This is a genomic window from Micromonospora sp. NPDC023966, assembly GCF_040639095.1.
Classification (GTDB): domain Bacteria; phylum Actinomycetota; class Actinomycetes; order Mycobacteriales; family Micromonosporaceae; genus Micromonospora.
Genome location: NZ_JBEZZJ010000006.1, coordinates 56,919 through 113,230 on the forward strand (window position 1 = coordinate 56,919; position 56,312 = coordinate 113,230).

The 56,312-nt window shown below is 74.4% G+C and carries 54 protein-coding genes (2 of these 54 cut by a window edge); 29 read left to right on the forward strand and 25 right to left on the reverse strand.

The window, feature by feature from the left end:
- The 3 genes from AB0F68_RS11800 to AB0F68_RS11810 form a co-directional block, all read right to left on the reverse strand.
- Positions 1 to 15 carry the beginning of a M48 family metallopeptidase gene (locus AB0F68_RS11800; protein ID WP_357335513.1) on the reverse strand. The gene continues 1,245 nt to the left of window position 1, outside the view, so 15 of the gene's 1,260 nt are visible here — the first part of the coding sequence; it begins with the start codon at positions 13 to 15; its stop codon lies off the left edge, out of view.
- 105 nt (positions 16 to 120) lie between these two features.
- Positions 121 to 333: a hypothetical protein gene (locus AB0F68_RS11805; RefSeq protein WP_357335515.1), complete on the reverse strand. Its 213-nt coding sequence runs from the start codon at positions 331 to 333 to the stop codon at positions 121 to 123.
- Between the two features lie 134 nt (positions 334 to 467).
- Positions 468 to 1,868, reverse strand: coding sequence for an NYN domain-containing protein (locus tag AB0F68_RS11810; RefSeq protein ID WP_357335516.1), 1,401 nt, complete (start codon positions 1,866 to 1,868; stop codon positions 468 to 470).
- Positions 1,869 to 1,995: 127 nt separating this feature from the next.
- On the opposite strand from AB0F68_RS11810, the gene AB0F68_RS11815 reads away from it, so the two are divergent.
- The 5 genes from AB0F68_RS11815 (at position 1,996) to AB0F68_RS11835 (ending at position 7,481) form a co-directional block, all read left to right on the forward strand.
- Complete coding sequence (locus AB0F68_RS11815; RefSeq protein ID WP_357335518.1) at positions 1,996 to 3,753, forward strand: DEDD exonuclease domain-containing protein; 1,758 nt, start codon at positions 1,996 to 1,998, stop codon at positions 3,751 to 3,753.
- A gap of 127 nt (positions 3,754 to 3,880) precedes the next feature.
- Entirely contained in the window at positions 3,881 to 5,671 is a 1,791-nt protein-coding gene (locus AB0F68_RS11820) for a RelA/SpoT family protein (protein WP_357335922.1), read from the forward strand.
- A gap of 49 nt (positions 5,672 to 5,720) precedes the next feature.
- Positions 5,721 to 6,260 (forward strand): NUDIX domain-containing protein, encoded by a 540-nt coding sequence (locus AB0F68_RS11825; protein ID WP_357335520.1) that lies wholly within the window; start codon positions 5,721 to 5,723, stop codon positions 6,258 to 6,260.
- Positions 6,257 to 7,141: a sugar phosphate nucleotidyltransferase gene (locus tag AB0F68_RS11830; RefSeq protein ID WP_357335522.1), complete on the forward strand. Its 885-nt coding sequence runs from the start codon at positions 6,257 to 6,259 to the stop codon at positions 7,139 to 7,141. Before AB0F68_RS11825 ends, AB0F68_RS11830 begins: the two co-directional genes overlap by 4 nt.
- A 52-nt stretch (positions 7,142 to 7,193) precedes the next feature.
- On the forward strand, positions 7,194 to 7,481 hold the full coding sequence (locus AB0F68_RS11835) for an Lrp/AsnC ligand binding domain-containing protein (RefSeq protein ID WP_091122500.1): 288 nt from the start codon (positions 7,194 to 7,196) through the stop codon (positions 7,479 to 7,481).
- 59 nt (positions 7,482 to 7,540) lie between these two features.
- On the opposite strand, the gene AB0F68_RS11840 is transcribed toward AB0F68_RS11835, so the two are convergent.
- The 5 genes from AB0F68_RS11840 to AB0F68_RS11860 all read right to left on the reverse strand — a co-directional run bounded on the left by AB0F68_RS11840 (position 7,541) and on the right by AB0F68_RS11860 (position 12,697).
- Complete coding sequence (locus tag AB0F68_RS11840) at positions 7,541 to 8,197, reverse strand: DUF4142 domain-containing protein (protein ID WP_357335525.1); 657 nt, start codon at positions 8,195 to 8,197, stop codon at positions 7,541 to 7,543.
- 210 nt (positions 8,198 to 8,407) lie between these two features.
- Positions 8,408 to 10,039: a cytochrome b N-terminal domain-containing protein gene (locus AB0F68_RS11845; RefSeq protein WP_357335527.1), complete on the reverse strand. Its 1,632-nt coding sequence runs from the start codon at positions 10,037 to 10,039 to the stop codon at positions 8,408 to 8,410.
- Positions 10,036 to 11,124, reverse strand: coding sequence for a Rieske 2Fe-2S domain-containing protein (locus tag AB0F68_RS11850; protein ID WP_357335530.1), 1,089 nt, complete (start codon positions 11,122 to 11,124; stop codon positions 10,036 to 10,038). Before AB0F68_RS11850 ends, AB0F68_RS11845 begins: the two co-directional genes overlap by 4 nt.
- 67 nt (positions 11,125 to 11,191) lie before the next feature.
- Entirely contained in the window at positions 11,192 to 12,025 is an 834-nt protein-coding gene (locus AB0F68_RS11855; RefSeq protein WP_357335533.1) for a cytochrome c, read from the reverse strand.
- 72 nt (positions 12,026 to 12,097) lie between these two features.
- Positions 12,098 to 12,697, reverse strand: coding sequence for a heme-copper oxidase subunit III (locus tag AB0F68_RS11860; RefSeq protein ID WP_357335535.1), 600 nt, complete (start codon positions 12,695 to 12,697; stop codon positions 12,098 to 12,100).
- Positions 12,698 to 12,805: 108 nt separating this feature from the next.
- Between AB0F68_RS11860 and AB0F68_RS11865 the strand changes: the two genes are divergently transcribed.
- The 4 genes from AB0F68_RS11865 (at position 12,806) to AB0F68_RS11880 (ending at position 15,847) form a co-directional block, all read left to right on the forward strand.
- On the forward strand, positions 12,806 to 13,759 hold the full coding sequence (locus AB0F68_RS11865) for a cytochrome c oxidase assembly protein (protein WP_357335538.1): 954 nt from the start codon (positions 12,806 to 12,808) through the stop codon (positions 13,757 to 13,759).
- Between the two features lie 81 nt (positions 13,760 to 13,840).
- On the forward strand, positions 13,841 to 14,239 hold the full coding sequence (locus AB0F68_RS11870) for a hypothetical protein (RefSeq protein ID WP_357335540.1): 399 nt from the start codon (positions 13,841 to 13,843) through the stop codon (positions 14,237 to 14,239).
- Positions 14,240 to 14,481: 242 nt separating this feature from the next.
- Positions 14,482 to 15,528, forward strand: a complete 1,047-nt coding sequence (trpD, locus tag AB0F68_RS11875) for an anthranilate phosphoribosyltransferase (protein ID WP_357335543.1) — start codon at positions 14,482 to 14,484, stop codon at positions 15,526 to 15,528.
- 109 nt (positions 15,529 to 15,637) lie between these two features.
- Positions 15,638 to 15,847 (forward strand): hypothetical protein, encoded by a 210-nt coding sequence (locus AB0F68_RS11880; RefSeq protein ID WP_357335545.1) that lies wholly within the window; start codon positions 15,638 to 15,640, stop codon positions 15,845 to 15,847.
- A 235-nt stretch (positions 15,848 to 16,082) separates the two neighbouring features.
- Here AB0F68_RS11880 and AB0F68_RS11885 read toward each other — a convergent pair whose 3' ends face one another.
- Both AB0F68_RS11885 and coxB read right to left on the reverse strand, forming a co-directional pair.
- Positions 16,083 to 16,508, reverse strand: a complete 426-nt coding sequence (locus tag AB0F68_RS11885; RefSeq protein WP_357335548.1) for a cytochrome c oxidase subunit 4 — start codon at positions 16,506 to 16,508, stop codon at positions 16,083 to 16,085.
- A 10-nt stretch (positions 16,509 to 16,518) separates the two neighbouring features.
- A complete protein-coding gene (gene coxB, locus AB0F68_RS11890) occupies positions 16,519 to 17,490 on the reverse strand; it encodes a cytochrome c oxidase subunit II (protein ID WP_357335550.1) in 972 nt (323 codons plus the stop codon).
- A gap of 171 nt (positions 17,491 to 17,661) precedes the next feature.
- On the opposite strand from coxB, the gene AB0F68_RS11895 reads away from it, so the two are divergent.
- Positions 17,662 to 18,813 (forward strand): aminotransferase class V-fold PLP-dependent enzyme, encoded by a 1,152-nt coding sequence (locus AB0F68_RS11895; protein ID WP_357335553.1) that lies wholly within the window; start codon positions 17,662 to 17,664, stop codon positions 18,811 to 18,813.
- On the forward strand, positions 18,810 to 19,037 hold the full coding sequence (locus AB0F68_RS11900) for a sulfurtransferase TusA family protein (protein ID WP_357335557.1): 228 nt from the start codon (positions 18,810 to 18,812) through the stop codon (positions 19,035 to 19,037). The genes AB0F68_RS11895 and AB0F68_RS11900 overlap by 4 nt, the downstream gene beginning before the upstream one ends.
- Before the next feature lie 97 nt (positions 19,038 to 19,134).
- On the opposite strand, the gene AB0F68_RS11905 is transcribed toward AB0F68_RS11900, so the two are convergent.
- From AB0F68_RS11905 to AB0F68_RS11920, 4 genes are all read right to left on the reverse strand, one after another.
- On the reverse strand, positions 19,135 to 20,109 hold the full coding sequence (locus AB0F68_RS11905; RefSeq protein WP_357335560.1) for a carbohydrate kinase family protein: 975 nt from the start codon (positions 20,107 to 20,109) through the stop codon (positions 19,135 to 19,137).
- 210 nt (positions 20,110 to 20,319) lie between these two features.
- Positions 20,320 to 20,688, reverse strand: coding sequence for an iron-sulfur cluster insertion protein ErpA (gene erpA, locus AB0F68_RS11910; protein WP_091320045.1), 369 nt, complete (start codon positions 20,686 to 20,688; stop codon positions 20,320 to 20,322).
- 155 nt (positions 20,689 to 20,843) lie between these two features.
- Positions 20,844 to 21,521 carry a DUF4232 domain-containing protein gene (locus AB0F68_RS11915; protein WP_357335563.1) on the reverse strand — a complete coding sequence of 226 codons (678 nt, stop codon included), beginning with the start codon at positions 21,519 to 21,521 and terminating at the stop codon, positions 20,844 to 20,846.
- Between the two features lie 116 nt (positions 21,522 to 21,637).
- On the reverse strand, positions 21,638 to 22,798 hold the full coding sequence (locus tag AB0F68_RS11920) for a glycerate kinase (RefSeq protein ID WP_357335566.1): 1,161 nt from the start codon (positions 22,796 to 22,798) through the stop codon (positions 21,638 to 21,640).
- A gap of 44 nt (positions 22,799 to 22,842) precedes the next feature.
- Between AB0F68_RS11920 and nadA the strand changes: the two genes are divergently transcribed.
- From nadA to AB0F68_RS11935, 3 genes are all read left to right on the forward strand, one after another.
- Positions 22,843 to 24,018, forward strand: coding sequence for a quinolinate synthase NadA (gene nadA / locus AB0F68_RS11925; RefSeq protein WP_357335568.1), 1,176 nt, complete (start codon positions 22,843 to 22,845; stop codon positions 24,016 to 24,018).
- A gap of 158 nt (positions 24,019 to 24,176) precedes the next feature.
- Complete coding sequence (gene murA, locus AB0F68_RS11930) at positions 24,177 to 25,589, forward strand: UDP-N-acetylglucosamine 1-carboxyvinyltransferase (protein WP_357335571.1); 1,413 nt, start codon at positions 24,177 to 24,179, stop codon at positions 25,587 to 25,589.
- A gap of 29 nt (positions 25,590 to 25,618) precedes the next feature.
- The gene (locus AB0F68_RS11935) at positions 25,619 to 26,266 is read left to right on the forward strand and encodes a DUF3043 domain-containing protein (RefSeq protein ID WP_357335573.1); all 648 of its coding nucleotides are present in this window, start codon (positions 25,619 to 25,621) and stop codon (positions 26,264 to 26,266) included.
- Between the two features lie 10 nt (positions 26,267 to 26,276).
- On the opposite strand, the gene AB0F68_RS11940 is transcribed toward AB0F68_RS11935, so the two are convergent.
- The 5 genes from AB0F68_RS11940 to AB0F68_RS11960 form a co-directional block, all read right to left on the reverse strand.
- Complete coding sequence (locus AB0F68_RS11940) at positions 26,277 to 27,245, reverse strand: ATP-binding cassette domain-containing protein (protein ID WP_357335576.1); 969 nt, start codon at positions 27,243 to 27,245, stop codon at positions 26,277 to 26,279.
- Positions 27,242 to 28,063, reverse strand: coding sequence for an ABC-2 family transporter protein (locus tag AB0F68_RS11945; RefSeq protein WP_357335579.1), 822 nt, complete (start codon positions 28,061 to 28,063; stop codon positions 27,242 to 27,244). The genes AB0F68_RS11940 and AB0F68_RS11945 overlap by 4 nt, the downstream gene beginning before the upstream one ends.
- Positions 28,056 to 28,907 (reverse strand): ABC-2 family transporter protein, encoded by an 852-nt coding sequence (locus AB0F68_RS11950; RefSeq protein WP_357335581.1) that lies wholly within the window; start codon positions 28,905 to 28,907, stop codon positions 28,056 to 28,058. The genes AB0F68_RS11945 and AB0F68_RS11950 overlap by 8 nt, the downstream gene beginning before the upstream one ends.
- Before the next feature lie 821 nt (positions 28,908 to 29,728).
- On the reverse strand, positions 29,729 to 30,394 hold the full coding sequence (locus AB0F68_RS11955) for a hypothetical protein (RefSeq protein WP_357335584.1): 666 nt from the start codon (positions 30,392 to 30,394) through the stop codon (positions 29,729 to 29,731).
- 719 nt (positions 30,395 to 31,113) lie between these two features.
- Positions 31,114 to 31,377 (reverse strand): hypothetical protein, encoded by a 264-nt coding sequence (locus AB0F68_RS11960; RefSeq protein ID WP_357335586.1) that lies wholly within the window; start codon positions 31,375 to 31,377, stop codon positions 31,114 to 31,116.
- A gap of 256 nt (positions 31,378 to 31,633) precedes the next feature.
- On the opposite strand from AB0F68_RS11960, the gene AB0F68_RS11965 reads away from it, so the two are divergent.
- On the forward strand, positions 31,634 to 34,708 hold the full coding sequence (locus AB0F68_RS11965; protein WP_357335588.1) for a WG repeat-containing protein: 3,075 nt from the start codon (positions 31,634 to 31,636) through the stop codon (positions 34,706 to 34,708).
- Between the two features lie 9 nt (positions 34,709 to 34,717).
- On the opposite strand, the gene AB0F68_RS11970 is transcribed toward AB0F68_RS11965, so the two are convergent.
- Positions 34,718 to 35,197: a cupin domain-containing protein gene (locus AB0F68_RS11970; protein WP_357335590.1), complete on the reverse strand. Its 480-nt coding sequence runs from the start codon at positions 35,195 to 35,197 to the stop codon at positions 34,718 to 34,720.
- An 86-nt stretch (positions 35,198 to 35,283) separates the two neighbouring features.
- Between AB0F68_RS11970 and AB0F68_RS11975 the strand changes: the two genes are divergently transcribed.
- Complete coding sequence (locus tag AB0F68_RS11975; RefSeq protein ID WP_357335592.1) at positions 35,284 to 35,943, forward strand: TetR family transcriptional regulator; 660 nt, start codon at positions 35,284 to 35,286, stop codon at positions 35,941 to 35,943.
- A 58-nt stretch (positions 35,944 to 36,001) separates the two neighbouring features.
- A complete protein-coding gene (locus AB0F68_RS11980; protein WP_357335594.1) occupies positions 36,002 to 37,000 on the forward strand; it encodes an aldo/keto reductase family protein in 999 nt (332 codons plus the stop codon).
- A gap of 106 nt (positions 37,001 to 37,106) precedes the next feature.
- On the opposite strand, the gene AB0F68_RS11985 is transcribed toward AB0F68_RS11980, so the two are convergent.
- Positions 37,107 to 37,904, reverse strand: a complete 798-nt coding sequence (locus tag AB0F68_RS11985; RefSeq protein ID WP_357335597.1) for a site-2 protease family protein — start codon at positions 37,902 to 37,904, stop codon at positions 37,107 to 37,109.
- Complete coding sequence (locus AB0F68_RS11990) at positions 37,901 to 38,101, reverse strand: hypothetical protein (RefSeq protein ID WP_091320006.1); 201 nt, start codon at positions 38,099 to 38,101, stop codon at positions 37,901 to 37,903. The genes AB0F68_RS11985 and AB0F68_RS11990 overlap by 4 nt, the downstream gene beginning before the upstream one ends.
- Before the next feature lie 121 nt (positions 38,102 to 38,222).
- Between AB0F68_RS11990 and AB0F68_RS11995 the strand changes: the two genes are divergently transcribed.
- The 4 genes from AB0F68_RS11995 (at position 38,223) to AB0F68_RS12010 (ending at position 44,278) form a co-directional block, all read left to right on the forward strand.
- Positions 38,223 to 40,133 (forward strand): protein kinase, encoded by a 1,911-nt coding sequence (locus AB0F68_RS11995; RefSeq protein WP_357335599.1) that lies wholly within the window; start codon positions 38,223 to 38,225, stop codon positions 40,131 to 40,133.
- A gap of 50 nt (positions 40,134 to 40,183) precedes the next feature.
- Positions 40,184 to 42,154: a bifunctional adenosylcobinamide kinase/adenosylcobinamide-phosphate guanylyltransferase gene (locus AB0F68_RS12000; RefSeq protein WP_357335602.1), complete on the forward strand. Its 1,971-nt coding sequence runs from the start codon at positions 40,184 to 40,186 to the stop codon at positions 42,152 to 42,154.
- Positions 42,144 to 42,917, forward strand: a complete 774-nt coding sequence (locus AB0F68_RS12005) for an adenosylcobinamide-GDP ribazoletransferase (protein ID WP_357335604.1) — start codon at positions 42,144 to 42,146, stop codon at positions 42,915 to 42,917. Before AB0F68_RS12000 ends, AB0F68_RS12005 begins: the two co-directional genes overlap by 11 nt.
- Before the next feature lie 65 nt (positions 42,918 to 42,982).
- Positions 42,983 to 44,278: a DUF2314 domain-containing protein gene (locus tag AB0F68_RS12010; protein WP_357335609.1), complete on the forward strand. Its 1,296-nt coding sequence runs from the start codon at positions 42,983 to 42,985 to the stop codon at positions 44,276 to 44,278.
- 16 nt (positions 44,279 to 44,294) lie between these two features.
- Here the strand turns inward: AB0F68_RS12010 and gcvT are convergent, their stop codons facing one another.
- Positions 44,295 to 45,425: a glycine cleavage system aminomethyltransferase GcvT gene (gene gcvT, locus AB0F68_RS12015; protein WP_357335613.1), complete on the reverse strand. Its 1,131-nt coding sequence runs from the start codon at positions 45,423 to 45,425 to the stop codon at positions 44,295 to 44,297.
- Positions 45,426 to 45,623: 198 nt separating this feature from the next.
- On the opposite strand from gcvT, the gene AB0F68_RS12020 reads away from it, so the two are divergent.
- Positions 45,624 to 47,192, forward strand: coding sequence for a leucyl aminopeptidase (locus AB0F68_RS12020; protein ID WP_357335617.1), 1,569 nt, complete (start codon positions 45,624 to 45,626; stop codon positions 47,190 to 47,192).
- Between the two features lie 63 nt (positions 47,193 to 47,255).
- Here AB0F68_RS12020 and AB0F68_RS12025 read toward each other — a convergent pair whose 3' ends face one another.
- Positions 47,256 to 47,585 (reverse strand): hypothetical protein, encoded by a 330-nt coding sequence (locus AB0F68_RS12025; RefSeq protein ID WP_357335619.1) that lies wholly within the window; start codon positions 47,583 to 47,585, stop codon positions 47,256 to 47,258.
- Positions 47,586 to 47,760: 175 nt separating this feature from the next.
- Between AB0F68_RS12025 and lpdA the strand changes: the two genes are divergently transcribed.
- Complete coding sequence (lpdA, locus tag AB0F68_RS12030) at positions 47,761 to 49,152, forward strand: dihydrolipoyl dehydrogenase (protein ID WP_357335622.1); 1,392 nt, start codon at positions 47,761 to 47,763, stop codon at positions 49,150 to 49,152.
- 67 nt (positions 49,153 to 49,219) lie between these two features.
- On the forward strand, positions 49,220 to 51,055 hold the full coding sequence (sucB, locus tag AB0F68_RS12035) for a 2-oxoglutarate dehydrogenase, E2 component, dihydrolipoamide succinyltransferase (RefSeq protein ID WP_357335625.1): 1,836 nt from the start codon (positions 49,220 to 49,222) through the stop codon (positions 51,053 to 51,055).
- Positions 51,056 to 51,116: 61 nt separating this feature from the next.
- Here sucB and AB0F68_RS12040 read toward each other — a convergent pair whose 3' ends face one another.
- Positions 51,117 to 52,061: an SDR family NAD(P)-dependent oxidoreductase gene (locus AB0F68_RS12040; protein ID WP_357335627.1), complete on the reverse strand. Its 945-nt coding sequence runs from the start codon at positions 52,059 to 52,061 to the stop codon at positions 51,117 to 51,119.
- Positions 52,062 to 52,209: 148 nt separating this feature from the next.
- On the opposite strand from AB0F68_RS12040, the gene AB0F68_RS12045 reads away from it, so the two are divergent.
- The 5 genes from AB0F68_RS12045 to AB0F68_RS12065 form a co-directional block, all read left to right on the forward strand.
- Positions 52,210 to 52,776 carry a helix-turn-helix domain-containing protein gene (locus AB0F68_RS12045; RefSeq protein ID WP_357335630.1) on the forward strand — a complete coding sequence of 189 codons (567 nt, stop codon included), beginning with the start codon at positions 52,210 to 52,212 and terminating at the stop codon, positions 52,774 to 52,776.
- A gap of 45 nt (positions 52,777 to 52,821) precedes the next feature.
- A complete protein-coding gene (locus tag AB0F68_RS12050; protein ID WP_357335633.1) occupies positions 52,822 to 54,153 on the forward strand; it encodes a low temperature requirement protein A in 1,332 nt (443 codons plus the stop codon).
- Between the two features lie 133 nt (positions 54,154 to 54,286).
- Complete coding sequence (locus AB0F68_RS12055; protein ID WP_357335635.1) at positions 54,287 to 54,802, forward strand: hemerythrin domain-containing protein; 516 nt, start codon at positions 54,287 to 54,289, stop codon at positions 54,800 to 54,802.
- Positions 54,799 to 55,692, forward strand: coding sequence for an oxidoreductase (locus AB0F68_RS12060; protein WP_357335637.1), 894 nt, complete (start codon positions 54,799 to 54,801; stop codon positions 55,690 to 55,692). The genes AB0F68_RS12055 and AB0F68_RS12060 overlap by 4 nt, the downstream gene beginning before the upstream one ends.
- Positions 55,693 to 55,779: 87 nt before the next feature.
- A protein-coding gene (locus AB0F68_RS12065; RefSeq protein ID WP_357335639.1) for an LLM class flavin-dependent oxidoreductase crosses the window boundary here: on the forward strand, positions 55,780 to 56,312 show its 5' portion. The gene runs 385 nt beyond the window's last position; the window shows 533 of its 918 coding nt (coding positions 1-533); the start codon lies at positions 55,780 to 55,782; its stop codon lies beyond the right edge, outside the window.

Below are 56,312 nucleotides of genomic sequence, written 5' to 3' on the forward strand. Positions count from 1 at the left end.
GCCGCGCGGGGTCACCGCAACACCCCGTCGCGCCGTACCCGCGTCATGCCGCTCCCCTCCCGCCGTGAGGGCCCATCCTAAGGCCCGGCGGGCGCCGGGTGGCCGCGGTGCCGTGGGGGATCAGGCGACCCGGCGGCGGCGGACCGGCCGCCGGGGAGCGGGCGGGGCGGGCAGCACCTGCACCTCGAACCCGGCCCGGGCGAACACCTCGATCGCCCGGTGCTCGGCGGGGCCCAGGTCGGCCGCCGCGGAGCCGGTGTCGAGCAACGCGGTCACCAGGCAGCCGGAGCACCCGGCGCCGCGGATCCCGCAGGTGTCGCAGTCGATGAGCATCAACGCCTCCTGACGCTGTCGCCGGTGGCGGACAGGAGAGGAGCCCACCACCGTCGGTCACCACGAGGCTAGGCCGGGGGTATGACAGAACCGGACAACGAGGCAGTACCCACCCCGAATCCGATCATCGCGCGTCAGGAGCGGGCGAGCCGCCGCAGCAGCGAGTCGGCTCCGAGCGGGTAGGCGCCGTGCCGGCGTACCCCGTCGGCGACCTCGCGGTCGGAGGAGACCACCACCACCGGCCGCCCGGCCGGCTCGGCGCGGACCAGCCGGCGGATCAGCTCGTCCGCGGTCTCCCCCTTGTGCGAGAAGAGCACCCGCACCCCGCGCGGCGTGGGCGGCAGCCCGTGCATCCGCTCGGCGCCGTCGAAGACCACGGTGACCTCGTCGCCGGTCTGCGCGGCGATCCCGCCCAGCCCGCTGATCAGCCGCTTGCGCTGCTGCTCCAGCGACATCTCGCCGAAGCCGCGCTTGGTGACGTTGTAGCCGTCAACCACCAGGTGCGCCTTGGGCAGGGCGAGCAGCTGGTCGAGCCGGGCCGGGTCGTCGGTGTCCCGGGCCCGGGCGGCGGCCCCGGCCGGGGCGGCGCCCGTCTGGTCGGCGAACGCGTCAGCGACGAAGTCGGCGGGCAGCTTCTCCACCGGGTCCAGGGCCAGCTCGCGGCGGAGCCCGACCGCGGCCTGCCCGATCGTCTCCAGCAGCAGCCACAGCCTCGCCTCGTCGACCGAGCGGGCCTCCTTGGCGCTGACCCGGGCCGCCCCGGCCGCGGCCTCCGCCTCGGCCAGCCGGGCCCGGGCGCGGCGCAGCTCGGCGTCCGCGTCGGCCGCCGCGCGGGCGGCCCGGCCCCGCTCGGTGGCCAGCATCTCAGTGGCCCTGCGCTCCCGGGCCTGGGTCTCCCGGAGGGTACGCGCAAGCTGCCGGGCCTCCTCGCGGAGCTGGCCCAGCTCCTCGCGGACCCGGGCGAGCTCGTCGCGGAGCTTCTCCGCCTCCACCCGGGCCACCGCCCGGTCGTGCTCGGCGCGGGTGGCCCGCTGCTCGGCCTCGCGGACCAGCTCGGCCACCACGGCGCTGTCCGCCTCGGCGCGCACCGCGGCGCCGCTCGCCTCGATCAGCTCCCGCCAGCCCCGCGGCCGGGCCAGGTAGGCCAGGGCGGCCACCTCGACCGGGTCGGCCGCCGCCGGGGCGGTCCCCTCCACCACGGCCGCGCCCAGGTCGCCGGCGTCGGCGAGCACCCGGGCGGTGATCCGCTGCCGGAACAGCGGGTCGGCGGTGAGCTGGGCGGCGATGGCCGGGGCGCCGAGCCGGGCGCGCCGGTTGGGGGCGAACTTGGCCACCCGGCGCAGCGGCACCGGCACCTCGTCGGCGGCCAGCCCGGGCAGCACCGCGGCGGTGAGCGCCACGATCCGCTGCCGGACCGGCTCGGGCAGGGTCGGCTCCGGCTCGGGCGGGGCCGACGGGCTCTCACCGGCGTCCTGCGCGCCGACCACCGGCTCCTCCGGGGAGGAGTGGTCGTGGTGCGGCTCGGTGAGGGGCATGTGGCAAGTCTCCCACCCCGAACGGGCCCACCGCCCGGTGAGTGAGCCGATCTCTCATCCTAGCTCCGTGGTAACGGCTGGGACTGCTGGGACGGGAGTGTCGGACCCCGCCGCTAGCGTGCCGCGGGTGACGCGAGCGGAGTACGTCCAGGAGTCGCTGGCCGGCCTGGACCGGGTGGCGGGCACGGGGGTCGACCCCGCGCTGCCGCTCTACGCGACCACCTTCGTGGTGGTCGACCTGGAGACCACCGGCGGTGCGCCGGACGGCGGGGGGATCACCGAGATCGGCGCCGTGAAGGTGCGCGGCGGCGAGGAGCTGGGCGTGCTGGCCACCCTGGTCAACCCGGGGGTGCCGATCCCGCCGTTCATCACCGTGCTGACCGGGATCACCCAAGCCATGCTGCTCCCCGCCCCGCCGATCGAGCAGGTGCTGCCGAGCTTCCTGGAGTTCATCTCCGACGCCGTCCTGGTGGCCCACAACGCCCCCTACGACGTGGGCTTCCTCAAGGCCGCCTGCGCCCGGCACGGCCACTCCTGGCCCAACCCCCGGGTGCTGGACACCGCCGCGCTGGCCCGCCGGGTGCTGACCCGCGACGAGGTACCCAACCGCAAGCTGGGCACCCTGGCGGCCTACTTCCGCACCGCCACCCAGCCGACCCACCGCGCGCTGGACGACGCCAAGGCCACCGTCGACGTGCTGCACGGGCTGATCGGCCGGCTCGGCGGGCACCGGGTGGACACCGTCGGCGAGGCCATCGAGTTCGCGCGGGCGGTCACCCCGACGCAGCGCCGCAAGCGGCATCTCGCCGACGGGCTGCCGAAGGTGCCCGGGGTCTACATCTTCCGGGCCGCCGACGACCGGCCGCTCTACGTCGGCACCTCCGGCGACATCGCCACCCGGGTGCGCAGCTACTTCACCGCGGCCGAGAAGCGGGCCCGGATCTCCGAGATGCTGGCCGCCGCCGAGCGGGTGGAGGCGGTCGAGTGCGCCCACTCGCTGGAGGCCGAGGTGCGCGAGCTGCGGCTGATCGCCGCGCACGCGCCGCCGTACAACCGGCGGTCGAAGTACCCGGAACGGCAGGTCTGGCTGAAGCTGACCGACGAGGCCTACCCGCGGTTGTCGATCGTGCGCGATCTCGCCCCCACCGACTCGGCCTACCTCGGCCCGTTCCGGTCCAAGCAGGCCGCCGAGCTGGCCGCCGCCGGGTTCCACGACGCGGTGCCGCTGCGCCAGTGCACCCACCGGCTGTCCCGGCGCACCACCATGCCGGCCTGCGCGCTGGCCGAGCTGGGTCGCTGCCCGGCGCCCTGCGAACACCGGATCACCCCGGAGGAGTACGACGACCGGGCCGCCGTCCCGTTCCGCACCGCCACGCGGGACGACCCGCAGGTGGTGGTGGACGCCCTGCTGGCCCGGATCGAGGTGCTCTCCGCCGCCCAGCGCTACGAGGAGGCCGCGGTCGTCCGCAGCCGGCTGGCCGCGGTCCTCCGCGCGGCCGTCCGGATGCAGCGGCTGGCCGCACTGACCGGCATCGCCGAGCTGGCCGCCGCCCGTCCGGCCGCCCGGGGCGGCTGGGAGCTGGCCCTGGTCCGCCACGGCCGGCTGGCCGGGGCCGGGGTGTCCCCGCCGGGTGTCCACCCGCGACCGACCATCGCCGCCATCCGGGCCACCGCCGAGACGGTCCTGCCCGGGCACGGCCCGGTGCCGGCCGCCACCGCGGAGGAGACCGAGCGGATCCTGTCCTGGTTGGAGCGACCGGAGACCCGGCTGGTGGAGATTTCGGCCGGGTGGGCCTCGCCGGTCGCCGGCGCGGGCCGGTTCCGGGACCTCCTGACCAAGGCGGAGAACGCCGGATCCCGCCAACTCTCAACCGAACGCTCATGACCAAGTGTCCGATCGGACTACGTCGACTCCCTTAGGCTGTTAGAGAAGTGCAGTCCTGCCCGATTCGCGGGCCTGCTCCCGGTCGCCGGTCCCGGCGACCCGGGGCCGGGGTGAGGAGGTGTCCCAGGTGGACGTCGACGCCGGACACGGCGCCGCCCTGGGCGGCGCCCTCCCGACCCAGCCCGCCGAGCTACCGCTCTCCCGTCGGCTGCGTTCCCTGCTCACCTGGCCCACCACCGACAACGACCCGGTCACCGCGCTGGTCCGCGCCCATCGCGGCATCCATCCCAGCGCCGACGCGTCAGTGCTGCGGCGGGCCTACACGATCGCCGAGAACATGCATCGGGGCCAGTTCCGCAAGAGCGGCGAGCCGTACATCACGCATCCGCTCGCGGTCGCCCAGATCTGCGCGGACCTCGGCATGGACACCACCACCCTGGTCGCCGCGCTGCTGCACGACACGGTGGAGGACACCCGCTACACCCTCCAGGCGCTCCAGGAGGACTTCGGGCGTCAGGTGGCCCACCTGGTCGACGGGGTGACCAAGTTCGACAAGGCGTTCTACGGCAAGGCCGCCGAGGCGGAGACCGTGCGCAAGATGATCGTGGCGGCCGGCAAGGACGTCCGGGTGCTGATCATCAAGCTGGCCGACCGGCTGCACAACATGCGCACCCTCGGGGTCCGCTCGGCCGCCTCCCGGGAGCGGATCGCCCGCAAGACCCAGGAGGTGCTCGTCCCGCTCTGCGACCGGCTGGGCATCCAGACCCTCAAACGCGAACTGGACGACGTGGTGCTGCTGCACCTGCAGCCGGAGGAGCACGCGCGGATCGCCCGGTTCGTGCACGACCGGCCGGGCTGGGACGCCTACCTCGACGACGTGGTGGCGAAGACGCGGGTGGCGTTGCGCCGCAGCCGGGTGGATGCCGAGGTGGGCCCCCGCCCCCGGCACCTCTACTCGATCTGGAAGGACACGGTGGCCGGCGACCACGCCGCCCCGTACGACCTACCCCGCATCGCCATCGTGGTGGACGGCCCGGCGACCGACTGCTACGCCGCGCTCGGCGCGGTGCACGGGCTCTGGCGGCCGGTGCCGGGCCGCTTCAAGGACTTCATCGCCTCGCCGAAGAACAACCTCTACCGGTCCCTGCACACCAGCGTCTGCGGTCCGCAGGACCGGACCGTCGAGGTGCTGATCCGCACCGAGGAGATGCACCGCGCGGCGGAATACGGGGTCGCCGCCCACTACCGCTTCCCGCGCGCCACCGGCCGGGCCGCCGACCGGTCCGACGAGCTGGCCTGGCTGCGCCGGGTGCTCGACTGGGAGCAGGAGACGGTCGACCCCATCCAGTTCATGGAGTCGCTCCGCTGCGACCTGGCCGAGGCGCAGATCCAGGTGGTCGCCGACGGGCGGCAGGTGGTGCTGCCGGCCGGGGCCACCCCGGTCGACCTCGCCTACGAGTTGGGCACCGAGCGGGGCGACCACTGCCTCGCCGCGCGGATCAACGGCCGGCTGGCCCCGCTCTCCTCCGAACTGGAGGAGGGCGACGTGGTGGAGATCTTCACCGAGAGCGACGCGGAGAGTGGCTTCGAGGTCGACGTGGCGCCGCGTGGGCCGCGCCGGGAGTGGCTCGGCTTCGTCAAGTCCCCGCACGCCCAGATGCAGATCAACCGCTGGTTCGCCGAGCACACCGAGCCGGGCATCTCGATCGCCGACAAGGTACGCCTCGGCCGGGCCACCATCGGCCTAGCGCTGCGCAAGCACGACCGGGGCCTGGCCAGCGACCTGCCGCTGCTGCGGCTCTCCGAGGAACTGGGCTACCCCGACCTGGAGACCCTCCTGGTGGCGGTCTTCGACCGCACGGTGGAGCCGGACACGGTGGTCCGGCAACTGATCGATCTGGTCGACCACCGGCAGTAGCCGAACTCCGCTCATCCGCCGGGGCCGCCCGGCAACTAGCCTTACAGGCATGATCCCCCGCGCGCGTGCCACCGGACGGGCCCTCGGCTACCAGATCTTCTACCGGCTCCCGGTCCCGCTGCGGCGCCGGCTGGTCCGGCTCGCCGTGCCGAAGTACATCGTCGGCGCGGTCACCCTGGTCCGGGACACCGAGGCCGACGGGGCGGGGCGGATCCTGCTGCTGCGCCAGCCGCCCGGCCACAGCTGGACCCTCCCGGCCGGGCTGCTGCAACGGGGCGAGGCGCCGGTGGTGGGCGCGGCCCGCGAACTGTACGAGGAGTCCGGCATCCGGCTCTCCCCCGACCGGCTCCGTCCGGCCGTGCCGAACGCCGTGGTGCACGCCAAGGGCTGGGTGGACGTGGTCTTCGAGGCCGAGGTGCCCGCCTCCCGCACCGACCTGACCGTGGACGGCGCCGAGGTCTTCGAGGCCGCCTGGCACCCGCTGGACGACCTGCCCCGGCTGAGCCGGGCCACCGCCAACCTGCTCCGGTACTACGGGATCGGCCCGCACGCCGGCGAGGTCCCGCCGGCGGCGCCACCGGCCGCGTGACCGCCTCCGGGGCGGCGACCGGGCCCGGCTGGCGGGCCGCCGTGGAGGTCTGTGCGGTGGTGCTCGCCGCCGGCGAGGGCACCCGGCTGCGTCCGCTCACCGAGCACCTGCCGAAGGCGCTCTGCCCGGTCGGCAACGTGCCGCTGCTCGACCGGGCGCTGGACCGGCTGGCCGGGCTGGGCCTGTCCGGGCCGGACCGGGTCGCGGTGAACGCCTGCTACCTCGGCGGGCAGGTGGTGGCCCACGTGGGCGACCGGGCGCACCTGTCGGTCGAGCCGGGCGACCCGCTCGGCACCGCCGGCGGGGTGGGCAACCTGCGGGACTGGATCGCCGGGCGGGGGGTGCTGGTCGGCAACGCCGACGCGTACCTCGTCGATCCGGGCGTCCCGCCGGGGCCGGACGTGGCGGCGCTGCTGGACGGCTGGGACGGGCGGAGCGTACGCCTGCTCGGCCAGCCGGCGGACGACCCGGCGGCCCCCGGCACCTTCGGCGGCCACCGGTTCGTGGGGTTCTCGCTGCTGCCCTGGCGGCTGGTCCGGGACCTGCCTGCGAGCTTCGGCGACCTGGTCCGGGCGGTCTGGCGGCCGGCGGAGGCGGCCGGCGCGCTCACCGTGGTCCCCTACCGGGGCACCTTCTACGACACCGGCACCCCGGCCGACTACCTGGCCGCCAACCTGCACGCGGCCGGCCCCGGCGGCCTGGTCGACCCGTCCGCCAGGGTGGAGGGGCAGGTGACCCGCTCGGTGATCGGGGCGGGCGCGGTGGTGCACGGCGCGGTGGACCAGTCGGTCGTGTGGCCCGGCGCGACGGTCGCCGCGGGGGAACGCCTCCGCGGCGTGATCCGGGCCGGCGCTGACCTGACCGTCCCGGCGGCCCGGTGACCCCCGCAGCCCTTAGCATGGGCCTCGACGTCGACGAACGGAGAAATGTCCCGTGATCACCGCGATCGTGCTGATCGACTGCGCCACCGACTCCATCCCCGAGGTGGCCGAGACGCTCGCCAACCTGCCCGGCGTCAGCGAGGTTTACTCGGTGGCCGGGCACGTCGACCTGATCGCCATGGTCCGGGTCCGCGAGTTCGAGCAGATCGCCCAGGTCATCGCCGGCAGCATCTCCAAGGTGCCCGGGGTGATCAACACCGAGTCCCACATCGCGTTCCGCGCCTACTCGCAGCACGACCTGGAGGAGGCGTTCGCGATCGGGCTGGCCAACGCCGACTGACCCGTACGCGGGTGGCCGGTCCACCCGCGGGGTGGACCGGCCACCGTGGGCCGTACGCGTCAGCTCTGGCCGGGCGCCGGGGTCTCCGTGGTGCCCGGACCGGGCTCCTCGGTGCCGGTGCCGCCCGGAGCCGGCGACTCCGTGCCGGAGCCGCCCGGGGCGGGCGTGCCGCTGGCGCTGGTCTGCGGGACCGGGACGCCCAGGGTCTGGGCCAGGGCCACCAGCGCGTCGTAGTGCGCCTGGAGGACCGGCAGGGCGTCCTGGGCGATCTGGACCACCGACTGCTCGGAACCCTGCGAGATCTCGGTCTGGGTGGCCTGGATGGCCTGGACGTGGCCGGCCAACTGAGCGGTCACCCACGCCTTGTCGAACTCGGCGCCGCTGAGGTTGTTCAGCCGGTCGAGGACCTGCTGCTGGTCGGCGGTCGGGTCGGCCGGCAGCTGGACGTTGAGCTGCTGGGCGGTGGACTGCACCGTCTGGTCCAGCTGGGTGTGGTCCGTCACGAACATCTTGCCCAGGTCCTTGACCTGCTGATTCTGGCCCTTCTGCTGCGCCAGGTTACCCGCGGTGATCTCGAACAGGTTGACCTGGTGCACCGCCTGCAGATACTGGGTGTCCTGCGTTGACGGCTGGGCCGCGGCCTGGGCCGCGGCGGCTGGTGCCAGTCCCACGAGCACCAGCGCGGCCAGCAGGCCCAGACGTTTGATTCCCAACATGCTTTCCCCCCCTTGAGACGTTGGACCGCACGGATACCCGGCTGACCGGGGTTATTCCTGCGATTCCACCCGTCCGTGTCAGGGGGTGGCGGGACACCGGAGCGGGGCCGACCGGCGTCCGGCGGGCGGAACGGGACGGCTGGGCCGGAAACGGCCGTGGCGCCCGCCGGGTGATCCGGCGGGCGCCACGGTCAGTCGTATCCGGGCGGGTCAGCGGCGGCTCTCGCCGCTGGTGATCTCCTCCCGCTCCGGTCGGGGTTCGACCGGCGGGTGACCCGGCGAGACCGGCGCCTCGGCCGGCCGCTCGATCGGGTAGAAGAAGCCCCGGATGGCCGGGCCGAGCGCGCCGAGCCGGTTCATCTTCTTCGGCACCACCCAGCCGGCGTAGTCCAGCGCCGGGCCGTGCCCGTCGTGCCCGTCGACCGGGGTTAGCGGCTGGTGGACCTCGACGAACCGGCCGTCGGGCAGCCGCCTGATGATGCCGGTCTCCACGCCGTGGGCCAGCACCTCCCGGTCGTGCTGCTGCAGGCCCAGGCAGAACCGGTAGGTGACGTAGTAGGCCAGCGGCGGGACGACCAGCAGGCCGATCCGGCCGGCCCAGGTCATCGCGTTCAAACTGATGTGGAACTTGTCGGCGATGACGTCGTTGCCGCCGGAGAGCGTGAGGACCAGGAAGAAGCCGACCGCCATGGCACCCGCCGCGGTGCGGGCCGGGGTGTCCCGGGGCCGCTGGAGCAGGTTGTGGTGCTTGTAGTCCTTGAGGTGGCGGGCCTCCAGGAACGGATAGAACAGGGAGATCATCACCAGGATTCCCGGCAGCACCACGGTCGGCCAGAACAGCGGCGGGATGACGTAGCCGTCCCCGAGGGGGATGCTGATCTCCCACGCCGGCATGAGTCGGGTCGAGCCGTCGAGGAACATGACGTACCAGTCGGGCTGGCTGGCGGCCGAGACCACCCACGCCTCGTACGGGCCGAAGTACCAGATCGGGTTGATCTGGAACAGGCCGCCCATCATCGCGATCACGCCGAAGACGACCATGAAGAAGCCGCCCTGCTTGAGCGCGTAGCGCGGGAACATCCGCTCGCCGACCACGTTCTCGTTGGTCCGGCCGGGACCGGGCCACTGGGTGTGCTTCTGCTTGAAGACCAGGCCCAGGTGGACGCTGATCAGCGCCACCAGCAGACCCGGGATGAGCAGCACGTGGGCGATGAAGAAGCGGCTGATGATGATGGTGCCCGGGAACTCCCCGCCGAAGACCGACGAGGTGACCCAGGAGCCGATCACCGGGATCGACAGCATGATGCCGGAGGCGATCCGCAGACCGGTGCCGGAGAGGCCGTCGTCCGGCAGCGAGTAGCCGGTGAAGCCGGCCAGGAAGCCGACCCAGAACAACAGCGAGCCGATGATCCAGTTCGTCTCACGCGGCTTGCGGAACGCGCCGGTGAAGAAGACCCGGAGCATGTGCACCACGATCGCGGCCATGAACAGCAGCGCCGCCCAGTGGTGCATCTGCCGCATGATCAGACCGCCCCGGACGTCGAACGACAGGTCCAGGCTGGAGGCGTACGCGGCCGACATCGGGGTGCCCCGCAGCGGCGCGTAGCTGCCGTCGTAGACCACCTCGGTCATCGACGGCTCGAAGAAGAAGGTCAGGAAGACACCGGTCAGCAGCAGGACGATGAACGAGAAGAGCGCGATCTCGCCCAGCAGGAAGGACCAGTGGTCCGGGAAGACCTTGTTCAGCAGCTTGCGCAGCGGGGTGGCCACCTGGAAGCGGTCGTCCACCGCTCCGGCGGTTTTGGCCGGCAACGCGGCCGCATCAAACTTTCGGCGCTTCATGGCCGCTCCCAGAAGTCGGGACCGATGGTTTCGGTGTAGTCGGACCTCGCCACGAAGAAGCCCTCCTCGTCCACCTCGATCGGCAGCTGCGGCAGCGGCCGGTTCGCCGGGCCGAAGACCGGCATGGCGTTGTCGGTGATGAGGAACTGCGACTGGTGGCAGGGGCAGAGCAGCCGGTTGGTCTGCTGCTCGTAGAGGCTGGCCGGGCATCCGGCGTGCGTGCAGATCTTGGAGAACGCGACGAAGTTGCCCCACATGAAGTCGCCGTGGCCCTTGCGCTCGTTGGCGGCGCGCGACTTCTGCGCGTCGTCCTCGCGCAGGTGGATCAGCAGGGTCGGCGAGTCGGCGTGCTTGTTGCTCACGCCGCCGTCGATGCCCGGGAACACGGTGAGTTGGCCGCCGACACTGACGTCCGCCGGGCGGATCGGCCGGCCGTCCTCGCGGACCAGCCGGATCCGCTCGCCGCCCTCGGCCGGCGCGAAGCCGGTGGTGAACATCTGGTTGTTCTTGTGCGGGTGCGAGATCAGGCCACCGACCAGCGGCGCCGCGACGACCGCGCCGACCGGCGCCAGGCCGGCGAGGAGCGAGAGGCCGAGCAGCGGCCGGCGCTTCACCCCGAGCTCGTCGGCCATGTAGACCATGGTCTCACCGGTGATCCGGCGGTCCTCCGGGGAACCCGGCTGGTCGTGCCGGTCCTGGATCGACACCTCCTTGGGCAGCAGCTTCTTGCCCCAGGTGAGGATGCCGAAGCCGACGGCGAGGAGGGCGATGCCGAGGGTCACGCCGAGCAGCGGGGTGTAGAACTTGTCGCCGCCGCGGCCGGCCTCCCACTTCCACGGCCACCAGATGTAGATGACCAGGAACGCGGTGGCGGCGGCGCCGGTCAGCAGGAACATCGAGGCGACCGTGCGGGTCAGCCGGCGCTCCGCCTTGCTGCCGGCGACCACCTGCGGCTCGTAGTGGACGATCTCGATGTCGTCCCGCCGCGCGCCCTCCTGGACGATCTCGAACCGGGAGAGCCGCGGGTCGTTCACGTCGAGCGGCTCCCGGCCCTGCGGGGCCTGCGGCTCGGTGTGGGTGCTCATTCCGTCACCTCGCTACGGGTGGCGCCGGGGGTCGGCGCCACAGCACTGAAACGAATGATCCGCCCGGTCACGACTTGCCCGCAATCCACAGGCTCGCGAAGACCAGCGCGACGATGCCGACCAGGAAGATCGCGAGACCCTCGGTCGACGGGCCGTACCGGCCCAGGTTGAAACCGCCCTGGTCCTGGTTCTCCTTCAGGGTCTCCTGGATGTAGGCGATGATGTCCGCCTTCTGCTCCGGAGTGATCTGGTTGTCGCCGAACACCGGCATGTTCTGCGGGCCGCTCAGCATCGCGGCGTAGATCTGCCGGTCGCTGGCCGGCTTCAGGCTCGGCGCGTACTTGCCCGAGGAGAGGGCGCCGCCGCCGGCCCCGAAGGCGTGGCACTGCGAGCAGTTGATCCGGAACAGCTCACCACCGGTGGAGAGGTTCGCGCCCTCGCGCAGGTCACCCTGCGGCACCTGCGGGCCGCCGCCGAGCTCCTGGATGTACTGGCCGAGCTGGCGCACCTGCTCGTCGGTGAACTGCGGGGGCTTCCGCATGGCCTGGGCTTCCTGCCGGGCCAGGGGCATCCGACCGCTGCTGACCTGGAACTCGACCGAGGCCGACCCGACGCCGATCAGGCTCGGACCACGTCCCTCGACGCCCTGGGCGTTGCGACCGTGACAGGTCACACAGCTCACGTCGAACAGCGCCTTGCCCTCGTTGGCGGCGGCGCTCAGGGGCGGGTTGTCCTGCGCCTGCACGCCGGGGGCGAAGACGGTGTAGGCGCCGCCGGCCAGCATCAGCGCGGCGGCCAGCCGGACCGCGGCACCCAGCCGGCGGCGGCCCCTGCTGCGCGCTACGGGCCGCCCGCGCAGCCGCGCGAGCAGACCGCGTCGGCGGTCGTTGTCAGAAGTCATGACCTGTGTCCTTAACCGGTTGGACCTTGTCTCAGGGGACGGAGCAGCGGCGCGATGTGTGACGCGCCAAGATCACTGAAGCCAGTAGATCATGGCGTAGAGCCCGATCCACACGACGTCGACGAAGTGCCAGTAGTAGGACACGACGATCGCCGAGGTCGCCTGCGCCGGGGTGAACCGGCCCATGGTGGTGCGGACCATGAAGATGATGAACGCGACCAGACCGCCGGTCACGTGCAGACCGTGGAAGCCGGTGGTCAGGTAGAACATCGACCCGTAACCGTCTTCGTTGATCTTGACGCCCTCGTGCACCAGGTTGCGGTACTCGTTCGCCTGGCCGAGCACGAAGATCAGACCCATCACGAAGGTGATCGTGAACCACCGACGCAGGGCGTGGACGTCACCCTTCTCGGCCGCGAAGACACCGAGCTGGCAGGTCACCGAGGACAACACCAGGATCACCGTGAAGGTGGTCGCGTAGGGGATGTTGAGGATCTCGGTGTGCTTCTCCCACTGCTCCGGCGCCGCAGCGCGGATGGAGAAGTACATCGCGAACAGCGCCGCGAAGAACATGAGTTCGCTGGAGAGCCACACGATCGTCCCGACGCTGACCATGTTGGGTCGGGTCAGGGAGTGGATCCGGCTCTTGTCAATGGCTGGGGCCGCAGTCACGCGGTCATTATTGCCCTTGACCGGGACCGACCATCAGCGGGGTGGCAAACGTGTGCCATCCGTGGCCCGATCGGGGTCGTCCGCTTCGCCTGACCTACCCTGAAAAGCGTGCTGCACGTCGATCCGATCTTCGCCGCCACCTCGGTGGCCCCGGCGACACTCGCGGCGGGGGGCGAGGCCGTCCCGCCGCCGTTCACCGTTGCCCGGCTCCTGACCGAGACCCGGCTGGACAGTTGGCTCGCCCTCGGCCTGGTGCTCGCCGCCGGTCTCTACCTCTACGGGGTGTACCGGCTGCGCCTGCGCGGCGACCGCTGGCCGGTGGTGCGTACGGTCTGCTTCCTCTTCCCGGGCCTGGGCGGCATCGCCGCGGTCACGGTCACCGGGCTGGGCGCCTACGACACCGCCCTGCTGTCGGTGCACATGATCCAGCACATGGTGCTGTCCATGATCGCGCCGATCTTCCTGGCGCTCGGCGCGCCGGTGACGCTCGCCCTGCGTACCCTGCCGCTGCGCCCGCGCAAGCGGCTGCTGGCGATCGTGCACAGCCGGGTCGCCCGCGTCTACAGCTTCCCGCTGGTGGCGTTCGCCATCTTCGTGGTGAACCCGTTCGCCCTCTACTTCAGCGGCCTCTACGAGATCACCCTGCGGCACGAGTGGGCGCACGAACTGGTGCACGCGCACTTCATCATGACCGGCTGCGTGTTCTTCTGGCCGCTGCTCGGCCTGGACCCGCTGCCCGGGCGCTGGCCCTACCCGGCCCGGGCGCTGCTCATGCTGCTCTCCGTGCCGTTCCACACCGTGCTCGGGCTCACCATCATGCAGAGCACCACACTGCTGGGCGGCGACTGGTACCCGTCGCTGCACCTGAGCTGGTCCGACCCGTGGAACGACCAGGTGGTCGCCGGCGGTGTGCTCTGGGCCGGCGGCGAATTCGTCAGCGTCACCATGCTGGCCGTGCTGGTGGTCCAGTGGATCAAGCAGTCCGAGCGCGAGGCCCGCCGGCTGGACCGCGAGCTCGACCGCCAGGAGGCCCGCCAGCGCGCTGCGGAGGCGAGCGCCTGACCGTCGCCAGGGCGGGGCGACCGGCCGGATGTGACGCCCGCTACGATCAGCGGGCAGCTACGAAGTGGGAGCCACGTCACGATGAGCGATCGTCTTTGCACCGTCCTGCTCTACAGCGACGACCCGAAGGTCCGTGACCGGATGCGACTCGCCGTCGGCACCCGGCCCGCGCCCGGGCTCGAGATCGAGTTCGTCGAGGCCGCCGACTACGCCGGCTGCGTCCGGCTGGTCGACGACTACGAGATCGACCTGCTCCTGCTCGACGGCGAGGCGAGCCCCGGCGGTGGCATCGGCATCGCCCGCCAGATCAAGGACGACCGGGACGACGCCCCGCCGACCTGCGTGGTGCTGGCCCGGGCCGCCGACCGCTGGCTGGCCGCGTACGCCGAGGTCGACGCCACGCTGACCCACCCGCTCGACCCGGTGACCACCGGCACCACCGTCGCCGACCTGCTGCGGCGCACCCACGCCGCGGCCTGAGCCACCCTGCGACGGCTCCAGCTCGGCGCGTCTGACGCCGCGCCGCGACCTGGAGCCGTCGTTCCGGCGCCACGGCGACGCGGCCGTGGCGCCGACTTCGGCCATAGTTCAACCTCCGCGCCGCCAGACGGCGCTACGGACGAATGAAGGCCGCCGGCCATGATCCGGCCCCCGCGCCAGGCGGCGCTACGGACCGGATGACGGCCGCCACACCCGCTCACACGCCGCTCGGGAGGCCCGCCATGGGCGAACGGACCTGGCCGCTTCTGCTCAACGCGCTGCTGCGCGGCGAGGAACTCTCCACCGCCGACACCGCCTGGGCGATGGGCGAGATCATGGCCGGCTCGGCCACCCCGGCCCAGATCGCCGGCTTCGCCGTGGCCCTGCGCACCAAGGGCGAGACGCCGGCCGAGCTGGGCGGCCTGGTCGAGGCGATGCTGACCCGGGCGGTCCCGGTGACGCTGCCCGAGGAGATCCGGGCCGGCGCGCTGGACGTCGTGGGCACCGGCGGCGACCTCGCCCACACCGTGAACATCTCCACCATGGCCGCGCTCGTGGTCGCCGGGGCGGGCGTCCGCGTGGTCAAGCACGGCAACCGGGCCGCCTCCTCCTCCTGCGGCACGGCCGACGTGCTGGAGTACCTGGGCGTCCCGCTGGACCTGGAGCCGGAGCAGGTGGCCCGCTGCGTGATCGAGGCCGGCATCGGCTTCTGCTTCGCCGCCCGGTTCCACCCCGGCATGCGGCACACCGGCCCGGTCCGCCGCGAGATCGGCGTGCCCACCGCGTTCAACTTCCTCGGCCCGCTGACCAACCCGGCCCGCCCGCGGGCCGGCGCGGTGGGCTGCTTCGACCCGCGGATGGCCCCGGTGATGGCGGCCGTCTTCGCCGCCCGGGGCGACTCGGTGATCGTGGTGCGCGGCGAGGACGGGCTGGACGAGTTCAGCACCGGCGCGCCGACCCGCGTCTGGGTGGCCCAGCAGGGCACCGTCAGGGAGGCGCTGCTGGACGCGACGGAGCTCGGGGTACCCCGGGCCACCCTGGCCGACCTGCGCGGCGGTGACGCGGCGTACAACGCCGGGGTCGTCCGGCGGCTGCTGGCCGGCGAGACCGGCCCGGTCCGCGACGCGGTGCTGGTGAACGCCGCGGTCGCGCTGGCCACCCAGGGCCCGCTCGACGGCGACCTGCACGAGGCGCTGCGCGCCGGCCTGGTCCGGGCGACCGAGTCGGTCGACTCCGGCGCGGCCGCCGGCACCTTGGAGCGCTGGCTCGAGGTGGCCGGCACGCTCTGAGCCGGGTACCGCCCGGTTCTGTCGGACCGGCGTGCCAAACTACACGGGAGTAATTTTCCGTTTTCCGCCGATGCCGCCCCTCGGCGCACCGGAACGAGAGGAGACGCCCGTGTCGGACCGCGAGCTCTACTGCGACACCTGCGAGGGCGTCGTGCTGTTCGAGGCGCCCACCTGCGTCGACGGGCACGGCGCCGACTGCCCCGAGCTGGTCTGCACCGGCTGCGGCGCGGCCGTGCTCATCGCCACCTTCGCCTTCCGCGCCCCGCGCCTGGCCCAGCGCCACGCGCCCACCGCACCACCGCACCGCCGCGCAGCCTGACCCGCCGGCCCACCCTCGCCCGGCAGACCCCCTCCGAGCAGCGCACGCCGCCCTCGCCGCCCTCGCCGCGCTCTCCAGACCCCACCAGCGGACGATCATGAAGTTCGCCGCGACAAAAGGGGCGACTCGCGCCACCAACCTCATGATCATCGACACCAGGGGGCGGGACGGGGCGAGAAATGCGGAAGGCCCGCCATCCCCGGAGGGGGCGCGGGCCTTGCCGTTGGTTCGGGTGTCAGTGCTCGGCGGTGCGGCGGGTCCCGGAGTAGTACTCGAAGAGCAGGCCGCAGGCGGCGAAGACGACCGCCACCATGCCCGCGCCCAGCAGCCAGAACTGCCAGAAGACCAGGCCGAGACCGGCGATCGCGGCGGCCAGGGCCAGGCCGAACGGCCAGTAGCTGCCCGGGCTGAAGAAGCCGACCTCGCCCGCGCCGTCGGCGATCTCACCGTCCGGCCGGTCCTCGGGACGCAGGTCGATGCGGCGCGAGACGAACCAGAAGAAGCCGCCGCACATCGAGCAGAGCAGGAAGGACAGCAGCAGCGCCACGGTGCCGACCCACTCGACCCGGCCGCCGTCGCCGTACGTCCAAGCGCCGTAGAGGATCGCCACGCCGAAGAGGAACGTCGCGATGGTGAGGAAAATCTTCCACTCGGTCTTCATGCCGGACCCCTCAGCTTCCCGCGCCGGCCGTCGCGTCGGACGGGTTGAAGTTGGCGGTGTTGCGCCGCGTCTTGAACGGCTTGGTCTCGGTGGCGTACGGGTCCTCACCGATCGCCTGGAGCGCCTCCTGGGTCGACTTCCCGGCCTTCTTGGCCGCCAGGAACTGCTCGTACTTCTCCGGCGAGACGACCCGCAGCTCGAAGTTCATGAAGGCGTGGTAGCTGCCGCACAGCTCGGCGCAGCGGCCGACGAAGTGGCCCTCCTGGTCGATGCTGGAGACCTCGAAGGTGTTGCGGATGCTGCCCGGCATGACGTCGCGCTTGAACAGCAGCTCCGGCACCCAGAAGGAGTGGATGACGTCGCGGCTCTGCTCCTCGAACCGGATCGACTTGCCGCTCGGCAGGACCAGCACCGGGATGACCTCGCTGGTGCCCAGCACGGAGGCGACGGTGTTGGCGTCGCGGCCCTGGCCGTCGCGGTAGTTGAACTGCCAGTTCCACTTGAAGGCGACGACCTCGACGGTGACGTCGGGGTTCTTCGTCTCCTTCACCACGTCGGTCTGCACCACCGCGGTGTAGTAGAAGAGCACGGAGACCACGAGGATCGGCGCGATGGTGTAGAGGAACTCCATCGGCAGGTTGTAGCGGGTCTGCACCGGCAGCGCGTTGCCGCGCTTCCGGTAGCGGATCACGCACCAGAAGATCAGGCCCCAGACGAACACGCCGACCGCGAGGGCCGCGATGCAGGACGCGATCCACAGGTCGTACATCCGGTGCGACTCGGGGGTGATGCCGCCCTGCGGCCAGCCGAAGCCGCCGAACGTCTTGCCGACGTCGCAGCCGGTGAGCAGAACCAGCAGCGCGGCTCCGCCGAGACCGAGCCCGGCGAGTCGACCAGCACCACGCCGCCGGCGCCCGCCGGCCCCCGGGGAAGCGCTGTGCCGTACGGCCGACGGCCGTACCTCCGAACTCCTTGCGACCACCTGGTCCTGCCTCCCTAGCGCGCCGCGGTGATTGTTTCGCTCGACACCGACGGCAAAGGCGTCACCGACGGTCGCAGATTACTCGACCATGGCGGGCCTGACCGTCTTGGGGTCACTGTCCGCCCCCATCGGGGGGATCTTGGGGGTACCGGCGCGATAGCGTGGACGTTCGTGAGCGCAAACCCGGTCTATCTGGACGCGGCCACGGCCGCCCCGCTGCATCCGGTCGCGCGGCAGGCGCTGCTGGCCGCGCTGGACGACGGCTGGGCCGACCCGGCCCGGCTCTACGGCCAGGCCCGCCGGGCCCGCCAGCTCCTCGACGCCGCCCGCGAGGCCGCCGCGCAGACCCTCGGCGTCCGCGCCGACGAACTCTCCTTCACCCCCAGCGGTACGGCGGCCGCGCACGCCGCCGTGCTCGGCGGCCTGTCCGGGCGGCGCCGGGCCGGGGCGGCCCTGGTGCACTCCGCGATCGAGCACTCGGCAGTGCTGCACGCCGCGGAGCGGCACGTGGCCGGGGGCGGGGACACGGTGTCCGTACCCGTGGACCGGCTCGGTCGGGTGGACCTGGACGCCTGGGCGGCGGCGGTGGCCGCGCCCGGGGTGGCCCTGGCCGCCCTGATCGGGGCGAGTCACGAGGTGGGCACGGTGCAGCCGGTGCCCGCGGCGGCGGAACTCTGCGCCGAGGCGGGGGTGCCGCTCTACGTCGACGCGGCCCAGCTCGCCGGCCGGGCGCCGCTGCCGGCCGGCTGGTCGGTGCTGAGCGCCAGCGCGCACAAGTGGGGCGGGCCGCCCGGGGTCGGGCTCCTGGTGGTGCGCAAGGGCACCCGGTGGGAGTCGCCGTTCCCGGCCGACGAGCGGGAGGCGGGGCGTACCCCGGGGGTGGTGAACCTGCCGGCGGTGGTCGCCGCGGCGGCGAGCCTGCGCGCGGCGGCGGCCGACGCGGCGGCCGAGGCGGCCCGGCTGGCGCCGCTGGTCGACCGGATCCGGGCTCGGGTGGCGGCCGAGGTGCCGGACGTGGAGGTGGTCGGCGACCCGGTGGACCGCCTCCCCCACCTGCTCACCTTCTCCTGCCTCTACGTGGACGGCGAGGCGCTGCTGCACGCGCTGGACCGGCGGGGCTTCGCGGTCTCCTCCGGCTCCTCCTGCACCTCCTCGACGTTGCGGCCGTCACACGTGCTGGAGGCGATGGGGGTGCTGTCACACGGCAACGTCCGGGTGTCGCTGCACCGGGAGACCACCGAGGCGGACGTCGACCGGTTCCTGGCCGAACTGCCCGGGATCGTCGCCGGCCTGCGCGCCGAGGCGGGGGTGACCGGGCTGTGAGCGAGCCGGACGAGGTGCTCGACTACCGCGGGCAGCGCTGCCCGCTGCCCGTGATCAATCTCGCCCGGCGGCTGCCCGAGCTGCCGGTCGGCGCGGTGGTCCGGGTGCTCGCCGACGACCCCGCCGCGGCCGTGGACATCCCGGCCTGGTGCCGGATGCGCGGTCAGGAGTTCGTGGCCGCGCATCCGGAGGGCCCGGGTTACGACGTGCGCCGCCGCCAGTGAGTCCGGTGGGTCAGCGGAGGTAGGCGAGGATCCCCGGCGCCGAACGGGCCGGGCCGGCGTTGTCGCGGGACCGCGGCCCGATCCACCCCCGGGCCGGTCACAGCAGGTGCGGCCGGACGTCCTCGGCGGCCGCGTCGCCGTACGACTCGGCGAGCCGCTTGACGAACAGGTCCCGGCGGACCTCGTACTCCTGGCCGCCGAAGTTCTCCAGCACCAGCGTGGCGAGCAGGCAGCCGACCTGGGCGGCACGCTCCAGGTCGACGCCCCAGTTGAGCGCGGCGAAGAAACCGGCCCGGAAGCCGTCGCCGACGCCGGTCGGGTCGACCGCCTGGATCTCCCGGGCGATCGGCACGTGGATGGTGCCGACCTCCCGGCCGGCGATCTCCACACCCCGCTTGCCCAGCGTGGTGACCCGGACCCGCACCCGGTCCAGCAGCTGGGCGTCGGTCAGCCCGGCCTTGCTCTGCAGCAGCGACTTCTCGTACTCGTTGGTCATCAGGTAATCGGCGCCGTCGACCAGGCCGAGCACGTCCGCGCCGTCCATCCGGGCGAGCTGCTGCGACGGGTCGGCCACGAAGGCGTAGCCGCGCTCCCGGCACTCGGCGGAGTGCCGGATCATCGCGGCCGGGTCGTTGGCACTGACCAGCACCAGGTCGAGACCGCCGAGCCGCTGCGCCACCGGGGCCAGCTCGATGTTGCGGGCCTCGCTCATCGCGCCCGCGTAGAACGAGGCGATCTGGCACATGTCGGTGTCGGTGGTGCAGACGAAGCGGGCCGTGTGCGCGACCTCGCTGACGTGCACCGAGTCGCAGTCGACGCCGTGCCGCTCGAGCCAGGACCGGTAGTCGGCGAAGTCCGGCCCGACCGCGCCGAGCAGCACCGGGCGCAGCCCGAGCTGGGCCATGCCGAAGGCGATGTTCGCGGCGGTGCCGCCGCGCCGGAGCACCAGCTCGTCGACGAGGAAGGAGAGCGAGACCTTGTCCAGTTGGTCGGCGAGGAGCTGGTCGGCGAACCGGCCGGGGAAGCTCATCAGGTGGTCGGTCGCGATCGAGCCGGTCACGGCGATCTTCATGTCAACCCTCGTGGTCGGGAGCACGGCGCGGGTCAGCCTACCGGTCGCCCCGCCCGGACGGACGGGGGTCGGTCGACAACCGGACGCCTCCCGCACCCGCGGAGGTCACCCTCCGGACACCCGTCCGGTACGACAAAACGGCGGGACCAGCCCGTGAGGGATGGTCCCGCCGTCAGGCAGGCGTCGTCGGCCTCGGCGGCCGGCGTCGACTCAGCTGAACGAGTCGCCGCAGGCGCAGGAGTTGCCGGCGTTCGGGTTGTCGATGGTGAAGCCCTGGGCGTCGATCCGGTCGGCGAAGTCGATGGTGGCGCCGGCCAGGTAGGGGGCGCTCATCCGGTCGACGACGACCTCGACACCACCGAAGTCGGTGACGACGTCACCGTCGAGCGACCGCTCGTCGAAGAACAGCTGGTACCGCAGGCCGGAGCAGCCGCCCGGCTGCACCGCGACCCGGAGCCGCAGGTCGTCACGGCCCTCCTGCTCGATCAGGGCCTTGACCTTCTGCGCCGCGACGTCGGTGAGGACGACGGTGCTGGGGGCCTTGGCCTCGGTCGACTCGGTCTGCGCTGGCGTGGTCACGTGAAAGTCTCCCTGCGCGGTATGGGGTCCGGACGCACTGGCCAACGCCGCACGTCCGCCAGTGATTCCCGGTGTGGTCCAGATCCGATCGTACGCCGCTCCCACCGAGGTCACCCGGCTGTGATGACTGACTCGCCCCGGTGGGCGGCGGGCCGTCAGGCGGCCGGCGGGCGCCCGGCGGTGAACGAATCCACCTCGACCGTACCGCCGCAGGCCCGCCAGGCGCCCTCGGCGGCCAGATAGCCGGTGCCGCCCGGCGGGGTGAGCCGGAGCGCGGCGGCTGGCGCCTCGCACGGCGCTCCCTCGTCGTCCGCGCCGGGCACGTGGCTCAGCGTCACCGCGGTCCAGGCCGTGCCGCCGGGCGCCAGCACCACGCGGTGCGCGGCGAGGTGGTGCCGCACCCGCACCGGGAGGGCCCGGCCCGTGGCGTCGACCAGCCGGACCTCGGGGAAGCCGGCCAGCGCGCAGTGCCGGCCGGACCGGTTCCCCAGCGCGAGGTAGGCAGTCCCACTGCCGGCGTGGCCGGACGACCCGGCGGACGCCAGCGAGAGGTCGGCGGTCCGGCAGTCCGGGATCCCGGAGGCCGGGCGGGTCGGGCTGGTTGCCGGTTGCGGCGTGGCCGGCGGGGACGGCGTGGCCGACGGGGGTCGCGTGGCCGACGAGGTGGCCGATGCCGTGGGGGCCGCCGAGGCCGTCGGGACGGTGGCGGACGGGCCCTCCCGTGCCGGAGCGCAGGCCGCGAGCGCGAGGGTGGCCGCGCCCGCCGCCAGCCGGCGGCCGGTCCGCCGCCGTGCCGCGAGGTCCCTGGTCAGGTCAGCCGTGCTCGTGGTCATGTCGACCTCCTCGTCCGGTGTCCTTCGGCACACGCGCCGGGTCCGGGCCGCGCTGCGGGCGGGACCTGTCGGGTGCGCGACACCGGCCACGGCGCGCCGAGGGCGTCCGGGTGGGTTCAGCGGCTCCACTGGCCGGCGAGCCGGGCGCCGAGCGCGCGCAGCCCCTCGGCCGGGCGGCTCATCGCCGCCTCGACTCCCCCGCACTCCTCGCCGCCGAAGTGCTCCACCAGGCTGTGCGCCTCGGTCACGCCGGCCGACGCGGCCTCCCGCCGCCCGGTGCTGACCCGGCCGGCCAGCACCACGCAGGGCACCCCGCGGTCCCGGGCCGCCCCGGCCACGCCGGCGACCACCTTGCCGCGCAGCGACTGGTGGTCGAAGGAGCCCTCTCCGGTGATCACCAGGTCGGCGGCGTCCAGCGCGGCGTCCAGGCCGATGGCCCGGGTGACCAGCCCGATGCCGGACTCGCACCGGCCGCCGAGCGCCAGGATCGCGGCGCCCAGGCCGCCGGCCGCGCCGCCGCCGGGCAGCGCGCCGAGCCCCGAAGGGCAGCCCGGCAGGTTCTCCTCCAGCACCGCCGTCCAGCGCTCCAGGGCGCCGTCGAGCAGCAGCACGTCCGCCCGGGTGGCGCCCTTCTGGGGGCCGTACACGTTGCTGGCGCCGTGCAGCCCGAGCAGCGGGTTGTCGACGTCGGTGGCGGCGACCAGCGCCGCGCCGCGGACCCGGGGCGCGCCGTCCAGCGCGGTCACCGCGGCGAGGGCCGCCCCGCCGTACGGCAGGGCCCGGCCGGCCTCGTCGAGCGGGGTGACGCCGAGCGTGGTGAGCATCCCGGCGCCGCCGTCGTTGGTGGCCGAGCCGCCCAGCCCGATCACCACGGTCCGCGCCCCGGCCTCCACCGCCGCGGCGACCAGCAGGCCCAGCCCGTAGGAGGTGGTCGCCTTCGGGTCCCGCTCGGCGGCGGAGAGCAGGTGCAGCCCGCACGCCTGGGCGCTCTCCAGGTACGCCACACCGTCGTCGGTGAGCAGGATCTCACCGGCCGCGGGGCGGCCGAGCGGGTCGACGGTGGGCACCGGCAGCAGCCGGCCGCCGAGCGCCTCGGCGAGCACGGCGACGAACCCGGGGCCGCCGTCGGCCAGCGGCCGGACCAGCAGCTCGTCGCCGGGGGCGACCTCCCGCCAGCCCTCGGCCACCGCGGCGGCCACCTCCTGGGCCGGCAGCGTGCCGGCGAACTTGTCCGGGCAGAGCAGCACGCGCATGCCGAGCAGTGTGGCAGGCCACATCCGTGACGGCTGCGCGGCCGTCCCGCTGTGGGACCATGGGTGGCGTGACTTCGACCTGGGTTGAGCCCTCCAACACCGCCACTGCGCTGCTGCTCCTCGGCCGCGGCAGCGACCCCGCCACCGAGCGTGGCGTGGAGTGTCCGGGTGACCTCCCCGCGCCGAGCGACCCGGACCTGGTGGCCCGGGCGACCGCGGCGAAGGCCGCGCTCGGCACGAAGGTCTTCGTGCTGGGCCACCACTACCAGCGCGACGAGGTGATCCAGTTCGCCGACGTGACCGGCGACTCGTTCAAGCTGGCCCGGGAGGCGGCGGCCCGCCCCGACGCGGAGTACATCGTCTTCTGCGGCGTGCACTTCATGGCCGAGAGCGCCGACATCCTCACCTCGGACCGCCAGAAGGTGATCCTGCCCGACCTCGCCGCCGGCTGCTCGATGGCCGACATGGCGGTGCTGTCGCAGGTCGAGACCGCCTGGGACGTGCTGACCGAACTGGGCATCGCGGCGGACACCGTCCCGGTGACCTACATGAACTCCTCGGCGGACATCAAGGGCTTCGTCGGCCGGCACGGCGGCGTGGTCTGCACCTCGTCCAACGCCAAGCGGGCGCTGGACTGGGCGTTCGAGCAGGGGCAGAAGGTGCTCTTCCTCCCCGACCAGCACCTGGGCCGCAACACCGCCGTGCTGGAGATGGGCTTCTCGCTGGACGACTGCGTGCTCTACGACCCGCACAAGCCGAACGGCGGGCTGACCCCGGAGCAGCTGCGCGACGCGAAGATGATCCTCTGGCGCGGGCACTGCTCGGTGCACGGCCGCTTCACCCTGGACAGCGTCAACGACGTGCGCGAGCGGGTGCCGGGGGTCAACGTGCTGGTCCACCCGGAGTGCCGGCACGAGGTGGTCACCGCCGCCGACCACGTGGGCTCCACCGAATACATCATCAGGACCATCGAGGCGGCCCCGGCCGGCTCGGCGTGGGCGGTCGGCACCGAGCTGAACCTGGTCCGCCGGCTGGCGCTGGCCCATCCGGACAAGCAGATCATGTTCCTCGACCGGGCGGTCTGCTACTGCTCGACGATGAACCGGATCGACCTGCCGCACCTGGTCTGGGCGCTGGAGGAGCTGGTCGCCGGGCGGGTGGTCAACCAGATCACCGTGGATCCGGACACCGCCGGACACGCCCGGGCCGCCCTGGACCAGATGCTCGCCCTCCCGGGCGCCTGATCACCCTCGGTCATGCCACTGGTACGGAAACGCGGCGGAATCCCCGGTTCGTGCCCTCACTGGTGATGTGACCGATTCCCTTTTCGTCACCGAGGGCTATGCTGCCGGGGCGACGACACACGCGGGCCCGTTTTGGCCGGGCCGCCTTTCGGGTAGCGATGCAGATCGTGGACCCCACTCATCTACACGGCAGCACCAACGCGCTGGAGGTTGCGTTGACCGACGACGTCCTGGTCGTACACGGAGGCACTCCGCTTGAAGGGCGGATCCGCGTACGCGGCGCGAAGAACCTCGTGTCCAAGGCGATGGTCGCCGCCCTGCTGGGCGACACCCCCAGCCGCCTGTTCGACGTGCCCCGGATCCGGGACGTGGAGGTCGTCCGCGGGCTGCTCGGCCTGCACGGCGTCAAGGTCACCGACGGCGAGGAGGACGGTGAGCTGGTCTTCGACCCGTCCAACGTCGAGAGCGCCAGCACCGACCAGATCAACGTGCACGCGGGCTCCAGCCGGATCCCGATCCTGTTCTGCGGCCCGCTGCTGCACCGGCTCGGCCACGCCTTCATCCCCGACCTGGGCGGCTGCCACATCGGCCCGCGCCCGATCGACTTCCACCTCCAGGCGCTGCGCGAGTTCGGCGCGACCGTGGACAAGACCCCGGAGGGGCTGCACCTGTCGGCGCCGAACGGGCTGCACGGCACCAAATTCGCCCTGCCCTACCCGAGCGTGGGCGCCACCGAGCAGGTGCTGCTCACCGCGGTGATGGCCGAGGGCGTCACCGAGCTGCGCAACGCGGCGGTCGAACCCGAGATCATCGACCTCATCTGCGTGCTGCAGAAGATGGGCGCGATCATCAAGGTGCACACCGACCGGGTGATCGAGATCCAGGGCGTGAAGCGGCTCAGCGGCTACACCCACCGGCCGATCCCGGACCGGATCGAGGCGGCGAGCTGGGCGGCGGCCGCGCTGGCCACCCGGGGCCACGTCGAGGTGCTGGGCGCCCAGCAGGCCGACATGATGACCTTCCTGAACATCTTCCGCTCGGTCGGCGGCGAGTACGAGGTGACCGACCTCCGCCCGCCGCGCGGCGGCGGGCCGGGCCAGGAGGGCGGCATCCGGTTCTGGCACCCGGGCGGCGAGTTGAACGCGGTGGCGCTGGAGACCGATGTCCACCCCGGCTTCATGACCGACTGGCAGCAGCCGCTCGTGGTGGCGCTCACCCAGGCCCGCGGCCTGTCGATCGTCCACGAGACGGTCTACGAGCAGCGGCTCGGCTACACCGAGGCGCTGAACTCGATGGGCGCCAACATCCAGGTCTACCGGGACTGCCTGGGCGGCACGCCGTGCCGCTTCGGCCGGCGCAACTTCAAGCACTCCGCGGTGATCGCCGGCCCGAGCAAGCTGCACGCGGCCGACCTGGTCATTCCGGACCTGCGGGCCGGTTTCAGCCACCTGATCGCGGCGCTGGCCGCCGAGGGCACCTCCCGGGTCTACGGCGTCGACCTGATCAACCGGGGCTACGAGGACTTCGAGGCCAAGCTGGCGGATCTGGGCGCGCACGTCGAGCGCCCGTAAGGTCACACTCCCGCGCCCGGTGCACCGCGATGTGCACCGGGCGCGGCTGTTTGGCTACCCTTGCCGACGTGCCGTCGCTGTTTCGCCGTAAGCCCACCGACCTCGTCGAGGATTCCGTCACCCCGGTGACGACCGACGAGGCGCCGTCCGCTGCCCAGTCCCGGGGTTACACCCCGAGCAAGAAGGACCTCGGGCGGACCACCCCGAAGCGGCCGACCGCGGGTCGCCGCCCGGCCGCCCCGGCCCGTCCCCTGACCAAGGAGGAGGCCCGGGAGCAGCGCCGCGCGGCGCGCGCCGAGTCGGCGGCCGAGTTCCGGCGCGAGGGCGGCCCGCGCGACCGGGGCCCCGAGCGGCTGCTGGCCCGCAACGTGGTCGACTCCCGGCGCACGGTGGGCACCTGGTTCTTCGGCGGCGCGCTGATCGTGCTGCTCGGCTCCAACCAGGCCATGCCGCCGATCGTCCGGCTGCTGTCGAACGTGCTCTGGGGCGCGCTGGCGCTCGGCGTGGTGATCGACTCGGTGCTGATCGCCCGGAAGATCAAGAAGCTGGTCCGCGAGCGCTTCCCGAAGAGCACCGAGCGGCTCGGCTCGCTCTACTTCTACGCGATCATGCGGTCGATCACGTTCCGCAAGATGCGGGCCCCGGCGCCCCAGGTGAACATCGGCGACAAGATCTGACCCGGCCGGCTCAGCCCACCTCAACCGGAGCGCCGTAGAGCCGAGTCACGACCTCCTCGATGTCCGGCTCCACGATCGAGATGTCCCGCAACGTGGCCAGGCCGGCCAGCCCGGCCACCACCTCGGCGACGCTCGCCGACTCCAGCGCGAAGACCAGCCGGCGCCCGTCCGCCTCCACCCGCTGCACCGGCGCGCCCGGCAGCACCGGCGGCGCGGGCAGCGCGGCGTCCAGCTCGGCCACCACCATCCGGCGGGAGCCGTACCGGCTGTGCAGGGCGGCGATCGAGCCGTCGTGCACCACCCGCCCGTGGTCGATCACCACCAGGCGCCGGCAGAGCCGCTCGATGTCGGCCAGGTCGTGGGTGGTGAGCACCAGGGTGGTGTCGCCGGCCCGGCCCAGCTCCGCCAGGAAGCCGCGGACCGCCTGCTTGCTGACCACGTCCAGCCCGATGGTCGGCTCGTCCAGGAAGAGCACCTCGGGGCCGTGCAGCAGGGCGGCGGTCAGCTCGCCGCGCATCCGCTGGCCCAGGGAAAGCTGCCGGACCGGGGTGTCCAGGAACTCGTCGAGGTCGAGCAAGCCCCGGCAGCGGGCCAGCCGGGCCGCGTGCTCGCCGGCCGGCACCCGGTAGACGTGGCGCAGCAGCGCGAACGAGTCGCGCAGCGGCAGGTCCCACCAGAGCTGCGAGCGCTGCCCGAAGACCACGCCGATGCGCAGCGCCAGCCGGGTCCGGTCGGCCACCGGCCGCAGCCCGCAGACCCGGGCCTGTCCCGCCGAGGGCATCAGCACGCCGGTGAGCATCTTCAGCGTGGTCGACTTGCCGGCGCCGTTCGGGCCGATGTAGCCGAGCATCTCGCCCCGCTCCACCCGCAGGTCAACCCCGTCGACCGCGGTGACCGTCCGCTTCTCCCGGCGCAGCCGCCCGGCCTTCACCCGGACGGTGAACTCCTTGCGCAGCCCGTCCATCTCGATGACGTTCATGACCCCGTACTCCGGTAGTGGCGGATCCCGACGCGCCAGGCCACGGCGGCGACCGCCGCGGCGACCAGCGCGACCCCGGGTGCGGCCCAGCCGACCCAGGGCGGCAGGCCCAGCGGGTCGGCCCGGCCGAGCAGCGCCAGCGCCGGGTGGTAGCTGACGAAGGCGAAACCCATCCCGTACGCGAAGATCGCGCGGAACCAGCCGCCGTAGACGGTGACCGGGTACGAGGTGAAGTCGCGCCCGCCGTAGGTGACCGAGTTGGCCATCTCCCCCGAGTCGATCCAGTAGAACGACACGGTGGCGGTGGTGACGAAGACCGCGGCGAAGAAGACCACCCCGGCCGGCGGGGCGACCAGCGCGAGCGCCACCCGGCCCGGCGTCCAGTCGATGCCGGCCGAGCCGAGCGCGAACAGCAGCACGGCCAGCCCGAAGAGCGCCCGGGAGACCTTGCGCAGCGGCAGGTCCATCAGCAGCAGTTGGGGCAGCGCGGCCAGCGGCCGGACCAGCACGGCGTCGAAGAGGCCGGTGCGGACGTATCGGGGCAGCCGCTCGATGTTGCCGACCAGCAGGTCGGCGGTGGCGAACGCGGACGACGACAGGCCGACGACGACCAGCGTCTCGCGGAGCGTGAAGCCGCCCAGCTCCCGGGTGACCCCGAAGAGCACCAGCACGGTAACGACGTCGAACACGGTGGCGCCCATGTTGCCGACCAGGTCCACCACGAACGAGGTGCGGTAGGCCGCCTGCGACCGGGCCTGCGCCCCGAGCAGCGCCCGGTACGCCCGCAGCGCCCCCGTTTGCGTCCCCGGCTCAGCCACCCTGCACCACCAGCCGGTGCTCGGCCCGGCGCTGCACCAGCCGGCAGAGCGCCAGCAGCAGCACCGCCCAGCCGAGCTGGAGCCCGACCAGGCCGAGTTGGGTCGGCATCGGCTCCCGCTCGACCAGCACGTCGAGCGGGACCTGCAGCAGGCTGGGGAACGGGGTGGCGTACCGCAGGGTCGCCTCCAGCCAGCCCGGGAGGAAGCCGAGCGGGAAGTAGAGGCCAGCCAGCACGCCGGAGCCCAACGTCCAGAGGATCATCGGCCCGCGGACGTCCTGCAACCAGTACGCCGTCGCGTTGACAAGGTAACGGCAGGCGAAGCAGACCAGCACGGCGAGCAGCACGGAGAGCCCGAAGAGCGGCAGGGTGGCCCAGTGCCGGGGGAGATAGACCTCGAAGAAGAACGGGCCGATCACCACCGGCGGCAACAGCCGGGCCAGCGAGGCGAACCCGGCCCGGCCCAGGTCGGTGGCGAGGTAGCTGGTCACGGGGTGCACCGGGCGGAGCAGGTCGGCGGCGATCTCCCCGGTCCGGATCCGGTCGGCCAGCTCCGTCCAGCCCCAAATGGCGATCACCGCGAGCAGCCCCTGCCCGGCCCAGACGAAGGTGGCGAGCTGGGCCCGGTCGTAGCCGGCCACCGTGCCGGCCGCGCCGGCCACCGCGAGGAAGATGTAGCAGCGTAGGAAGCCGAAGACGGTGTTGGTGACGACGCCCGCCACGGCGGCCTGCCGGTAGGTGGCGTGACGCCGAAAGCCGGAGGCCACTATCGCGCCGAATGTCCGAAACCATCGGGTAACGTTTGGATCCGTGGGCGGTGCCACAGTGGCGGTGACAGAGCCCACGCCGCTACCCTCCTTCCGCAGCCACGACGTGCTGGACCGGGCGACTCTACCGGCACGTCGGGGCCCCAGCACGACAATTTCCAACGAGGTGACATCGCCGTGAGCGAGCGACGCGAGCCGGCCCCGGGGCCGCGCCGCGCGGGCGGCGACAGGGTCTCCCGATGAGCGGCTGGGACCGCTGGCGTGAGCTGGCCGAACCCTCCTGGGCTGCCGAGCCCACCCACGAGTGGCGTCCGCAGTTCCCCGGGCAGCGCTATCCGGGTGACATCGGCCTCGATCACCTCACCCCGCCCGCGCCGCGCGGCCGGGCCGCCGTGGTCGGCCGGGCCGAGGTGCACCCGGTCAGCCCGGCATCGGGGGGCGAGGACCCGTACCCGGTCAGCCCGGCCGGACCCGACGACCTCGACCGGCGACGCGGCGCATACCCGGTCAGCCCGGCCGGACCCGACGACCTCGACCGGCGACGCGGCGCATACCCCGTCAGCCCGGCCGGACCCGACGACCTCGACCGGCGACGCGGCGCATACCCCGTCAGCCCGGCCGGACCCGACGACCTCGATTGGCGGCGCGGCGGGCGGCCGGGCGGGCCCGCCGAGGACGGGCGGTGGGCCGATGACGGTTCCCGGTCCGGCGGGCGTGGCGATCGGTTCGACCAGCGGTGGGTGCGTCCCGAATCGGCGCGGGGGACGGCCCCGCACCGGCCCGTCTCCCCCGCCCCGGAGCCCGGCTGGGTGCCGGAGCCGGACGAGCACCCGCATCACGCACCGCCGCGACCGGGCCGGCCGGAGCAGCGCCGCGGGCCGGCGGACGGGCGGACCGGTCTACCGCCGCACGGCCCGGCGGACCGGCGCGAGCCGGCGTTCGACGGCCGGCGGGACCCGGCGTTCGACGGCCGGCGTGATCCGGCGTTCCAGGATCGCCGGGAGGCCGGGTTCGGTGGCGGGCGCGAGGCCGCCTTCGACGGGCGGCGGGATCCGGCCTTCGACGGGCGGCCGGATCGGCGGGAGGCCGACCTGGGGCGTCCGGCCGACCGGCGCGACCAGGAAGTGCCCGGTCGGCGGGACCAGGGCTTCGATGGCCGCCGCGATGCCGGGGTGGCTCGCCCGACGGACCGCCGGGACCAGGACTTCCGCCAGCCGGGCGACCGGGGCTACGACGGGCCGCCGCGCGGCGAGCCGGGCCGGGGTCACGACGGACCGCCACGCCGGGAGCCGGACCGGGGTCATGACGGACCGCCGCGCCGGGAGGCTGCCGCGCGCGCCGAGACCCACCCGGACGCGCCCGAGGCCGGGCGCCGGCCGGTGGACCCGTACCGCGCCGAGCCCGGCCGGTACGGCGAGTCGCGTCCCGCCGCGTTCCGGCCCGACGAGCGGTGGGCGGGCCAGCGCCACCCGGGCGACCGCGCCCGCCCGCACCACGAGGAGTGGCCGGTCGTCGAGCGGCGGCCGCGCACCGAACCGGCCGCGTACCGGCCCGACGAGCGGCACCGGCCCCCGGTCGACCGGCCCGGGCCGGACGGCCGCCCCGCCCGGCCCGTGGACGAAGCGGCGCGCTACGACGGGCGTCGCCCCGATGTGCCCGGCCCGCGGCCGGACTTCGTCGGCCCCCGCCCGGACTCGGGGCGTCCCCGGCCGGAACCGGTAGACGGCCGACCCGAACCGGCGCGTCCACGGCCCGAGTTCGACGGTCCGCGCCCCGAGTCGGTCGGGCCACGGCGCGAGTCGGTCGGGCCACGGCCGGAATCCGTCGGGCCCCGACCCGGGTCCAACGGTCCTCGCCCGGAGTCGGTTGGGCCACGGCCGGAGCCCGTCGAGCCACGGCCGGAATCCGTCGGTCGCCGGCCGGACTCTGTCGGGCCCCGACCCGAGTCCGTCGGACCGCGGTCCGAGTTCCGGGCGCGACCGGACGGGTGGCAGGGTCGGCCGGGCGAGCCCGGACCGGCCCGGCCGGGCGACGGCTGGCGACCGCCGGTCGAGCCGGCCGCACGTACCCGCCCGGACGAACTCCGGGACCGGCCGGCGCGCCCGGACGAGGCCAGGCAGCAGCCCCAGCCCGGCGCGCGCCCGGAACAGGGACGCGAGGCAGCCGCGCCGGCCGCCCCGACCCGCCCCGGAGAGCGGCAGGTTCGGCCGATGGTGCCGCCCCCGCCGCGCACCGAGGACGCCCGCCCGCGGCCCATGCCGCCGACGCGGCCGGACGAACCGCGTCAACCGGCGATGCCGGCCCCGCCGACCCGGCCCGACGAGATGCGGCGCCCGCCGGTGGAGCCGGCGACCCGACCGGACCCGAACCGACCGGTCCCGGACCGGGCGGCACCCACCTCGGGCGCGACGGTGTCGGGCGCGCCGATCGTCAACGCGCCCGTCTCCGGCATGCCCGTGTCGAGGCCACCCGTCTCGCGACCGCCGGTCTTCGACGCGCCCGTGCCCAGCCGACCGGTGTCCGGCGCACCGGTGTCCGGCGCCCCCATCTCCGGGCCACCCGTCTCGCGACCGCCAGTCTTCGACGCGCCCGTGCCCAGCCGACCGGTGTCCGACAGACCGGTTTCCGGCGCGCCCATCTCCGGGCCGCCCGTCTCCGGACCGCCCGTCCCCGGCACGCCCATCTCCGGACCGCCTGCCTCCGGAGTACCCGTCCCCAGCACGCCCGTTTCCGGACCGCCCGCCTTCCCGGGCGACCGACCGGTGTCGGGCGACCGGTCCGACCGGCCGGCGGGACCGGAGGCGGTGGGGCCACCCACCTATCCGGCCGAGCAGCCGCCGGTGGACCGCCGCTCCGACCGCCCGGCCGCACCGGAGGCTTCGGCCGGCGCACCTCCCGCCGCCGACCTGCGCGTCGAGTTCCAGCCCGGACCCGCCGACTCCACGCCGCGGCCCGGCCCCGACCGCCCGACTCCGGCCGACCTCGGCGAGCCGGCGGGGCGGACCGAGCCACCCCCGGATGTCCCGCCGCGCCCGGCCCGACCCGCGCCGCCCGCCTACCCCGGCCCCGGTGTCACCCGGCCGGAGCACAGCGCCGGCCCGACCACGCCCGCCGAGGACTCCCGGCCGCCCAGCGCCGCCGGTCCGACCACGCCCCACGTGGGCACCCGACCGGCGGACGACGGCCGCTCGACCACGGTGGCCGGCCCCGGCTCGCCGGACGGAAGCGACCAAGCCTCCGCACCGGTCACCTCCGACGGGCAGGGTGGGCGTTCCGAGGTCGACCGGCCGGCGGCCGCGCGGCCCGCCGAGCCGGTGGACGGTGGCCCGGACGCCTGGTTCCGGGCGAACGAGCCGGTGTCGCCGGCCGCTCCGACGGAGGCGTCCGCCCCGGCGCGCGCTGCCGAGCCGATGTCCGCCGGGTCGGTCGATCCCGCGCCCACACGACCGGTCAGCGCGCCGCCCGCCAGCCTGCCTGCCGACCAGGGCCCCGTCGATCCGGGCCGGCCGGTCGACGCGCCCACCGCGGCCGGTTCGCCGGCCGAGCGGATGCCGCAGCCGTCCGCCCCGGCGCTCGACGCCCCGGACGACGCCCCGGGACCCGACGCGACCGCCACCCGGCCGGCGCCGGAGCTGTCCGGCCCGGCGCGCGATGCTCAGGTGGCGTCCCGTCCGGCGGCAGCGGCACCCGAGCCGGAGCGTTCCGCCGCCGCCCCCGGCGCCCAGGCGGGGTCGCACCCGCGAGCCACCCGGTCGTCGGAATCGTCCGCGCCCGCCACGATCGAGCCGGACACCACGGCAGCCGACGCCCGACCCGTCTCCGGACCGCCCGGACCGGCGCCCGACGCGCCGGAGACGAGCAGGCCGCCGGTCCCGGCCCGGCAGCCCACCGATCCCGATTCACGGGCACCGGCCGCCACCCCGAACGCGACCGCCGCCCCGGTGACGAGGGAGCACGCGCCGACCGAAGCCGAGGTGCCGGCCCGGGCGTCCACTCGGGACGCCCCGACCTCCGATGTCGTCCCGGCCGCTACGCCGCACCCGTCAGCACCGGCCGAAGTGGCGCCACCGGCGGCCCACCCGGCCTCCGAGGTCGCCCCAGCCCCTACGCCGCGCCCGCCGGCCCCGACCGAAGTGGCGGCACCCGCGGCCCACCCGACCCCCGAGGTCGCCCCAGCCCCTGCGCCACACCCGCCCGGTCCGGCCGAAGTGGCGGCACCGGCAGCCCACCCGACCTCCGAGGTCGCCCCGGCCGCTGCGCCGCACCCGCCGGCTCAGGTCGACGTGCCGGCACAGGCGGCCCCGCCGCGGGAGGCCGCCGCACCGGCAGCCACCTCGGACGAGACCCCCGCGACCGCCAACGCCGCGCCGGCCGCGCCGGAGCCGACCCCCGGCCCCGACCAGCCACGTCCCGTCCCGGCTCCGCCGGCCGCACAGAAGGCACCGCCCACGGCCGAAGGGGCGGCCGACTCCACCCCGACCGGGGAGGCTCCCGCCACGCCGACGGCCGGACCGGCCGACCCGGGCGCGGCCGAGCCGGATGCCGGCACCGAGCTGCGGGAGGCCCGCCCGGCGGACCCGGAGCAGGCCCTCGCCGCCATCCGCTGGCGGCTGAATCCCGAGACTCTCCGCGAGGAGGCCCCCGATGCCCCGGCGCTGCGCGAGATCCGGGACGGCCTCACCGCCAAGCTCGGCAGCGCGCTGGACAACCGCAGCCGGGCCCGGCTGCTCAGCCTGCGCTCGGTGGCGTCCCGCATCCTCGGCGACCTGGACGACGCGCTGGCCGACGCGCGGCTGGCCCTCACGTACGCGGAGGCCACCGGCGAGTTGCGGCGGACCTCGCTGGCCCGCGCCCGGCTGGCGGAGGTGCTGCGCTGGCGGGGCGAGCACCCGGAGGCCGACCGGCTCTTCGCCGAGGCCAACTCGCCGGAGCTGCCCCACCGGCTGCGCGCGGTGCTGCACGAGCACGCCGGCCGTTCCTGCTACGACCAGGGCCGGCTGACCGAGGCGTGCCTGCACTTCGAGCGGGCGCTGGACCTGCGGCAGGGTGAGGACGCGGAGTTGAACGCGCGGACCACGCTGGCGCTGGACGCGGTCGCCGAGCGGGCCGTGACCGGCGGGTTCGGGCCGAAGCCGCGCAGCCGGGAGGCGCTGCTGGGCGGCGAGCGGCACCCGGTGCCGACCTTCGACGAGGAGCAGGAGCTCTGGGGGTACGCGGACGCCGAGGGCGAACTGGTGATCGAGCACCGGTACGCCGAGGTGCAGCCGTTCCGGGAGGGCCTGGCGTGGGTGCGCCGCCCGGAGGCGTCCCGCTGGGCGCTGATCGACACGACCGGCGCGGCGCTGATCGAGGCGAACAACGGCTACCGGGCGGTGGGCTCGTTCTCCGAGGGGCTGTCCTGGGTGTCCATGGACGGCAAGGGCCGGTGGATGGCGGTCGACCCGACCAACATCGTGAAGATCCCGCCGGGCTTCGAGGACGTCCGGCCGTTCCGGGGCGGCCTGGCGGCGGTCCGGCAGAACGGCGGCTGGGGCGCGGTGGACCGGACCGGCCACGTGGTGGTGCCGACCCGGTACCACCGTCTGACCACGGCACTGGCCGACGGCCGGTCCGTGGACGGCTTCACCGAGGACGGGCTGGCCGTGGTGGAGCTGGCTGGTCGCCGGGGCGTGGTGGACCGGACCGGCCGGGTGCTGGTCGCGCCGGCGTACCCGACGTTGGTGGTGCACCCGGTGGCGTTCCTGTTCGGCGACGAGTCGGGCCGGTGGGGCGCGCTGGACCGGCGGGGCGAGCCGCTGATCGACCCGGTGCACCGGAGCCGGGACGCGGTGGTCGCGGAGATCGACCGGCTCCTCGCCGACACCAGCCCGGTGCTCTGACGCCCGGCGTCACGCCCGGGGCGGCGGCCCCAGCAGTTCGATGCCGTTGCGGGCGGCGGCGTGCCCGAGCGCGGCCGGGTCGACGGGCCCGGGGTCGGGCAGCCGGCGTTCCAGCGCGGGCAGGCCGGCCTCGGCGGCGAACCGCTCGAATCCGGTCGGGGTGGTGATCTGGAGGGCGCGCAGCGGCTCGTCGGGGCCGACCACGAAGCTGTGCGGCAACCCCACCGGGAGCAGCACGAAGTCGCCCGGGCCGGCGGTGAAGCTCTCCCCGTCGCAGTGGAACCGGGCGGTGCCGGCGAGCAGGTGGAACATCTCGTCCTCGACGTGGTGCCGGTGCAGCGGCGGGGCGAAGCCGGGCGGGTTCACGAACTCGGCGACGGTCAGCCGGTCCCGGGTGTGCCGGCCGCCCGCCTTGATGGTGCACAGGCTGCCGAGGAACCAGTACGCCTCGCCGTCGTCAGGGCGGAGCAGGTAGGGGCGGACGGACATGGGACGCCTCCCCGTGCGGTTTGGATGGATGGACCAATATTCGATAGCCAAGAGTTCAGTGAATATGTTGTTAGTATCGCGATGTCATGGCTGGAGTCAAGGACGGAAAACCGACCCGCCCCTACCGCTCGGCGGTGCGGGAGGAGAGCGCCCGGCGCACCCGTCAGGCGGTGGTGCGCGCGGCGACCGAACTCTTCGTCACGCGCGGCTATGCCGCGACGTCGCTGGCCGACGTGGCCGTCGCCGCCGGGGTGGCCCGGCCCACGGTGTTCGCCGCGTTCGGGTCCAAGGCGGCGCTGCTGCGCCAGGTGCTCGACGAGGCCCTCGCCGGCGACGACGAGCCGGTGCCGGTGGCCGAGCGGCCGTGGTTCCGGCCGGTGTGGGACGCGCGGACCCAGGGCGAGGTGCTCGACGCGTACGCCGGGGTCTGCACTCTGATCGGCGGCCGGGCCGCCGGCGCGTTCGAGACCGTGCGGCGCGCGGCGGACGAGGCGCCCGAGGTGGCCGAGCTGTGGGAGACCCTGCTGCGCAACCGCCGAGCCGGCGCCCGCATGGTGGTCGACCGGCTGGTGGCCGTCGACGGGCCGCTGAAGTCCGGCGCCGACACCGGGCGCGCCGTCGACGAGCTGTGGTTCTACAACGACCCGGCGCACTACGCCGCGCTCGTGCACCGGTGTGGCTGGACCGAGGAGAGCTTCCGGCACTGGCTCGCCGCCCGCATGCGCGACGCCCTGCTGCCCCGCTGAGCGTCACACCCCGTCGCGCCGCGCGCCGACCATGATCGGGCGGGGCTAGGGTCGGGGCATGGAATTCCGACACCTAGGCCGCTCGGGCCTACTGGTCAGCGAGATCTCGTACGGCAACTGGATCACCCACGGGTCGCAGGTCGAGGAGGAGGCCGCCACCGCCTGCGTGCGGGCCGCCCTGGACACCGGCATCACCACCTTCGACACCGCCGACGTCTACGCCGGCACGAAGGCCGAGGAGGTGCTCGGCCGCGCCCTGAAGGGCGAGCGGCGCGAGGGGCTGGAGATCTTCACCAAGGTGTACTGGCCGACCGGGCCGGGCCGCAACGACCGGGGCCTGTCCCGCAAGCACATCCTGGAGTCGATCAACGGCTCGCTGCGCCGCCTGCAGACCGACTACGTGGACCTCTACCAGGCCCACCGCTACGACTACAGCACCCCGCTGGAGGAGACGATGGAGGCGTTCGCCGACATCGTGCACTCCGGCAAGGTGCACTACATCGGCGTCTCGGAGTGGAATGCGTCGCAGATCCGCGAGGCCCACGCGCTCGCCCGCGAGCTGCGCATCCCGCTGGTCTCCAACCAGCCGCAGTACTCGATGCTGTGGCGGGTCATCGAGGCCGAGGTCATCCCCACGAGTGAGGAGCTGGGCGTCGGCCAGATCGTCTGGTCGCCGATGGCCCAGGGCGTGCTCTCCGGCAAGTACCTGCCGGGCCAGCCGCCGCCGGCCGGTTCCCGCGCCACCGACGAGAAGTCCGGCGCGGGCTTCATCGCCCGGTTCATGACCGACGAGGTGCTCACCCGGGTGCAGCGGCTCAAGCCCCTGGCCGAGCAGGCCGGCCTGACCATGCCGCAGCTGGCCATCGCCTGGGTGCTGCAGAACCCGAACGTCTCCTCGGCGATCGTCGGCGCGTCCCGGCCGGAGCAGGTGCACGACAACGTGAAGGCGGCGGGTGTGAAGCTCGACGCCGACCTGCTCAAGGCGATCGACGAGATCGTCGAGCCGGTCACCGAGCGGGACCCGGCGAAGACCGAGAGCCCGGCGCAGCGTCCGTGACGCTCTCCCCGGGCCGGCGCCACCACCGCGCCGGCCCGGGGCCCCACGGAGGTACGCGCACCCCGGAGCGCCCCGCCGCTGCGCGGCGGCTCCCGGAGCCGGAGTGTCAGCCCCGCCAGAAGCGGATCAGCTCGAGCCCGAGGACGTAGAGCTGAGGCGGCAGCCCGAGGAAGTCCGCCACGTCGAAGACCGCGCCGAAGAACACGTTGCCGATCCGCGGGCTCCACAGCAGCGCGAACAGCAGGATGAAGCCGTACGGGGCGAACAGGTCGTACATCCGCCGGTACTCCGGGCTCAGCCACGGCTGGATCATGTTGCCGCCGTCCAGCCCCGGCACCGGCAGCAGGTTGAGCACGCTGGCGGTGAGCTGGAGGAACGCCAGCAGCCCCACACCGGCCCAGAACTCCGTCGGGCCGCCCACGTCCGGGCGGATCCGCACGGCCAGCACCAGCAGCAGGGCGAACAGCACGTTGGTGGCCGGCCCGGCCAGGCTGACCAGGGTGTGCCGCAGGCGACCCGGGATGGCGTGCCGGTCCACCCAGACCGCGCCGCCGGGCAGGCCGATGCCGCCGAGCAGCACCACCACCACCGGCAGCACGATGGACAGCAGCGGGTTGGTGTACTTCAGCGGGTTCAACGTCAGGTAGCCCCGGTGCGCGATGTCCCGGTCCCCCGCCCGGTACGCGACCAGGGCGTGGGCGTACTCGTGCAGGCAGAGCGAGACCAGCCAGCCGGAGACGACGAAGAGGAAGACGTCGAACCGGACGCTGCCGAACCGGTTCCAGGCCATCACCCCGCTGGCCACGAAGAGCGCGACCAGGGCCAGGAAGATCGCACTGGGCCGGAACGCCGCCCGGGGCACCCCGAGCACCAGCGGGTCGCGCGGGCGGTCGTAGCTCGTCATTCGGCCGGGGGCAGCAGGCTCATGCGGTATTCCACCCGGTCGTCCTCGACGAGCGCGACGGAGGTGACGCCGGACGCCGCGAGCTCCCGCCAGGCCTGGCCGATCCACGACTCGGCGTCCGCCTGGCTGGGGAACGACTCACCCGGCCCGTCGACCGAAGCGCCGTTCGTGCCCTCGTACCGCCAGCTCCACGCCATGCCGCGTCTCCCCTCGCCGCCGTCGCCCTGGGACGGAAACCCCCGCAAGCCTAGTCGGCCGGACGCGGGACGGCCCGGCCGCCATGGATCATGCCCACCGCCCGGCCGGTACGGTGGCGCGGTGCTGACTCAAGGAGTGATGCTCAGCGACCGCTATCGGCTGGGCGAACGCATCGCGACGGGCGGCATGGGGGCCGTCTGGAAGTGCACCGACACCCTGCTGGGCCGCGAGGTCGCGGTGAAGGTGCTGCTGCCCTCGCTGGTCGCCGACCCCGAGTTCACCACCCGCTTCCACGCCGAGGCCCGGATGCTGGCCGCGCTGCGCCACCCCGCCATCGTCCAGGTGCACGACTTCGGCTCCGCGACCGTCGCCGACGGCAGCCAGGTCAGCTACCTGGTGATGGAGTACGTCGACGGCGAGCCGCTGGTCACCTGGATCCGGCGCGCCGGCCGGCTCGACCCGGCGTCGACCATGTCGGTGGTGACGCAGGCCGCGCACGCGCTGCACGCCGCGCACCTCGCCGGGATCGTGCACCGCGACGTGAAGCCCGGGAACCTGCTGGTGAAGCGGGACGGCACGGTGGTGCTGGTCGACTTCGGCATCGCCCGGGCCAGCACCATGGCGGGTATCACCGCCGCGCACATGGTGCTCGGCACCGCCTCGTACATGTCGCCGGAGCAGGCCGCCGGCCAGCCGGTGTCGCCGGTCACCGACGTCTACGCGCTCGGCGCGGTGGCGTACTACTGCCTGGCCGGGCGGCCGCCCTTCGAGGGCGACAACCCGCTCCAGGTGGCCATGCGGCACGTCCAGGACGAGCCGCCGCCGCTGGTGGGCACGCCGCCGGCGGTGGTCGAGGTGGTTGGCCGGGCGCTGGCGAAGCGGCCGGCCGACCGGTTCCCGAGCGCGCTGGCCCTGGCCGAGGCCGCTCAGGACGCCCGGGACGCCACCCTCGCCGCCCTTCCTGTCCCGCCGCGCCCGCCGTGGGCGGTCGCCGGGCCCGCCGTGCCCGGGCCGGCCGTCCTGCCGGCGCCGCCGCCGGCCGAGAACCGGACCGGGGGTACGCCGCCCGCCGGCCAGCCACCGGCCGCGTCTCCGGCCACCCCGCCTCCCGCCGCCGCCCGCGACGGCGCCGGGGCGTCAACCGGTGCGGGCTCCGCTGTGCCGTTCGGGCCCGGCACACCGCCCGCGGCCGGGCAGCCCGGCGCGGGCGGCCCGGGTCAGCCCCCGGCCGGGCCCGTCTGGTCGGTCGGGGTCGCGCAGCCCGGCCCGCCGCCCGGCGGGTACGGCCCGGTGCAGGAGCGGCACGCCGGGTCGGGTGTGCCGCCGACGCGGGAGGAGGCGACCGGGCGCCGGGGCCGGGTGCTGGCGCTGACCGGGGCGGCCGGCGTCGTGCTGGTCGCGGTGGTGACCGCGGTGGCCGTGGCGGCGCTGCGCTCCCCCGACGGCACGGATCCGGGGCACCCTCCGGCCGCGCTGGCCGGGGAGTCCGCGTCGGCCGACCCGGCGCAGCCGGAACCGCGGGCCACCGCCACCGCCGGCCAGCCGACGCCGAGCCGTACCGGGCGGCCGGGTCGGTCGCCGTCGGCCACGCCGAGCCGCCCGGCGGCGGACGCCGGCGCCCCGTCGACCGGTGGCCCGGCGGCGACCACCGGCGCGCCCGCGCCGACCGGGGGCACCACCGCCCCGCAGAAGCCCAACCCGTACACCGCGGGACAGGCGTGCGGCGGCGGCTACCAGGTGGTCGACTCGGCGACGCTGACCGCCGGCGGGGTACGCCAGGGGCGGGTCTACCTGCTCTACCACGCCGGCAGCGGCACCAACTGTGTGGTCACCCTCAAGGACACCGACGTCGGGCGGGTCACCACGGTGACCGCGTACCTGGAGGTGCAGGGCAAGGCGCGGCAGACCGAGAGCGGCGGTTACCAGTACTACGCCGGGCCGGTGCGGGCGAACGCCGCCGGGGTCTGCGTGAAGTGGGGCGGGTCCGCGGGCGGGGCCTCCTACGCCAGCCCGTTCGAGCACTGCGACTGAGCCACCGGGCCGGCGGGCGGCGACCCGCCGGACGGCTTTAAGGTACGGGCATGTCCGTTGACGGGTGGAACACCCTCCTGGTGCTCGGCGGTATCCGCTCCGGCAAGTCGGAGTTCGCCGAGTCGGTGGTCGCCGAGGCGCCCACGGTCCGGTACGTGGCCACCGCCCCCGAGGGGGACCCGGAGGACACCGAGTGGGCGACCCGGCTCGCGGCCCACCGGGCCCGCCGGCCGGGCAGCTGGACGACCGAGGAGACCGCGGCCGACCCCGGCCGGCTGGCCGAGGTGATCGCGGCGGCCGGGCCGAACGAGACGCTGCTCGTCGACGACCTGGGCGGCTGGGTGACCGTGCTGCTCGACCCGGCCCACCAGCCGGCCGACGACACGGCCACCATCGCCGAGCTGGCCGCGGCGATCCGGGCCAGCGCCGCCCGGCTGGTGCTGGTCAGCCCGGAGGTGGGCCTGTCCCTGGTGCCCACCACGCCACTGGGCCGGGCGTTCACCGACGCGCTGGGCGCGACCAACCGGGCGGTCGCCGACGCCTGCGACGCCGTCGCGCTGGTGGTGGCCGGGCAGACCGCCTGGCTGAAGCGGGGCGCTCCGGCGCAGCCGGCCGGACCCGCGCCGGCCGGCCCCGGCCGAGCGGGCGCCCCGGCGCCGGTGACCGGCGCGCCCGACGAGGCGCTGCCCGAGGTGCTCACCCCGGCGCCGGCCGCACCGGCCCCGGCGCCGGGCGGCGCGACCGGCCCGGCCGACTGGGCCGCGCCCACCATGGCGCTGCCGATGGTCGCCACCGGCCTGGTCATCCAGCCCGGCATGGAACTGCCGATGCCCGACGACTACACCGGCCCGCAGGCGGTCGACCGGCTCGCCACCCTGGACATCCCCGGCGCCGGGCTCGGCGTGCTGGAGCGGGTGGTCGGCTTCGCCGGCGCCACCCAGGGCACCGCGACGCCGACGCCGTGGGCTTCGGTCCGGGTGCTGCTGCTGCACGGCGACCACGAGGGTGGGGCGTCGGCCGGCGCGGCGCCCGGCGAGTCGGCCCGCCGCGCCCGGCAGGCCCGCGCGGGCAAGGGGCCGCTGGCCCGGCTGGCGGCCGAGAGCGGGGCGAGCCTCCAGGTGGTCGAGACCCCCACCTCCGCGCCGATGGAGGACGGGCCGGCGCTCACCGCCGAGCAGGTCGAGTCGGCCCTGCGCTACGGCTGGCGGCTCGCCGAGCAGGCCGCCGACGCGGGCGTACAGCTGCTGGTGCTGGCGGCGTGCGGGGCCGGCACCGAGGCGGCCGCCGCGGCGGTGCTGGCGGCCACGGCCGGCGCGGAACCCCCGGCGGTCCTCGGCCGGGTGGTCACCGAGCACGGCGAGTACGACGACGCCGCCTGGATGGTCCGCTGCGCGGCCGTCCGGGACGCGCTGCACCGCACCCGGCGGTCCCCCCGGGAAGCCAAGGACGTGCTCGCCGAGCTGGGCGGCGGCGACGTGGCGGTGGCCACCGGCGTGCTGCTCGGCGCGACCGCCCGGCGTGTCCCGGTGCTGCTGGACGGGCCGGTCGGGGTGGCCGCCGGCATGGTCAGCCGCGACCTTGCCGGGCAGGCCCGGCACTGGTGCCTGCTGCCCGACCACGGCGGCCGGCCCGGGGTGCGGCTCGCCGCCGACGTGCTGGGCCTGACCCCGCTGCTGGACCTGCGGCTCGACCTGGGCGAGGGAGCGACCGCGCTGGCCGCCCTGCCGCTGCTGCGCTCGGCCCTGGCGCTCGCCGCCGGCCTGCCCGTGCACCCGTCGCTGAGCGGCGGCGACGACGAGGACTTCGCCGAGCCCGAGCCGGCCGGCCCGGGTCCGACCAGCACCGAGCCCGAGCCGCGGTTCGCCGAGCCGGAGCCGGCCGGGCCGGGGCCGACCAGCACCGAGCCCGAGCCTGCCGGCCCCGAGCCCGAGCCGCGGTTCGCCGAGCCCGAGCCGGCCGGGCCGGGGCCGACCACGATCGAGCCCGACGAGCCGGTCGCCCCCGGCCGACGTGCCGACTGAGTTCCGGCTCGCCGACGGGATCCGGCTGGCGCTCACCACCTTCACCACGGCGCCGGTGCGCGCCGGCCGGGTGGACCGGGCCGCGGCCGGCGCCGCCATGGCGCTCGCCCCGGCGGTCGGGGCGCTGCTCGGCGCGCTCCTCGGGGCGGTGCTGCTGCTCGCCGCGGCGGTCGCGCCCCCGCTGGTCGCCGCCGGGGTGACCGTCGCGCTGGGCGCGCTGCTCACCCGGGGCCTGCACCTGGACGGGCTGGCCGACACCGTGGACGCGCTGGGCTCCTACCGCCGCGGGCCGGCCGCACTGGAGATCATGAAGAAGCCGGACGTCGGCCCGTTCGGGGTGGTCGCGCTGGTGGTCGTACTCCTGCTCCAGGCCGCGGTGCTCGCGGAGCTGGCCGGGCGGTCCCGGCCGACGGCGCTCGCGGCGGTGGTCGCCGCGACGGCGGCCGGCCGGCTGGGCGTCGCGCTGGCCTGCCGGCGCGGGGTGCCGGCGGCCCGGTCGGAGGGGCTGGGCGCGCTGGTGGCCAGCACGGTGGGGCCGGTCGCGCTGGTGGCCGGCGCGGCCGCCGTGGCGCTGCTGGCCGTGCCCGCGGTGCCGGGCCGCCCGTGGCAGGGGCCGCTCGCCGTGCTCGCGGCGCTCGCCGTCGCGGCCGGGCTCCTCCGGCACCTGGTACGCCGCCTCGGCGGGATCACCGGCGACGTGCTCGGCGCCCTCGTGGAGATCGTCACCACGCTGTCCTACCTGGGACTGGTGCTGTCCGCCTGAGCGTCACCCGTCCGGGCGGGTAGCGTTCTCAGGCGAGGTGCACCGGCGCGGTCGAGGGGGACGGCATGCTCATCACGGACGACTTCCTGCCCGTACCGGTGCCGGAGTCGCTGGACGCGACCTACCTGGTGCCGATCGTCGGCCTGCCGAAGGTGAGCCCGAAGACCGCGGTGGAGGGGCTGGCCGGCCGGCTCGCCGAGCCGGTGCACGGGCTGGCCAAACAGATGCTGGACAGCCCGCTGATGACCGTGGACACCCGGCCGGTCAGCGAGTTCCCCGAGCTGCCGCCGGACCTGCTCACCGCGTTCGGGGCGACCGAGGCGCAACTGGCCCGGCTGGCCGCCGCCACGCACCTGGTGGTGGTGCAGGCCGAGTACCGGCCGGGCTGGCCGCCGGCGCACGAGTGGGCGGCCCGTGCGGTGGCCGCGGCGGTCGCGGAAACGGTCGACGGGGACGTGGTGGACGTCTTCGGGCTCCAGTTCCTCGACCCGGCGGCCGCGCTGCGGTCGCTCCCCGACGAGCAGGGCCGGATCCGGCTGGTCGACTGGGTGCTGGTGCCGTACTCGTCGGACACCGACGGGCTCTGGTTCACCACCAAGGGGCTGCGCCGTTTCGGGCTGCTGGAGCTCCAGGCCCAGGGCGTGCCGGACCACCTCACCCGGGCCTGGGGCGCGGTGATGACCGGGGCCGCCCGGCGGCTGCTGCGGGACTGGACCGAGGGGCTGGCCGGCGAGGAGGTGCCGGCGTTCGTGCAGCTCCCGGTGCTGGCCACGGTGACCGGGCACGACATCGCGGTAGCGTACGGCAATCCGGAGCAGCACGGCGCGACGGCGCCGGTCCTGCTGCGGCTGGAACTGGACCCGGCGACCGACCCGGACGCCGACTCGTTCCTCACCCTCAACCCGCCGCCCGGGCACCCGGGCCCGCCCGGCCGCTACTTCGCCGCCGCCTGCGCGACCCTGTTCAACGGCATCCAGCCCGACATCCGGTATGCCCGCTCGGGCGACGCGATGAGCCGGGCGATCGCCACCGCCCGGGAGGGGCTGGACGACATCCGGGCCCGTTTCCTCGCCGGCCTGCTCCCGGCCGAGAGCCAGCTCGTGGTCAAGTACGGCCTGCCCGGCGACGACGGCCCCGAGTACGTCTGGGCCGGGGTGACCTCGTGGGACACCCCGATGCGGATCGTCGGCGCGAGCGCCAGCGACGCCGCCGGCGACCCGACCGTCCGGATCGGCGCCCCCGTGGTGGTGGAGGCCGCCGACGTCGTCGACTGGGCCCTCCTCGACGCGACCGGCGTCATCGAGGGCGGCTGGACCCAGGCCGTCCTCGACGCCGGCGAACCCCCGACCAACGACTCCTGACCGTCGCCCCCGTCGGTCAGCGGACGGAGGGCTGGACGAAGGGCGGGCGGGTGAGGCGCATCTGGGCGCGGCGGCCCCGGATGTCCACCTCCAGCACCTCGCCGTCGGGAAGCTTCGGGTCGGTGTCGACCAGGGCCAGGGCGATGCCCTGCTTCCTGGTCGGGCTGAAGGTGCCGCTGGTGACGACACCGACCTGCTTGTCGCCGGCGTACACGGCCATGCCGGGGCGGGGAATGGCCCGGTCGACCGCCTCCAGGCCGCGCAGCGTACGGGCGGGGCCCGCGGCCTTCTCGGCCAGCAGCACGTCCCGGCCCCAGAAGGCCGGCTTGTCCCAGCCGACCGCCCAGCCGGAGCGGGCCTGCACCGGGGTGATGTTCAGGGAGAGGTCCTGCCCGTGCAGCGGGTACCCCATCTCGGTGCGCAGCGTGTCCCGCGCGGCCAGGCCGCAGGCGCGCAGCTCGTACGCCGCACCGGCGGCGAACAGCGCGTCCCAGACGGCGAGCGCGTCGCCGGCCGGCACGACCAGCTCGTAGCCGAGCTCGCCGGTGTAGCCGGTGCGGCAGACGGTCAGCTCGATGCCCTCCAGCGAGGCGGTCGAGAAGCTCATGTAGTCGTGGTCGGTGGGCAGGCCGAGCGCGCCCAGCAGCTCGGCCGAGCGCGGCCCCTGGACCGCGAGCACCGCGTACGCCTCGTGCTCGTCGGTGACGGCCACGCCGTCGGGCGCGGCGGCGCGCAACCGGCGGACCACCTCGGCGGTGTTCGCCGCGTTCGGCACCAGGAAGACGTGGTCCCCGGCGTGCAGGTAGGCGATGATGTCGTCCACCACGCCGCCGGTGGCGTCGTCGCAGCAGAGCGTGTACTGGGCCTTGCCGGGCGCGATCCGGCCGAGGTCGTTGGACAGGCAGGAGTTCACGAAGTCCGCGGCGCCCGGCCCGGTGATCCGGGCCTTGCCCAGGTGCGAGACGTCGAAGACGCCCACCCCGGTACGCACGGCGGTGTGCTCCTTGAGCACGCCGCCGCCGACGTACTCCAGCGGCATCTCCCAGCCCCCGAAGGGGGCGAATTTCGCACCGAGCGCGGTGTGCCGCTCGTGCAACGGGGAACGACGCAGCCGGGTCTCGGCGGCGTCGGAGGTCACCTCGGTCATGGGTGGCAACTTACCGGCCCGTGACCCGGTGGTTAGCATCGGCGGGACCCCGGCTGCACGCCATCGGGTGCCGGCGGGATGTCCCGTCTGCACCCGTCGGCGGGACAGCCACGCGTCCGGCGGGTAGGTTCGCCGCCGGAGACCTTCATCGCCGGTACGCGACGCCGCGGCCGGCCCGGCCCGCCCGGAGTAGCTTTCGTGACATCGCCCCGCACCACCCTCAGCCTGGTCGACACCGACCCCGCCGAACTCGCCGTCGACGCGATCGTGATCGGCGTGCACAGCCAGACCACCGAGCAGGAGGCCGGCTCACCCGCCGGCGCCCTGCTGCTGGCCAGCGGCGCGGAGAGCATCGCCGCCGCGTTCGACGGCAAGCTGACCGAGACGCTGGCCCTGCTCGGCGCGACCGGCGGCCCCGGCGAGGTGATCAAGCTGGCCACGCTCGGCACGGTCACCGCCCCGGTGGTCGCCGCCGTCGGGCTCGGCCCCGAGCCCTCCGGCGCCGCCCCGGCCCCGGAGACCCTGCGCCGGGCCGCCGGCGCGGCGGTCCGCGCCCTGGCCGGCGCGTCCCGCGTCGCGCTCGCCCTGCCGCTGCCCGACGACGCCGACGCCCCGGCCGCGCTGCGCGCGGTCACCGAGGGCGCGCTGCTCGGCGGCTACCGGTTCGCCGGCTACAAGACCAAGCCCCAGCCGGCCCGGCGCGAGCCGGTGGCCGAGGTGCTGGTCGCGGTGCCGGACGCGGCCGACGCGACCGCCCAGGCCGAGGTCACCCGCGCGCAGGCGGTTGCCGGCGCGGTGCGGACCAGCCGGGACTGGGTCAACACCGCCCCGAACGAGCTGCGCCCGCCGTCGTTCGCCGAGGCCGTGGCCGCCGCCGCGCGGGAGGCCGGGCTCGGCGTCGAGGTGCTCGACGAGGCGGCGCTGGCCGCCGGTGGCTACGGCGGCATCCTCGCCGTGGGCCAGGGCTCGGAGGCCCCGCCGCGGCTGGTCAAGCTGACCTACACCCCGGAGGGTGGCGGCAACGGCAAGCGGGTGGCGCTGGTCGGCAAGGGCATCACCTTCGACACCGGCGGCATCTCGATCAAGCCGGCCCAGGGCATGTGGGAGATGAAGTCCGACATGGCGGGCGCGGCGGCGGTCGGCGCGGCCATGCTGGCGGTCGCGGCGCTCAAGCCGTCCGTCGCGGTCACCGGCTACCTGCCGATGGCGGAGAACATGCCGTCGGGCACCAGCTACCGGCCGGGCGACGTGATCACCATGTACAGCGGCAAGCGGGTCGAGGTGCTCAACACCGACGCCGAGGGCCGGATGATCCTGGCCGACGCCATCGCGCGGGCCTGCGAGGACGGCGCCGACTACCTCTTCGAGACCTCGACGCTGACCGGCGGCCAGGTGATCGCGCTGGGCAAGCGGATCGCCGGCGTGATGGGCACCCCGGAGCTGTGCGAGCGGGTGCGGGCCGCGGGTGACGCGACCGGCGAGCCGGCGTGGCCGATGCCGCTGCCGGACGACGTGCGCAAGGGCATGGACTCCGAGGTCGCCGACATCTCGCAGGTCAACGCCGGCATGGACCGGGCGGGCCACATGCTCCAGGGCGGCGTCTTCCTGCGCGAGTTCGTCAGCGACGACGTGGCCTGGGCGCACATCGACATCGCCGGCCCCGGCTACCACTCGGGCGAGGCGACCGGCTACTGGACCAAGGGCGGCACCGGCGTCCCGGTGCGCACGCTGCTGCACCTGGTCGACGACGTCGCCGCCAACGGCTGACCCGTCCACCACGCCGCAACGGGGCGCTCCCCTCGCAGGGGGCGCCCCGTCCGCGTGTCCGGGTCAGAACAGCTCGGGGCGGCGCTTGCGGCGCTCGTTGTAGTCGCGCATCCGCTGCGGGTAGCCCATCAGCCGGACGTCGTAGATCGGGACGGCGAGCCGGTGCGCGAACCGGCGGGCCTCCTCCGGCCCGCCGACCCGCCGCCGGGTCCACTCGCCGTCGTCGGCGATCAGCATGATCGTCGTCTCGGTGACCGTGGTCCGGGGTTCCAGGTACGCCTCGACACCCCGCCGGGTGCGGATGAAACTCTCAAGGTGGTCCAGATCGGCGCGTTCCGCGGTTCGGTCGCGGCTCACCGCACCCGCCTGCTTGCGTCGTCGGAACAGCGCCACCGACCCACTCCTCCCCGTCCGTCATCGAAGACGGTGCCAAGCGTACGTGTCACCGACGTGTCGTTGGGCACCTCGGTACGCGCTCCGACCCCGGTGGTGACAAGATGACCGAGGTGGGGTGTGCCTGTTACTCCGCCGTAACCCCCGATGCAGCGACGGGACCTGGGAGTTGGACGTGAGCGAGCCGAACGACGCAACCTTCGACATCGTCATCCTCGGAGGTGGTAGCGGCGGCTACGCGGCGGCGCTGCGTGCCGCCCAGCTGGACCTGTCCGTCGCCCTGATCGAGAAGGGCAAGCTCGGGGGAACCTGCCTGCACAACGGCTGCATCCCGACCAAGGCCCTGCTGCACGCCGCCGAGATCGCCGACCAGACCCGCGAGTCGGAGCAGTTCGGCGTCAAGGCCGAGCTGGTCGGCATCGACATGGCGGCCGTCAACTCGTACAAGGACGGCGTGATCTCCCGCCTCTACAAGGGCCTCCAGGGCCTGGTGGGCGGCTCCAAGAAGATCACCTTCGTGGCGGGCGCCGGCAAGCTGGTCGGGAAGAACGTCGTCGAGGTCGACGGCAAGCGCTACACCGGCCGCAACATCATCCTGGCCTCCGGCTCCTACGCGAAGAGCCTGCCCGGCCTGGAGGTCGACGGCGAGCGCATCATCACCAGCGACCACGCGCTGACCCTGGACCGGGTCCCCTCCTCGGCGATCGTGCTGGGCGGCGGCGTGATCGGCGTCGAGTTCGCGAGCGTCTGGAAGTCCTTCGGCGTGGACGTGACCATCGTCGAGGCGCTGCCCCGCCTGGTCGCGGCCGAGGACGAGGAGTCCTCGAAGGCGCTGGAGCGCGCGTTCCGCAAGCGGAAGATCAACTTCAAGGTCGGCAAGCCCTTCGAGAAGGTCGAGAAGACCGAGAACGGCGTCAAGCTGACCATCGCCGGCGGCGACACGGTCGAGGCCGAGCTGCTGCTGGTCGCCGTCGGCCGCGGCCCGACCACCGCCAACCTCGGCTACGAGGAGCAGGGCGTCAAGATGGACCGCGGCTACGTGCTGACCGACGAGCGGCTGCGCACCAGCGTGCCGAACGTCTACGCGGTCGGCGACATCGTGCCCGGCCTTCAGCTCGCCCACCGCGGCTTCCAGCAGGGCATCTTCGTCGCCGAGGAGATCGCCGGCAAGAACCCGGCCGTGATCGACGAGGCCGGCATCCCGCGGGTGACCTACTGCGACCCGGAGCTGGCGTCGGTCGGCCTGACCGAGGCGAAGGCCAAGGAGCAGTACGGCGCTGACAAGATCAAGACTTACAACTACAACCTCGGCGGCAACGGCAAGAGCCAGATCCTCAAGACCGCCGGGCACGTGAAGCTGGTCCGGGTCGAGGACGGCCCGGTGGTCGGCGTGCACATGGTGGGCGCCCGGGTCGGAGAGCTGATCGGCGAGGCGCAGCTCATCTACAACTGGGAGGCGTACCCGGCCGAGGTGGCGCAGCTCGTGCACGCCCACCCGACGCAGACCGAGGCCCTGGGCGAGGCGCACATGGCCCTGGCCGGCAAGCCGCTGCACTCGCACGCCTGATCACGACAACCGCGGCGTCCGGCGACGGGCGATGATCCCACCAGGGGAATGAAGGAGTCTGGAGAACATGCCGGTATCGGTCACCATGCCCCGGCTCGGCGAGAGCGTCACCGAGGGCACCGTCACGCGCTGGCTCAAGCAGGAGGGCGACACCGTCGAGGTCGACGAGCCGCTGCTCGAGGTCTCCACCGACAAGGTGGACACCGAGATCCCGTCCCCCGCGGCGGGCGTGCTGAGCCGGATCGTGGTCGGCGAGGACGAGACCGCCGAGGTCGGCAGCGAGCTGGCGGTCATCGCAGGTGAGGGGGAGGAGGCCGGCGCGGCCGCCCCGCAGCAGCAGGAGGCCCCGGCGGAGCAGGCCGAGCAGGCCGAGCAGGCCGCCGCCCAGCCGCAGGCCGAGGCGGAGCAGCCGGCCGTCGAGGAGCCGGCCCCGGCCGCCGCCGCGCCGTCGGGCGAGGGCACCCCGGTCACCATGCCGGCCCTGGGCGAGAGCGTCACCGAGGGCACGGTGACCCGCTGGCTCAAGCAGGTCGGCGACACCGTCGAGGTCGACGAGCCGCTGCTCGAGGTCTCCACCGACAAGGTCGACACCGAGATCCCGTCGCCGGTCGCCGGCACGCTGCTGGAGATCAAGGTCCCCGAGGACGAGACCGCCGAGGTCGGCGGCGTCCTGGCGATCGTGGGCGCCGCGGGCGCCGCGCCGGCCGCGGCGAAGCCGGAGCCGAAGCCCGAGCCCAAGGCCGAGGCGAAGCCCGAGCCCAAGCCGGAGCCGAAGCCCGTGCCGCAGCCGGAGCCCAAGGTCGAGGAGCCGACCCCGGGCCTGTCCTACAACGAGCCGGCCGCCGAGACGGAGCAGGCCGCGCAGCCGGCCAAGGTCGAGCAGGGCGCCCAGCCGGCCGCGCCGACCCCCACGCCGCAGCGGCCGACCGTTCCGGCCCAGGGCGGTGGCGAGGAGGGCGCCGGCTACGTGACCCCGCTGGTTCGCAAGCTGGCCGCCGAGCACGGCGTCAACCTGTCCTCGGTCAACGGCACCGGCGTCGGCGGGCGGATTCGCAAGCAGGACGTGCTGGAGGCGGCCGAGAAGGCGAAGGCCGCCCAGGCCGCGCCCGCCGCGCAGCCGGCCGCCGCGGCTCCGGCCCCGGCCCCGGCCAAGCCGGCCGCGAAGCCGCAGCCGAGCAGCAAGCGGGGCACCGTCGAGAAGCTGCCCCGGATCCGCAAGGCCATCGCCAACCGGATGCACGAGTCGCTGCACGAGATGGCGCAGCTGACCACGGTGATCGAGGTGGACGTCACCCGGATCGCCAAGCTGCGGGCCCAGGCCAAGGACTCCTTCCAGCAGCGGCACGGCGTCAAGCTGTCCTTCCTGCCGTTCTTCGCCCTCGCCGCCGTCGAGGCGCTCCAGTCCTACCCGATCGTCAACGCCCGGCTGGACCTGGCGGGCGGGACGATCACCTACCCGGACGCGGAGCACCTCGGCATCGCCGTGGACACCGAGCGCGGCCTGCTGGTGCCGGTCATCCACAACGCCGGTGACCTCAACCTGGGCGGCATCGCCAAGCGGGTCGCCGACCTGGCCGAGCGCACCCGGACCAACAAGATCAGCCCGGACGAGCTCGCCGGCGCGACCTTCACGCTGACCAACACCGGCAGCCGGGGCGCGCTCTTCGACACCCCGATCGTGCCGTCGCCGCAGTCGGCGATGCTCGGCACGGGTGCCGTGGTGAAGCGCCCGGTCGTGGTCAACGACCCGGAGCTGGGCGAGGTCGTCGCGGTCCGCTCGATGGTCTACCTGGCCATGTCGTACGACCACCGGCTGATCGACGGCGCGGACGCGGCCCGCTTCCTCGTCGCGGTCAAGGAGCGGCTGGAGGCCGGCAACTTCGAGGCCGAACTGGGGCTCTGACCCCCGGACCGAAGAGGGGGCGCGCGGCGAATGCCGCGCGCCCCCTCTCGTCGTTTCCGGGTCAGCCGCGCAGGTGCTCCTCGGAGACCTCCCAGAGCCGCTCGGCGGCCTCCGGGTCACGGGCGTAGGGGGCGTAGCCGGTGCGGGTGCCCGGCTGGTTGGGCCCGGCCTCCTGGCAGTCCTCGAAGTAGCGGCCGCCGACCCCGGCGACCAGCGGCGAGGCGGCGACCAGCACCGAGGTGGCCGCGCCCTGCTCGGGGCTCTTCCAGTACGCCGCTCCCCCGCCGCTCTGCGTGCGCATGCGGTCCAGCTCCTCCTCGCTGATGTAGCGCTGGAGGTTGGTCCGGATCGCGCCCGGCATCAGCGCGTTGGTGTAGATCCCGTCGTCGGCCCAGCGCCGGGTGGCGTCCACCGCGAAGAGCACGTTCGCGGTCTTGGACTGCCCGTACGCCTGCCACGGGTCGTACGGCCGCTGCCGGAAGTGGATGTCCTCGAAGACCACGGGCGAGCGCAGGTGGGCCGCCGAGCTGACCGAGACGATCTGCGCGCCCTCGGCCGCGGCGAGCGCCGGGCGCAGCCCGGTGGCCAGCGCGAAGTGCCCGAGGTGGTTGGTCGCGAACTGCATCTCCCAGCCCTGCTCGGTGCGCAGCTCCGGGGAGGCCATGATGCCGGCGTTGTTGACCAGCATGTGCAGCGGCCCGTCCCAGGTGCGGACGAAGGCGGCCACCGAGCCGAGATCGGCCAGGTCGAGCGGGGCCACCAGGATCCGGTCGTTGCCGGTGGTGCCGGTGATGTCGGTGGCGGCGCGCTGTCCGGCCTCAGTGTTGCGGACCGCGAGGGTGACGTCGGCCCCGGCGGCCGCGAGCGCGCGGGCGGTCTCCACGCCGATCCCGGAGGCGCCGCCGGTGACGACGGCCCGCCGACCGGTCAGGTCGAGGTCACGCACGACCTCCAGGGCGGTGGTCTCGCGGGAGAACGGGGTGCTGACGGGTGTACTGGTGGTCATGATCCATCCTTGTCGGCGACGGCACGGACCGGTGTCCGCCCGCTACGATGAGAAGCGGAGGATCCTCCGTTACGGCCGAGCCTAACCGGAGGAGACTCCGGTTGCCACTTCGGCCGGGCCTGTCTCCCGGTCGAGCCGAGGAGGAGACGTGCCCGACCGACCGCTGCGCGCCGATGCGCTGCGCAACCGGCAACGACTGCTGGACGCCGCGGTACACGCGTTTTCCCAGGCGGGCGCCGAGGTAACGCTGGACCGGATCGCCAAGGAGGCCGGAGTCGGCATCGGCACCCTCTACCGCCACTTCCCCACCCGGGAGGCGTTGATCGAGGCGGCCTACCGCAACGAGCTGGCCAAGCTCTGCGACGCCGTGCCGGAGCTGCTCGCGGCCCTGCCCGCCGAGGCGGCGGTCCGCGCCTGGATGGACCGGTTCGTCGACTACCTCGCCACCAAGCGGGGCATGGCCGACGCGCTGCGGCTGGCCATCGCCTCCGGCGCCAACCCTTACGCCCACAGCCGGGACCGGCTGCTCGCCGCCCTGGGCGACCTGCTCGCGGCCGGCGCCGCCGCGGGCACCGTACGCGCCGACGTGGCCGCCGCCGACGTGCTCGCCGGGCTGAGCGGCGTCTCCCTGGTGGCCGGCGAGCCGGACCAGCGCGCGCAGGCCGGCCGCCTGCTCGACCTGCTGATGGACGGGCTGCGCCGCCGGCCGGCCTGAGCAGAATCCGGTCCGCCGCCGATCCGGCGCTGACAGACTCGGTCGGTGAGCGGCTTCGGTAGGCGGGGACGCCTCGGGCCGGCGGTGCCGGTGGCGCCCGGGGCCCGGGTGGACCGGTTCGAGGTCTTCTTCGACCTCGTCTTCGTCTTCTCGTTCTTCATCATCACCCGGGCCACCGCGCTCCAGGTCAGCGGCAGCGCACTGCTGCACGCGCTGCTGGTCCTCGCCGTGCTCTGGTGGTCGTGGGTGGTGCACAGCATCGTGGCCACCCGGATCCGGCTCGGCGAGGGCTTCGTCCCGGTGCTCATGACGGTCGGCATGGCGGCCCTGTTCACCTTCGCCCTGTCCCTGCCGAACGCGTTCCGGGACCCGCGCGGCAACGCGGCCGGGCCGATCGTCGCGGCGGTCAGCTACACCGTCATCCGGGGGGTGCACCTGCTGCTCTACCTGCACGCCGTGCGGGACAGCCCGAACGAGCGCCGGCAGCTCCTCCGGTTCACCCCCGAGCTGGTGGGCAGCACGCTGCTGCTGGGGGTCGCCGCCCTGATCCCCCCGAAGATCGACGACCTCTTCTCGGCCGCGGCGGTCCGGGACGGGCTGTGGGCGACCGTCGTGCTGCTCCAGTACGCCACCGGTCTCATCGCGGGCACCTGGGGCTGGGGCGTCGCCTCCGCCGAGCACTGGACCGAGCGCTACGACCTCATCCTGATCATCGCGCTGGGCGAGTCGGTCATCTCGGTCGGCGTCGGCAGCAACCTGCTCGGCCAGGCGCCCACCTGGCCGGCCGTGGCGGCGGCGGTGCTCGGCATCTTCTTCACCGCCGCGCTCTGGTGGGCGCACTACGACATGATCGGGCCGGCCGCCCGGATCGCCCTGCACGCCGCCGAGGACGGCCCCCGCGTCGCCATGGCCCGGGACGCCTACGGGTACCTGTTCCTGCCGATGATCGCGGGCATCATCCTCTTCGCGCTCGGCGCCGAGATGATCGTGCACCAGGTCGCCGACCCGCACGTACCGGTGCATCTGGCCGCGCACGGCCCCGGCGTACCGCTGCTCTTCGGCGGCGTGATCTGCTACATCTGCGGCAACATGCTCTTCCAGCTCCGCACCCTGCACACCCTGAGCTGGACCCGGGTCGCGACGGTCCTGCTGCTCGCCGTGAGCATCCCGGTGGCCGAACACCTGCCCGCGCTGGCGGCCCTGGCGCTGCTGACCGCCCTCACCGTCGGCATGGTGGCGGCCGAGGTGGTGGTCTTCGACGACGGCCGGCGGGCGCTGCGGAGGCTCGTCTTCGAGGAGCGGACCAGCCACGAGGCGCACGAGGCCGCCTATCGGGCCCGCTGGCACGAGCCGCACGAGCGCGACGAGGGCGAGTGAGCCGGACGGCGACGCGGCGCCGTCGGCGGCTCGCGGTGCGATCGGCGGAACGCCTAGACTGCCGCGCAGCGTCGCGGTGCACCCGGCACGAAGGCCGCCGTGGGCATGGAGGCGCGGGACAGCAGGGGACCATGTGCACCCATCCCACCCGCCGAGCGGCCGGCTGACCGCCCTCGGCACCCAGTTGATCGAGATCCACCACTGGCTCCGCGAGGAGCTGGCCCGGCTCCGCGCGAGCCTCGACTCCGCCGACGGCGGCACCGTCGGCCTGACCCGGGAGCTGCGCGCGCACTGCGTCGGGTTCTGCGCGGCGCTGGACCGGCACCACACCGGCGAGGACGGCGGCGCGTTCCACGTCCTGGCCGAGCAGGCGCCCGAGCTGCGCCCCGTGCTGGCCGAGCTGACCGCCGACCACCGGGTCGTCGCCGACCTGCTGCGCCGGATCGACGCCCTGCTCGCCGAGGCGCCCGACGGCCGGTCCGTCCGCGCCGAGCTGGACGGGCTCGCCGCGCTGCTGGAGTCGCACTTCAGCTACGAGGAGCGCAAACTGGTCGCCGCGCTGAACCGGCTGGCGGGCGAGCCCGTGGAACTGCTCGGCCTCACGCCACCCGAGAACGGGGACACCTTCGAACGGACGGAGACCGCATGACCATCGACACCGTCGACGCCGCCGCGGCCGGCACCTGGCAGCTGGGCGACCGCACGGTCAACCGGATCGGCTTCGGCGCGATGCGGCTGACCGCGAACGCGGACGGCAGCCCCAGCGACCGGGACCAGGCCGTCGCGGTGCTGCGCCGCGCGGTCGAGCTCGGGGTCAACCACATCGACACCGCGGCGTTCTACTTCTCGCCGCTGCGCTCGGCCAACGAGCTGATCAACCGGGCGCTGTCGCCGTACCCGGACGAGCTGGTCATCGTCACCAAGGTCGGGCCGAGCAAGGACCCGTCCGGCCAGTGGCTGCCGATGGCCCGGCCGGACCAACTCCGCGGCCAGGTCGAGGAGAACCTGCGCCAGCTCGGCCGGGACCACCTCGACGTGGTCAACCTCCGGGTGTACGGCCCGGAGCCGCTGGCCGAGCACTTCGGCGCGCTCGCCGAACTGCGCGACGCCGGGCTGATCCGGCACCTCGGCGTCTCGGCCGTGAAGCCGCACCAGGTCGTCGAGGCACGCGCCATCGCCCCGGTGGTCTGCGTGCAGAACTCGTGGGGCCTCGGCTACCACCGGAGCAACGACGCGCTGATCCGGGACTGCGCCGCGCACGGGACCGCGTTCGTGCCGTTCTTCTCGCTCGCGACCAGCGGTCGGGAGGCCGGGGCGAGCGGCGCGGAGCACGACGAGGTGCGCGCGGTGGCCCGGGCGCACGGCGTGACCCCGGCGCAGGTCCGGCTGGCCTGGACGCTGCGGCAGGGGCCGAACGTGCTCGCCATCCCGGGCACGGGCAACCCGGCGCACCTGGCGGAGAACGTCGCGGCCGGGGCGCTGCGGCTCACCGACGACGACCTGGCCCGCCTCGACGCCCTCCACGAGTCCGCCGGCTGAGGCGGGGGCCGGCCCCGGATTCGCCGGTCAGCAGAATCGGCGGGTCCGGGCTGGCCGGAGGGGTGCGTGCCCCGGAATGCTGGGCCGATGGCGATCTTCTCCGTGCAGGCCCGGCCGACCGACGCGACGAGCTGGACCGACCTGGCCCGCCGGGTCGAGGCGGCCGGCTTCGACGCCCTGCTCGCCGCCGACCACCCCGGTCACGGCGCCGCTCCGTTCGTGGCCCTCGCCGCCGCGGCGGCGGTGACCTCGACGCTGGGCCTCGGCTCGTACGTCTCGAACGCCGGGGTGCGGGAGCCGATCCTGCTCGCCACCGATGTGGCCACCCTGGACGTGGTCTCCGGCGGCCGGGCGCGGCTCGGCCTCGGCGCCGGGCACACCCCGGCCGAGTGGCGGGCCGTCGGCCGCGAACGCCCCGACGTCGCCGCCCGGGTCCGCCGCTGCGTCGCGGTCGCCGAGGCCGTACGCGACCTGCTGGCCGGCAACGAGGTCACCGTTGACACCCCGGAGCTGGCGGCGTACGCCGCCCGGCTGACCGAGCTGCGACCCGTGCGGGACCGGGTTCCGCTCACCATGGGCACGGCCAACTCGACGCTGCTGCGCTGGGCCGGCGCGCACGC

Excerpts from the sequence above, each read along its gene's own strand:
- AB0F68_RS11805 (WP_357335515.1), bottom strand. The coding sequence starts at position 333 with ATGCTCATCGACTGCGACACCTGCGGGATCCGCGGCGCCGGGTGCTCC.
- AB0F68_RS11810 (WP_357335516.1), bottom strand. The coding sequence starts at position 1,868 with ATGCCCCTCACCGAGCCGCACCACGACCACTCCTCCCCGGAGGAGCCG.
- AB0F68_RS11825 (WP_357335520.1), top strand. The coding sequence starts at position 5,721 with ATGATCCCCCGCGCGCGTGCCACCGGACGGGCCCTCGGCTACCAGATC.
- AB0F68_RS11840 (WP_357335525.1), bottom strand. The coding sequence starts at position 8,197 with ATGTTGGGAATCAAACGTCTGGGCCTGCTGGCCGCGCTGGTGCTCGTG.
- AB0F68_RS11845 (WP_357335527.1), bottom strand. The coding sequence starts at position 10,039 with ATGAAGCGCCGAAAGTTTGATGCGGCCGCGTTGCCGGCCAAAACCGCC.
- AB0F68_RS11850 (WP_357335530.1), bottom strand. The coding sequence starts at position 11,124 with ATGAGCACCCACACCGAGCCGCAGGCCCCGCAGGGCCGGGAGCCGCTC.
- AB0F68_RS11855 (WP_357335533.1), bottom strand. The coding sequence starts at position 12,025 with ATGACTTCTGACAACGACCGCCGACGCGGTCTGCTCGCGCGGCTGCGC.
- AB0F68_RS11870 (WP_357335540.1), top strand. The coding sequence starts at position 13,841 with ATGAGCGATCGTCTTTGCACCGTCCTGCTCTACAGCGACGACCCGAAG.
- trpD (WP_357335543.1), top strand. The coding sequence starts at position 14,482 with ATGGGCGAACGGACCTGGCCGCTTCTGCTCAACGCGCTGCTGCGCGGC.
- AB0F68_RS11885 (WP_357335548.1), bottom strand. The coding sequence starts at position 16,508 with ATGAAGACCGAGTGGAAGATTTTCCTCACCATCGCGACGTTCCTCTTC.
- AB0F68_RS11905 (WP_357335560.1), bottom strand. The coding sequence starts at position 20,109 with ATGAAGATCGCCGTGACCGGCTCGATCGCGACCGACCACCTGATGAGC.
- AB0F68_RS11915 (WP_357335563.1), bottom strand. The coding sequence starts at position 21,521 with ATGACCACGAGCACGGCTGACCTGACCAGGGACCTCGCGGCACGGCGG.
- AB0F68_RS11920 (WP_357335566.1), bottom strand. The coding sequence starts at position 22,798 with ATGTGGCCTGCCACACTGCTCGGCATGCGCGTGCTGCTCTGCCCGGAC.
- murA (WP_357335571.1), top strand. The coding sequence starts at position 24,177 with ATGCAGATCGTGGACCCCACTCATCTACACGGCAGCACCAACGCGCTG.
- AB0F68_RS11935 (WP_357335573.1), top strand. The coding sequence starts at position 25,619 with ATGTGCACCGGGCGCGGCTGTTTGGCTACCCTTGCCGACGTGCCGTCG.
- AB0F68_RS11940 (WP_357335576.1), bottom strand. The coding sequence starts at position 27,245 with ATGAACGTCATCGAGATGGACGGGCTGCGCAAGGAGTTCACCGTCCGG.
- AB0F68_RS11960 (WP_357335586.1), bottom strand. The coding sequence starts at position 31,377 with ATGGGGGCGCCGGACACCGGTGCGCCGGACACCGGTCGGCTGGGCACG.
- AB0F68_RS11970 (WP_357335590.1), bottom strand. The coding sequence starts at position 35,197 with ATGTCCGTCCGCCCCTACCTGCTCCGCCCTGACGACGGCGAGGCGTAC.
- AB0F68_RS11975 (WP_357335592.1), top strand. The coding sequence starts at position 35,284 with ATGGCTGGAGTCAAGGACGGAAAACCGACCCGCCCCTACCGCTCGGCG.
- AB0F68_RS11980 (WP_357335594.1), top strand. The coding sequence starts at position 36,002 with ATGGAATTCCGACACCTAGGCCGCTCGGGCCTACTGGTCAGCGAGATC.
- AB0F68_RS11985 (WP_357335597.1), bottom strand. The coding sequence starts at position 37,904 with ATGACGAGCTACGACCGCCCGCGCGACCCGCTGGTGCTCGGGGTGCCC.
- AB0F68_RS11990 (WP_091320006.1), bottom strand. The coding sequence starts at position 38,101 with ATGGCGTGGAGCTGGCGGTACGAGGGCACGAACGGCGCTTCGGTCGAC.
- AB0F68_RS12000 (WP_357335602.1), top strand. The coding sequence starts at position 40,184 with ATGTCCGTTGACGGGTGGAACACCCTCCTGGTGCTCGGCGGTATCCGC.
- AB0F68_RS12010 (WP_357335609.1), top strand. The coding sequence starts at position 42,983 with ATGCTCATCACGGACGACTTCCTGCCCGTACCGGTGCCGGAGTCGCTG.
- gcvT (WP_357335613.1), bottom strand. The coding sequence starts at position 45,425 with ATGACCGAGGTGACCTCCGACGCCGCCGAGACCCGGCTGCGTCGTTCC.
- sucB (WP_357335625.1), top strand. The coding sequence starts at position 49,220 with ATGCCGGTATCGGTCACCATGCCCCGGCTCGGCGAGAGCGTCACCGAG.
- AB0F68_RS12040 (WP_357335627.1), bottom strand. The coding sequence starts at position 52,061 with ATGACCACCAGTACACCCGTCAGCACCCCGTTCTCCCGCGAGACCACC.
- AB0F68_RS12060 (WP_357335637.1), top strand. The coding sequence starts at position 54,799 with ATGACCATCGACACCGTCGACGCCGCCGCGGCCGGCACCTGGCAGCTG.